Source organism: Streptomyces sp. NPDC001027, assembly GCF_040299045.1.
GTDB lineage: Bacteria > Actinomycetota > Actinomycetes > Streptomycetales > Streptomycetaceae > Streptomyces.
In genome coordinates this window covers 1-57671 of record NZ_JBEPBI010000013.1, presented here as the reverse complement: position 1 = coordinate 57671, position 57671 = coordinate 1, and the positions used below count along the sequence as shown (strand labels likewise).

Annotated in this window: 47 protein-coding genes and 5 pseudogenes (1 of these 52 running past the window's edge); 33 read left to right on the top strand and 19 right to left on the bottom strand. The window is 69.7% G+C overall.

Features of this window, described 5'->3' with window-relative positions; all coding sequences use genetic code 11:
- A protein-coding gene (locus tag ABT300_RS06860) for a Tn3 family transposase (protein WP_351672903.1) crosses the window boundary here: on the bottom strand, positions 1 to 853 show its 5' end (the start). 2192 nt of this gene lie to the left of the window's left edge; only the first 853 of its 3045 coding nucleotides appear in the window; the start codon lies at positions 851 to 853; the stop codon falls past the left edge of the window.
- 343 nt (positions 854 to 1196) lie between these two features.
- Between ABT300_RS06860 and ABT300_RS06855 the strand changes: the two genes are divergently transcribed.
- The 13 genes from ABT300_RS06855 to ABT300_RS06795 all read left to right on the top strand — a co-directional run bounded on the left by ABT300_RS06855 (position 1197) and on the right by ABT300_RS06795 (position 16623).
- A complete protein-coding gene (locus ABT300_RS06855) occupies positions 1197 to 2522 on the top strand; it encodes a nucleotide sugar dehydrogenase (protein WP_351672901.1) in 1326 nt (441 codons plus the stop codon).
- Positions 2519 to 5638, top strand: a complete 3120-nt coding sequence (locus tag ABT300_RS06850; protein WP_351672899.1) for a non-ribosomal peptide synthetase — start codon at positions 2519 to 2521, stop codon at positions 5636 to 5638. The genes ABT300_RS06855 and ABT300_RS06850 overlap by 4 nt, the downstream gene beginning before the upstream one ends.
- Positions 5635 to 6402: a polysaccharide deacetylase family protein gene (locus tag ABT300_RS06845; RefSeq protein ID WP_351672897.1), complete on the top strand. Its 768-nt coding sequence runs from the start codon at positions 5635 to 5637 to the stop codon at positions 6400 to 6402. Before ABT300_RS06850 ends, ABT300_RS06845 begins: the two co-directional genes overlap by 4 nt.
- Positions 6395 to 7705 (top strand): MFS transporter, encoded by a 1311-nt coding sequence (locus ABT300_RS06840; protein ID WP_351672895.1) that lies wholly within the window; start codon positions 6395 to 6397, stop codon positions 7703 to 7705. The genes ABT300_RS06845 and ABT300_RS06840 overlap by 8 nt, the downstream gene beginning before the upstream one ends.
- Before the next feature lie 26 nt (positions 7706 to 7731).
- Positions 7732 to 9027, top strand: coding sequence for an ATP-grasp domain-containing protein (locus tag ABT300_RS06835; RefSeq protein WP_351672893.1), 1296 nt, complete (start codon positions 7732 to 7734; stop codon positions 9025 to 9027).
- 58 nt (positions 9028 to 9085) lie between these two features.
- On the top strand, positions 9086 to 9514 hold the full coding sequence (locus ABT300_RS06830) for a VOC family protein (RefSeq protein WP_351672891.1): 429 nt from the start codon (positions 9086 to 9088) through the stop codon (positions 9512 to 9514).
- Positions 9515 to 9576: 62 nt separating this feature from the next.
- Positions 9577 to 11133, top strand: coding sequence for an Ldh family oxidoreductase (locus ABT300_RS06825; protein ID WP_351672889.1), 1557 nt, complete (start codon positions 9577 to 9579; stop codon positions 11131 to 11133).
- Complete coding sequence (locus ABT300_RS06820; RefSeq protein WP_351672887.1) at positions 11130 to 12065, top strand: Gfo/Idh/MocA family protein; 936 nt, start codon at positions 11130 to 11132, stop codon at positions 12063 to 12065. The genes ABT300_RS06825 and ABT300_RS06820 overlap by 4 nt, the downstream gene beginning before the upstream one ends.
- A complete protein-coding gene (locus ABT300_RS06815) occupies positions 12062 to 12796 on the top strand; it encodes a hypothetical protein (RefSeq protein WP_351672885.1) in 735 nt (244 codons plus the stop codon). The genes ABT300_RS06820 and ABT300_RS06815 overlap by 4 nt, the downstream gene beginning before the upstream one ends.
- Before the next feature lie 56 nt (positions 12797 to 12852).
- A complete protein-coding gene (locus tag ABT300_RS06810; RefSeq protein WP_351672883.1) occupies positions 12853 to 13704 on the top strand; it encodes a sugar phosphate isomerase/epimerase family protein in 852 nt (283 codons plus the stop codon).
- The gene (locus tag ABT300_RS06805) at positions 13701 to 14510 is read left to right on the top strand and encodes a sulfotransferase (RefSeq protein ID WP_351672881.1); all 810 of its coding nucleotides are present in this window, start codon (positions 13701 to 13703) and stop codon (positions 14508 to 14510) included. Before ABT300_RS06810 ends, ABT300_RS06805 begins: the two co-directional genes overlap by 4 nt.
- Before the next feature lie 8 nt (positions 14511 to 14518).
- Entirely contained in the window at positions 14519 to 15808 is a 1290-nt protein-coding gene (locus ABT300_RS06800) for an ATP-grasp domain-containing protein (RefSeq protein WP_351672879.1), read from the top strand.
- The gene (locus tag ABT300_RS06795; RefSeq protein WP_351672877.1) at positions 15805 to 16623 is read left to right on the top strand and encodes a glycosyltransferase; all 819 of its coding nucleotides are present in this window, start codon (positions 15805 to 15807) and stop codon (positions 16621 to 16623) included. The genes ABT300_RS06800 and ABT300_RS06795 overlap by 4 nt, the downstream gene beginning before the upstream one ends.
- A 169-nt stretch (positions 16624 to 16792) precedes the next feature.
- On the opposite strand, the gene ABT300_RS06790 is transcribed toward ABT300_RS06795, so the two are convergent.
- Together ABT300_RS06790 and ABT300_RS06785 are read right to left on the bottom strand one after the other, a co-directional pair.
- Positions 16793 to 17392: a recombinase family protein gene (locus ABT300_RS06790; protein ID WP_351672875.1), complete on the bottom strand. Its 600-nt coding sequence runs from the start codon at positions 17390 to 17392 to the stop codon at positions 16793 to 16795.
- A gap of 334 nt (positions 17393 to 17726) precedes the next feature.
- Entirely contained in the window at positions 17727 to 18023 is a 297-nt protein-coding gene (locus ABT300_RS06785) for a hypothetical protein (RefSeq protein ID WP_351672873.1), read from the bottom strand.
- A gap of 173 nt (positions 18024 to 18196) precedes the next feature.
- Here ABT300_RS06785 and ABT300_RS44420 point away from each other — a divergent pair, with 173 nt between their 5' ends.
- The 4 genes from ABT300_RS44420 (at position 18197) to ABT300_RS06765 (ending at position 22105) form a co-directional block, all read left to right on the top strand.
- A complete protein-coding gene (locus ABT300_RS44420; RefSeq protein WP_502977885.1) occupies positions 18197 to 18697 on the top strand; it encodes an ATP-binding protein in 501 nt (166 codons plus the stop codon).
- Between the two features lie 353 nt (positions 18698 to 19050).
- Positions 19051 to 20163 (top strand): bifunctional DNA primase/polymerase, encoded by a 1113-nt coding sequence (locus ABT300_RS06775; RefSeq protein WP_351672871.1) that lies wholly within the window; start codon positions 19051 to 19053, stop codon positions 20161 to 20163.
- On the top strand, positions 20160 to 21707 hold the full coding sequence (locus ABT300_RS06770; protein ID WP_351672869.1) for a DNA primase family protein: 1548 nt from the start codon (positions 20160 to 20162) through the stop codon (positions 21705 to 21707). The genes ABT300_RS06775 and ABT300_RS06770 overlap by 4 nt, the downstream gene beginning before the upstream one ends.
- Positions 21704 to 22105, top strand: a complete 402-nt coding sequence (locus tag ABT300_RS06765) for a DUF6009 family protein (protein ID WP_319594835.1) — start codon at positions 21704 to 21706, stop codon at positions 22103 to 22105. Before ABT300_RS06770 ends, ABT300_RS06765 begins: the two co-directional genes overlap by 4 nt.
- Positions 22106 to 22270: 165 nt before the next feature.
- Here the strand turns inward: ABT300_RS06765 and ABT300_RS06760 are convergent, their stop codons facing one another.
- Entirely contained in the window at positions 22271 to 22864 is a 594-nt protein-coding gene (locus tag ABT300_RS06760; RefSeq protein WP_351672867.1) for a DinB family protein, read from the bottom strand.
- A 638-nt stretch (positions 22865 to 23502) separates the two neighbouring features.
- On the opposite strand from ABT300_RS06760, the gene ABT300_RS06755 reads away from it, so the two are divergent.
- Positions 23503 to 23700 (top strand): hypothetical protein, encoded by a 198-nt coding sequence (locus tag ABT300_RS06755; RefSeq protein ID WP_351672865.1) that lies wholly within the window; start codon positions 23503 to 23505, stop codon positions 23698 to 23700.
- 223 nt (positions 23701 to 23923) lie between these two features.
- Here ABT300_RS06755 and ABT300_RS06750 read toward each other — a convergent pair.
- The 3 genes and pseudogenes from ABT300_RS06750 to ABT300_RS06740 form a co-directional block, all read right to left on the bottom strand.
- Positions 23924 to 24622: pseudogene (locus ABT300_RS06750) on the bottom strand (ATP-dependent DNA ligase); the annotation flags it as partial.
- A gap of 24 nt (positions 24623 to 24646) precedes the next feature.
- Positions 24647 to 24832 (bottom strand): DNA ligase-like domain-containing protein, encoded by a 186-nt coding sequence (locus tag ABT300_RS06745; RefSeq protein ID WP_351672863.1) that lies wholly within the window; start codon positions 24830 to 24832, stop codon positions 24647 to 24649.
- Between the two features lie 231 nt (positions 24833 to 25063).
- Positions 25064 to 25630: a rhodanese-like domain-containing protein gene (locus ABT300_RS06740; RefSeq protein WP_351672861.1), complete on the bottom strand. Its 567-nt coding sequence runs from the start codon at positions 25628 to 25630 to the stop codon at positions 25064 to 25066.
- 76 nt (positions 25631 to 25706) lie between these two features.
- On the opposite strand from ABT300_RS06740, the gene ABT300_RS06735 reads away from it, so the two are divergent.
- A complete protein-coding gene (locus tag ABT300_RS06735) occupies positions 25707 to 25988 on the top strand; it encodes a metal-sensitive transcriptional regulator (protein WP_018845516.1) in 282 nt (93 codons plus the stop codon).
- 36 nt (positions 25989 to 26024) lie between these two features.
- On the opposite strand, the gene ABT300_RS06730 is transcribed toward ABT300_RS06735, so the two are convergent.
- The 3 genes from ABT300_RS06730 to ABT300_RS06720 are packed head-to-tail and all read right to left on the bottom strand — an operon-like array spanning position 26025 to position 28539.
- The gene (locus tag ABT300_RS06730) at positions 26025 to 26777 is read right to left on the bottom strand and encodes a sulfite exporter TauE/SafE family protein (RefSeq protein ID WP_351672859.1); all 753 of its coding nucleotides are present in this window, start codon (positions 26775 to 26777) and stop codon (positions 26025 to 26027) included.
- On the bottom strand, positions 26774 to 27136 hold the full coding sequence (locus tag ABT300_RS06725) for a rhodanese-like domain-containing protein (RefSeq protein WP_351672857.1): 363 nt from the start codon (positions 27134 to 27136) through the stop codon (positions 26774 to 26776). Before ABT300_RS06725 ends, ABT300_RS06730 begins: the two co-directional genes overlap by 4 nt.
- Positions 27137 to 27174: 38 nt before the next feature.
- The gene (locus ABT300_RS06720) at positions 27175 to 28539 is read right to left on the bottom strand and encodes an MBL fold metallo-hydrolase (protein WP_351672855.1); all 1365 of its coding nucleotides are present in this window, start codon (positions 28537 to 28539) and stop codon (positions 27175 to 27177) included.
- Between the two features lie 178 nt (positions 28540 to 28717).
- Here ABT300_RS06720 and ABT300_RS06715 point away from each other — a divergent pair.
- Positions 28718 to 29096: pseudogene (locus tag ABT300_RS06715) on the top strand (DUF302 domain-containing protein).
- A gap of 154 nt (positions 29097 to 29250) precedes the next feature.
- On the opposite strand, the gene ABT300_RS06710 reads toward ABT300_RS06715, so the two are convergent.
- From ABT300_RS06710 to ABT300_RS06690, 4 genes and pseudogenes are all read right to left on the bottom strand, one after another.
- A complete protein-coding gene (locus ABT300_RS06710; protein WP_351672853.1) occupies positions 29251 to 29454 on the bottom strand; it encodes a hypothetical protein in 204 nt (67 codons plus the stop codon).
- 156 nt (positions 29455 to 29610) lie between these two features.
- Positions 29611 to 30184: pseudogene (locus ABT300_RS06705) on the bottom strand (IS6 family transposase); the annotation flags it as partial.
- Positions 30185 to 30272: 88 nt separating this feature from the next.
- Positions 30273 to 30956 (bottom strand): DUF6082 family protein, encoded by a 684-nt coding sequence (locus ABT300_RS06700; protein ID WP_351672851.1) that lies wholly within the window; start codon positions 30954 to 30956, stop codon positions 30273 to 30275.
- 319 nt (positions 30957 to 31275) lie between these two features.
- Complete coding sequence (locus ABT300_RS06690; protein ID WP_351672947.1) at positions 31276 to 31638, bottom strand: DUF6313 family protein; 363 nt, start codon at positions 31636 to 31638, stop codon at positions 31276 to 31278.
- Positions 31639 to 32229: 591 nt separating this feature from the next.
- Between ABT300_RS06690 and ABT300_RS06685 the strand changes: the two genes are divergently transcribed.
- The 3 genes from ABT300_RS06685 (at position 32230) to ABT300_RS06675 (ending at position 36306) form a co-directional block, all read left to right on the top strand.
- Positions 32230 to 32682, top strand: a complete 453-nt coding sequence (locus ABT300_RS06685) for a contact-dependent growth inhibition system immunity protein (protein ID WP_351672849.1) — start codon at positions 32230 to 32232, stop codon at positions 32680 to 32682.
- A 1249-nt stretch (positions 32683 to 33931) separates the two neighbouring features.
- On the top strand, positions 33932 to 35194 hold the full coding sequence (locus ABT300_RS06680; protein WP_351672847.1) for a ParA family protein: 1263 nt from the start codon (positions 33932 to 33934) through the stop codon (positions 35192 to 35194).
- On the top strand, positions 35191 to 36306 hold the full coding sequence (locus tag ABT300_RS06675) for a ParB/RepB/Spo0J family partition protein (protein ID WP_351672845.1): 1116 nt from the start codon (positions 35191 to 35193) through the stop codon (positions 36304 to 36306). Before ABT300_RS06680 ends, ABT300_RS06675 begins: the two co-directional genes overlap by 4 nt.
- A gap of 528 nt (positions 36307 to 36834) precedes the next feature.
- On the opposite strand, the gene ABT300_RS06670 is transcribed toward ABT300_RS06675, so the two are convergent.
- The gene (locus ABT300_RS06670; protein WP_351672843.1) at positions 36835 to 37536 is read right to left on the bottom strand and encodes an LbetaH domain-containing protein; all 702 of its coding nucleotides are present in this window, start codon (positions 37534 to 37536) and stop codon (positions 36835 to 36837) included.
- Positions 37537 to 37625: 89 nt separating this feature from the next.
- Here ABT300_RS06670 and ABT300_RS06665 point away from each other — a divergent pair, with 89 nt between their 5' ends.
- Positions 37626 to 38501, top strand: coding sequence for a glycosyltransferase family 2 protein (locus ABT300_RS06665; protein WP_351672841.1), 876 nt, complete (start codon positions 37626 to 37628; stop codon positions 38499 to 38501).
- On the opposite strand, the gene ABT300_RS06660 is transcribed toward ABT300_RS06665, so the two are convergent.
- A complete protein-coding gene (locus tag ABT300_RS06660; RefSeq protein ID WP_351672839.1) occupies positions 38498 to 39592 on the bottom strand; it encodes an NAD-dependent epimerase/dehydratase family protein in 1095 nt (364 codons plus the stop codon). The genes ABT300_RS06665 and ABT300_RS06660 overlap by 4 nt on opposite strands.
- Positions 39593 to 39735: 143 nt before the next feature.
- Between ABT300_RS06660 and ABT300_RS06655 the strand changes: the two genes are divergently transcribed.
- The 3 genes and pseudogenes from ABT300_RS06655 to ABT300_RS06645 all read left to right on the top strand — a co-directional run.
- The gene (locus ABT300_RS06655) at positions 39736 to 41085 is read left to right on the top strand and encodes an NsdA family TPR-like regulatory protein (protein WP_351672837.1); all 1350 of its coding nucleotides are present in this window, start codon (positions 39736 to 39738) and stop codon (positions 41083 to 41085) included.
- Positions 41067 to 41705: pseudogene (locus ABT300_RS06650) on the top strand (glycosyltransferase family 2 protein); the annotation flags it as partial. The gene ABT300_RS06655 and the pseudogene ABT300_RS06650, both read left to right, overlap by 19 nt.
- 156 nt (positions 41706 to 41861) lie before the next feature.
- Positions 41862 to 42092, top strand: a pseudogene (locus ABT300_RS06645) (hypothetical protein); the annotation flags it as partial.
- Positions 42093 to 42368: 276 nt separating this feature from the next.
- Here ABT300_RS06645 and ABT300_RS06640 read toward each other — a convergent pair.
- From ABT300_RS06640 to ABT300_RS06630, 3 genes are all read right to left on the bottom strand, one after another.
- Complete coding sequence (locus tag ABT300_RS06640; RefSeq protein WP_351672835.1) at positions 42369 to 42590, bottom strand: hypothetical protein; 222 nt, start codon at positions 42588 to 42590, stop codon at positions 42369 to 42371.
- On the bottom strand, positions 42587 to 48235 hold the full coding sequence (locus ABT300_RS06635; RefSeq protein WP_351672945.1) for an RHS repeat domain-containing protein: 5649 nt from the start codon (positions 48233 to 48235) through the stop codon (positions 42587 to 42589). Before ABT300_RS06635 ends, ABT300_RS06640 begins: the two co-directional genes overlap by 4 nt.
- A gap of 1084 nt (positions 48236 to 49319) precedes the next feature.
- A complete protein-coding gene (locus ABT300_RS06630) occupies positions 49320 to 52967 on the bottom strand; it encodes a laminin G domain-containing protein (RefSeq protein WP_502977884.1) in 3648 nt (1215 codons plus the stop codon).
- A 554-nt stretch (positions 52968 to 53521) separates the two neighbouring features.
- Here ABT300_RS06630 and ABT300_RS06625 point away from each other — a divergent pair.
- The 6 genes from ABT300_RS06625 (at position 53522) to ABT300_RS06600 (ending at position 57357) form a co-directional block, all read left to right on the top strand.
- Complete coding sequence (locus tag ABT300_RS06625; protein ID WP_351672831.1) at positions 53522 to 54496, top strand: endonuclease/exonuclease/phosphatase family protein; 975 nt, start codon at positions 53522 to 53524, stop codon at positions 54494 to 54496.
- Between the two features lie 170 nt (positions 54497 to 54666).
- The gene (locus tag ABT300_RS06620) at positions 54667 to 54867 is read left to right on the top strand and encodes a hypothetical protein (RefSeq protein ID WP_351672829.1); all 201 of its coding nucleotides are present in this window, start codon (positions 54667 to 54669) and stop codon (positions 54865 to 54867) included.
- Positions 54864 to 55379 carry a hypothetical protein gene (locus ABT300_RS06615; protein WP_351672827.1) on the top strand — a complete coding sequence of 172 codons (516 nt, stop codon included), beginning with the start codon at positions 54864 to 54866 and terminating at the stop codon, positions 55377 to 55379. Before ABT300_RS06620 ends, ABT300_RS06615 begins: the two co-directional genes overlap by 4 nt.
- 68 nt (positions 55380 to 55447) lie before the next feature.
- On the top strand, positions 55448 to 55771 hold the full coding sequence (locus ABT300_RS06610) for a sigma-70 family RNA polymerase sigma factor (RefSeq protein WP_351672943.1): 324 nt from the start codon (positions 55448 to 55450) through the stop codon (positions 55769 to 55771).
- The gene (locus ABT300_RS06605; RefSeq protein ID WP_351672825.1) at positions 55768 to 56592 is read left to right on the top strand and encodes a hypothetical protein; all 825 of its coding nucleotides are present in this window, start codon (positions 55768 to 55770) and stop codon (positions 56590 to 56592) included. Before ABT300_RS06610 ends, ABT300_RS06605 begins: the two co-directional genes overlap by 4 nt.
- 159 nt (positions 56593 to 56751) lie before the next feature.
- Positions 56752 to 57357, top strand: a complete 606-nt coding sequence (locus ABT300_RS06600) for a DUF6417 family protein (RefSeq protein WP_351672823.1) — start codon at positions 56752 to 56754, stop codon at positions 57355 to 57357.
- The last annotated feature ends 314 nt before the right edge of the window (positions 57358 to 57671 follow it).

The following is a 57671-nucleotide window of genomic DNA, read 5'->3' as shown; positions in this document are numbered from 1 at the left end:
CCACCAGGGTGGCCATCCGCCGAGGCTCGGCGAGGTCGGCGACCGCGCGGGCGCGGACCGAGGAGGCGTGGCGGGACAGCGCGTGCAGGCGGCCAGCTGGGATGGCGGACAGGTCCCAGGCGTGGGCGCCGAGCTTGTTGAGCTCGATGTACCGGTCGATGGCCTTGCCCGCGCCGGGGCCGGTGATGTCGCGCGGGGAGCGGCGCAGCCGGTCCAGCTTGGAGGTGCGGCGGCTGTCCTCGACCGGCAGCAGCGCGGTCAGGGCGGTCCGCTGGGCGGCGTCGGGTTGGGCGGCCAGGGTGCGCCAGGTCTTGCGGTTGGTGTGCTCGCGGATGGAGGTGACCATGCGTTCGAGGACGGTGGCGCCGGGCAGCAGTACCTTGTTCTCGACCAGGTGCAGGGTGGCGAGGTCGAACAGGGCGAGGGGTCGCTCGTTGCCCGACCAGCAGCGGTCCCACAGCCAGCGGGCCAGCTTCCACCAGGCATCGCCCTTGAGGTCGTTGTAGCCGTAGGCGTCCTTGATGGCGTTCTGGTGGTCCCAGCGTGTGCGCTCGGCGCCGTACCCGGCGAGCACCGACGGGGAGTGGCCAAGCTGGTCGGCGACGTAGGCCACGACCTCGGCGGGAGCGTGTTCGGGGTTGTCCAGGAAGGTGCCCAAAAACCGCACGGTGCCGAGCTGGACGCCGTAGCCGAGCTGCGACCTCGCGCCCCGACAAGCCATCGCCCGCCGCCGAGCGTCGCGGTCCAGCAGGAAGTACCCGGCGAGCTGACCGTCGTCCGGTACGGCGGCGAACGTGCCGTAGTTGCGGCGTTGTTCGTCGGTCAGGAACGCCACCTGCCCCACCCTCCCCATCGCTTCATGCTGGCGCTGTGACGGCGCTCACCTTAAGTCACATAGTCAGTGGGCGTGGCATCGGGCTCCCATTGTCCAGCCGTCACCTCAACTCCACGGCTGCCGTTCGTGTGCTCATGGGTAAACAGGAGCCACAAATGCCCCCTGTCCTGGTCGTTTATTAATTGTTGATCACCACATGGTTCCGTCTTTCCCCGTAGAGAATCTCCAGCCACACGACCCGCACGTCCTCGCCATGAATCCCCGGACACGTCTACCGGCACTGTGCGGGCAGGAAGGACGTGGCGCGTTACCTGGGGCCATCGCCGCTCTACGGCCAGCCCGTGCCTCCCAGGAGCAACAGATGGACGTCATCGCCGCCGCGCCGCCCGAAGGCGTGGACACGGCCGCCCGTGACCGCACGCAGAGCCTGTCCCGCACCGTCGAGGTCGCCGTCGTCGGCATCGGCTACGCCGGGCTCCCGCTGGCCGTCTCCGCCGCGTCCGCCGGCTACCGCACCCGCGGCCTCGACCTGAGCGACTTCCTGGTGGCCCAGGTCAACATCGGCCGACCGCCGGTGGACACCGTCACCGGCGGAGAACTGGCCGCGACCGCGGGGCTGCTGGACGCCACCACCGACCCGGCGTTCCTGCGCGACTGCTCGATCGTCGCGCTGTGCGTGCCCACCCCGGTGGACGCCCATGGCGTGCCGGACCTCGAGCCGCTGCTGTCCGCGGCGCGGACGGTCCGTCACCATCTGTCCCCAGGCCAGCTGATCATCGTCGAGTCGACCACCTATCCCGGCACCACTGAGGGCGTCATCCGCGACATCCTGGAGGAGTCGGGACTGGTCGCGGGTCTGGACTTCGGCCTCGCGTTCTCCCCGGAGCGCGTCGACCCGGGCAACACGCGGTTCGGTTTCCACAACACGCCCAAGGTCGTCGGCGGCCTGACCGCCCAATGCGGCACGCGGGCCGCCGAGTTCTACGGAAAGCTGACCGAGCGGGTGCACGTCACCCGCTCCCCGCGCGAGGCCGAGGCCGCGAAGATCCTCGAGAACACCTACCGCCAGGTGAACCTCGCGCTGGTCAACGAGTTCGCGCAGATCTGCCACCGGCTCGACGTCGACGTGTGGGACACCATCGAGGCCGCCGCCACCAAGCCCTTCGGCTTCACGCCCTTCCGCCCCGGCGCGGGCGTCGGCGGCCACTGCATCCCCGTCGACCCGCTGTACCTGGTCCACCGCGCCACCCAGGCCGGCGTGCCGTTCCGGATGGCCGAACAGGCCCAGCGCGTCAACGACTCGATGCCCGTCTGGGTCGCCTCCCGCGCCCGCGAACTCCTGGCCCGGCACGGTGTGCCGGTCCGCGGTGCGCGAATCCTGCTGCTCGGCGTCACGTACAAGCCGGACATCGCAGACACCCGGCATTCGCCGGCCGAGCCGCTGGCCGCCGAACTGCTCGGTGCCGGCGCGGACGTGACCTTCCACGACCCGTACGTGGAGTCGTTCGCCGTACGCGGCCGGCCGCTCACCCCGAGCCACGACCTGCGGGCGGCCGTCGCAGCCGCCGACCTGACGGTCGTCGTCCAGCGCCACGAGGTGTTCCGGGACGAACTCCTCGCGTCGGCACGGCTCGTGCTCGACCCGTGCGGTCCCGCCACCACCACCGCGGAGGTCCGGCCCTCGTGAACCCGCACCTGCCGACCGTCGCCGCGCTCGTCCGCGAGCGCGTCACCGCCGCACCGGCCGCCGTCGCCCTGCGCACCCCCCGCTCCGTCGTCACCTACGCCGAGCTGTGGGAGCGCGCCAAGAGCACCGCCCGCGACCTCGAACGGCTGGGCGTGCGGGACGGGGACGTCGTCGCCGTACGGCTGCCGAACGGGCCGGACGCGATCGTCGCCATGCTCGGGACCTGGCTGGCCCGGGCGGCGTTCCTGCCGATCGACACCGCGACCCCCGACGAGCGCCGCGGCCATCTGCTGCGGCACTCCCGGGCCGTCGCAGTCCTCGACGCCGAGACCGGACCGGTCTCGACCGGGGCCGACCGGGCGGACCTCGGCTCCGACGAGCCCGCGTACGTCGTCTACACCTCCGGTTCCACCGGCCTGCCCAAGGGCGTCCTGGTCGGACATGCGCAGCTCGCCGGGCACGTCACCGCCGTGCAGGACCTCCTCGGACTGACCGCGCACGACACGGTGCTGCAGTTCGCCAGCATCGGCTTTGACGTCGCCCAGGAGGAGATCTGGCCCACGCTGGCCGCCGGCGGCACGCTCGCCTTCCACGACGGCGGCGTCCCCGACGCCGACTCGCTGGCCGGGCTCGCCGCGTCCCTGGACGTCACCGTGCTCCAACTCCCCACCGCCTACTGGCGGATGCTCTGCGCGGAGCTCGACGGAGCGACGGGCCCGTCCTTCACCGGCGCCCGCACCGTCGTCATCGGCAGCGAGAACGCCACCGCCGACGACGCCCGCGCCCACCGGCGCGGCCCGCTCGGCCACACCACCCTCGTCAACGGCTACGGCCCGACGGAGACCGTGATCACCGCGAGCGCCCTGGTGCTCCCGCCGCACGCGCCCGTGCCCGCCGGCGCCGGCCTGGCCATCGGCGGGCCGGTCGGCGACCGCCTGCTCCACGTGCTCGACGACAACCGCAGGCCGGTCGGCCCCGGCGAGAGCGGCGAGCTGTGGATCGGCGGGCCGCTGCTCGCCGCGGGGTACCTGTACGACGCGGCGCGCACCGAGGAGCGCTTCGTCCCCGACCCGTTCGCCGAGGAGCCCGCCGCGCGCATGTACCGCACCGGTGACCTCGTGCTGCGCCACGAGGACGGCCACCTGGAGTTCCTGGGCCGGGCCGACAACCAGGTCAAGGTACGCGGCCACCGCATCGAGCTCGACGAGGTCGACCGCCATCTGCTCGGCGTCCCGGGGGTGACCTCCGCAGTCTCCTTCACCGTCGACGGCGGCCCGGCCGGACGCGTCCTCGCGGCCGCCCTCGCCCGCAGCGCCGACGGGCCCGACCCGCAGGCCGTCCGCACCCACCTGAGGGAACGGGTGCCCGCGTACCTGGTGCCCGGCCGCATCGCCTTGCTCGACAGGCTGCCGCTCACCACCTCGGGCAAGACCGACCGGCACGCCGCCGCGGCCGCCGCCGCGGCGCTCCTCGCCGACCCGGCCGGGCCCCCGGACGACGACGGGCTCTCGCCGCTCGACACCGTCGTCCTGCTGCTGCGCGGACTGCTGCAGGACCCCGGCCTCGGCCCCGACGACGACTTCCTCGCCCGCGGCGGGGACTCCCTGATGGCCATGCGGGTCTGCGCCCGGATGCGCGCCCAGGGCGTGCCGATGCGCCCCGCCGACCTGCTCACCGGGCGCACCGCCCGGACCGCCGTCGCCCGCGCCGGCGAACGGTCTGCGCCGGTGGCGCCGACCGGCGAGGAGCCTGCCGGTCCGCTGGACCTGCTGCCCGCGCAGCAGCGCTGGCTGTACGACGGGGAGCTGCCCGAGCCGGACCACTTCTGCCTCAACGCGCTGTTCACCGCCGAACCCGGCCTGACCCGGGACCGGCTGCACACCGTCGCGGAAGCCCTGCTGCGGCGGCACCCCGCGCTCCGTACGGTCCTGCACGCCGACGGCACGGCAGCCCTGACCGAACCCGACGCGCCCGGCGCGGTCCGGTACGCCGACCTCACCGCCGTACCGCCCGACCAGCGGACGGCGCGCCTGGAGGCGGAACTGGCCGCCGCGCAGCGGGACATGTCGCTGGCCGGCGGGCGGGTCTTCGGCCTGCTCCACGCGGAACTCGGCGACGGCACGGCCCGGCTGCTAATGACCGTGCACCACTTCGTGCTCGACGGCGTCTCCATGGGGCTCCTCGTCGACGACCTCGAAGCCCTGCTCACGGACGGCTCCGCCGCCCAGCCGCCCGCGACCGGACCGCGTGCGGTCGGTACGGCCACGGCCGCCTGGCTGGGCAGCCCCGAGGCCCGCCGGGACGCGGACGTCTGGGCCGCTCGCACCCGGGAGTTCGCGGAGCTGCGGCCCGACCGGGACGACGACGACCGGCTGCCCAGCCTGCGCACCCACCGCTTCCGGCTGTCCGCCGAGGCCACCCGGCTGGTCACCCACGTCCTGCCGGCCCGCGGCGTCGCCCCGCACGACTTCGCCCTCGGCACGCTCGTCGGCGGCCTCGCCGCATGGACCGGCGAGCCGGTGCACGGCGTGGACGTGTACGCGCACAGCCGCGACGTCTCCGTCGGCGACCTCGACCTGTCCCGCACCGTCGGCTACGTGCAGAGCACCTTCCCCGCCGTGCTGCGCTGGGAGGGCGACGGCCTCGCCGCCCTGCACGCCGCCCTGGCGGAGCTGACCGCCCTGCCCGAGAGGCGGTACGGCTACGACGCGCTGCGGTACGCCTCGCCCGTCGCCGCCGAACGCGCCGCCCTGCAGGCCCGCCCCCGGCCCGCCGTCCGGCTCAACTTCCGCGGCCATCTGCTGCGGCTCGAACAGCGGGCGCCCGGGGCGGTGCTGCGCCCCGCCGGCGAGAGCTTCGGCGCGCACCGCTCGCCGCTGCAGCGGGAGCGCTATCTGCTGATGGCGGAGGGCGACATCGTCGACGGTCAGCTGGAGCTGAGCCTCAAGTACTCCACCGGCCGCTTCGATCCCGCGCGGATCGAGGAGCTGGCCGCAGCGGTCGAGCGGGTCATGACCGGCGTCCTGGCCACGGTGGAATCCCCGGACTCCCCTGCGAACCCGGTGGCGGACTCCGTGGCGGACGACATCCACGAGACCTCCGAAGCCGCCCGATGACCGCGCCCACCGCCCCGTACATCGACGGCATACCCGACGAGCACCAGCCCGCCACGGGCAGTGCCGCCGGCTGGCCGCTGGTGCTCTACTTCCACCACGTCCACCCCGACGTGCGCCATTACACGGCGCTCACCCCGGGCGACTTCGAGCGCGGACTGGCCCGTGTCCTCGAGGACTTCGCGCCGTACGACTCGGCCGGACTGCTCGCCGCTGACGGGCCGCACCGGCCCGACCGGCCCAGCGTGCTCGTCACCTTCGACGACGGCTACCGCGACAACCTCACCCACGCCGCCCCGATCCTGGACCGGCTCGGCGTGCGGGCGCTGTTCTTCGTCTGCACCGGCCTGCTGGGGCGGCGCAGCGACCGGCCGCGCGAGGACCACCTCACGTACGAGGAGTGCGACCGGCTCGCCGCCGACGGCCACCTGATCGGCGCACACACCCGCACCCACCCGCACCTCGACCGCAGTCCCGCGGATCTGGTGCGCGAGGAGACGCGCGGCTCGCTCGCCGATGTCGCGGCCCGCTACGGGCCGGGCCCGGCACGGCTGTTCGCATACCCGTACGGAGGGATCCCCGGCACCGGCGACCTGCTGCCGGACGACGTCCTCGCGTTCGGCACCGTGCGCTCGGCCGCCGAGCCGTGGACCGCGCAGCCGCACGCGATCCGGCGCACCTATCTGCCCGAAGGCCAGGTCCACGCCTGGGACGCGCTGGTGGACCACTGGCGGGACCAGTGGACCGGAAGGAAGACCCATGACTGAACGCACCGCCTGGTACACCCGGTTCCTCGGGGCGATGCCCGCCACCCGGGAATCCCGGATCATCGCGCTCAACGCGCTCATCGGCTCTGTCGGCACCGGCATGTTCCTGGCCGGTTCGGCCCTGTACTTCACCCGGTTCGCCGGACTTTCCGAGACGCAGCTCGGCCTCGGCATGGGCATCGCGGGCGTCGTCGGTCTGGCGACGACCGTGCCCATGGGCCGGCTCGCGGACCGATTCGGGCCGCGCAACGTGCTGCTCGTCGTGATCGTCTGGCGGGCCATCGGCTATCTCGCGTACCTGAACGTGGAGGGCTTCACCGAGTTCGTGGTGACGGCCTGTCTGCTGTTCGTCATGGACCGGGCGGGCCAGCCGCTGAACCAGGCCCTGGTGGGCCGGCTGATCACCGGCACGGAACGCAACCGCACGATGGGGTTCATCCGGGCCCTGCGCAACCTCGGCTTCACCGTCGGCTTCGCGCTGGCCGGCATCTCGCTGACCACCGGCTCGGAGACCGCATTCCGCTGGCTGTTCATCGGCAACGCGATCAGCTTCGTGTTCGTCTTCTGCTTCGTCTGCCTGCTGCCGAAGGTCGGCCCCAGCGCCCCCAAGGAGAAGGACGGGGAGAAGTCCGCGGCCGCCGACGTCGTCCCGCCGATCCGGGACTGGCGGTTCACCGCCGCGATGGCCGCGAACGGCGTGCTATTCCTGCACGACGCCGTCCTGATCACCGTGCTGCCGCTGTGGGTGGCCGAGCACACCCGCTCACCGATCTGGATGATCACCGTCCTGGTCACCACCAACACCGTCATCACCGTGCTCGGCCAGGTCAGGGTGACCCGGCACATCGACGACCTGGCGAGCGCCACCCGCGCCACCAACTGGTCCGCCCTGCTGCTCACGTTCGCCTGCTGCGCCTTCGCTGCGAGCGGCGTCGTGAAGACCCCGCTGTGGGCCGCGGTGTCGCTCATGGCCGCGCTGCTGCTGCTGACCGTCGCCGAACTGCTGCACTCGGCGTCGTCCTGGGAGATCTCCTTCGCGCTCTCCCCGGAGGCCGCGCAGGGCCGCTACCTCGCCTACTTCAACCTGGGCTTCTCGGCCGCCGAGATCGCCGGACCGGCCGTCGTGCTGTGGCTGCTGACCCGGACCGGACCCGCCGGATGGCTGATCCTCGCCGTCTGCTTCCCGCTGGCCGCCGCCCTCAGCTGGACGGGCACCCGGCCCCGGCCGAAGGCCGTGCCGGAGCGGCCCGATGCCGACGCCGCCGACTCCGACGCCGCCGTGCCCACCGCGACCGGCCGCTGACCCACCCGTCTCCACGGAGGAGCTCCATGTCCGACACCCCGCCCCCCATGCACCTGCTGATCGTCAGCGGCGGCCGCGACCTGCCCGACCGAGCCCGCGACGCCTGGCCCGGCCTGCGTACGACCGTCATCTGCCGCCCGGAGGTGGTGCCCAGGCTGCGCAGCCGGGAGAAGATCCAGCGGCTGATCGTGCTGAAGGAGGACGCGCCCGTCGACGAGTGGGTGGCCGCCGCCCGGTTCGTGCACGCCGTCGACCCGGTCGACCGGCTGACCAACTTCACCGAGAAGGACACCGAGAAGACCGCCGCCATCGGCCTCGACCTCAGCCTGCCCTGGCACAGCCCTGAGACCGTGCGCGCCGTCGCCGACAAGTGCGAGATGCGGCGGGTCCTCGCGGCCGCCGGCGTCAGCGACATCGTGGCCGAGACCGTGCACGACGCCGAGGGCATCCTCAAGATCGCGGAGAAGACCGGCTACCCGCTGATCTGCAAGCCCGTCCGGGGCGTCGCCAGCAAGGGCGTGACCCGCATCGACGGCCCCGCCGACATCGAGCGCGCCCTGGAGTGGGGCGCCACCGGCACCGGCGACCTGGACTCGCCCGAGCTGCTCGTCGAGCCGTTCCTCGGCGGCGAGGAGTACAGCGTCGAGAGCGTCAGCGAGGACGGCGAGCACCTCGTCGTCGGCATCACCCGCAAGATCTCCGAGCACGACCACTTCGTCGAGGTCGGGCACGTCGTCCCCGCCCCGCTGCCCGGCGCCGACGAGGAGCGCATCGCCACCGCCGTGCGGGACATGCTCACGGCCCTGGAGGTGCGCCGCGGCGTCACCCACACCGAGGTGATCGTCGCCGCCGACGCGGTCCACGTCGTGGAGACCCACCTGCGGCCCGCCGGCGACGAGATCCCCGAACTGTGGGCGCGGATCAGCGGCGTCGACCTGATCGACGTGGTCGCCCGCCAGGCCGTCGGACTCAGCGTCCTCGACGACGTACGGGCCGCGCTCGCGCGGACCACGGACGGGCCGCGCGCCGCCGCCATCTGGTACGCCTGCCCGGACGCGGTCGGCGAGATCACCGAGGTTACCGGCGAGGAGGAGGCCCGAGCCCTCGAAGGCGTCGTGGACGTCGAGGTGTTGCGCGAGCCGGGCAAGCGACTCGACGGCGTGACAGGCTCGTTCGCGCGCGGGGCGCACGTCTGCGCCGTGGGAAGCACTCCGGACGAGGCGCTGGAGCGCGCCAAGGAGGGGGTGCGGAAGCTGTCCTTCACCGTCCGCAGCGACGGCATGGCCGCCCGTCACGACGCACTGGCGTCCGCCACCAACTGACCTCGCGTCGGCCCCCGCGTACCGACCGCAACAGCACGCACACGAAAGAGAGTTGAACATGACCACCGAGAACACCGCCGAGACTACCGAAGAGACCGTCGCCGAGACCGCCTCCGCGTACTCCTTCGGCGGCCTCCACCACGTCCAGCTCGCCATCCCGGCCGGCGCCGAGGACCTGTGCCGCCAGTTCTGGGGTGAGGTCATGGGCATGACGGAGCTGGAGAAGCCGCCGGTGCTCGCGGCCCGCGGCGGCTGCTGGTTCCGCGGCGGCGGCCTGGAGGTCCACCTCGGCGTGGAGCAGGAGTTCAGCCCGGCCCGCAAGGCCCACCCGGGCATCCTCGTCCGCTCGCTGCGCGACCTCGCGAAGCGCCTGGAAGAGTGCGGCCACGAGGTGACGTGGGACGACAACTTCCCCGGCCACGACCGTTTCTACGCCTTCGACAAGCTCGGCAACCGGCTGGAGTTCCTGGAGCCCCAGGCCTCCTGACCGGGTGAACTCCTGAGTCCACCGCCGTCCGATCCGTACCACGGCACCAAGAGAGGCCAGTGATGACCGAAGCAGCGGGCAGGCCGCCCGCACTCCGCGTGGCGGACCTGATCGTGGCCGAGGGCCCCGAAGGGGCCGAGCGCATCCTGATCGCCGGGCTGACCGCTGGCGTCGCCGCTGGCGAGATCGTCGCGGTGCACGCCGACGACAGGGAGGCGGCCGACGCCCTGGTGCAGGTCCTAGACGGACGGCGGCGGGCCCAGTACGGGGCCATGACCGTGGGCGGCGGCGGTCGCCCACGGCGGGTCGCCCCCGCACGGCCGGCGGGCGTGAGCGTCGTACGGGCGGGGCAGCCGCTGCCCGGCGGCGACCCGCGTCCGGTCGTGGTCGTGGACGCGACCCGGTCCGCCGCCGGCACGCCGGACACGGCGCCCGCGCAGGCCGCCGCCCGCGGTGGCAGCGGCGTGCTCCTCGTGACCACCGACCCGGAGACCGCGGCGACCGCCGACCGGGTCGTCCACCTCAACCGGCCCCCGAAGCCCCCCGTCCCGCAGGAGCCCGAGGCCCGGTTCTCCGTGGGAGCCCTCACCGACGCGGCCGTCGGCTCCCTCGTCGCGGCCGGGGTCGGCGCCGAGCGCGCCGCCCTCGTCGCGCGGGTGCTCGTCGACGCCGACGTGCGCGGTCACTTCTCGCACGGCGTCGGTCTGCTCCCCATGTACCTCGACCGGCTCGCGCAGGGCGGCATCGACGCCGCCGCCGAGCCCGGATGGAACTCCGAGGACGGGCCCGTCGCCGTCCTCGACGCCCGCGGCGGCTTCGGACAGGTCGCCGCCGAACTCGCCGCCGCGCACTGCGCCCGGCAGGCGGCCGAGACCGGACTGGCCGCCGTGGCTGTCCGCGGCAACAACCACATCGGGATGCTCGCCGCCTACCGCGACCACTTCGTCCGGCACGGCGTCGTCGGCCTGGTGCTCAACGTCTCCGGGCCGAGCGTCGCCGCCCCCGGCGCCGGGCGCCCCACGCTCGGCAACGACGCGGTCTGTATGGTGGTCCCGCGCGGCGAACAGCGGCCGCTCGTCGTGGACTTCGCCACCGGCACCGTCGCCAGCGGCAAGATCCGGCACGCCGCCCACCGCGGCGAACCGGTGCCCGCGACCTGGCTGGTGGACCGCCAGGGGCGGCCCACCACCGACCCGGAGGAGCTGGACCGCGGCGGCGCCGTCCCCGTGTTCGGCGGCCACAAGGGACTCGGCGTCGCCGTGATCACCGAGGTCCTCGCCGGCATCCTCGCCGGTCACATCGTCAGCCCGCTGGTGCACAAGCAGCGCGCGGAACCCGACCGGGCCATGGACTGCTCCCAGCTGTTTCTCGCCCTGTCCCCGTCGGCCTTCGGCAACCCGCCGGTCGACGAACTGCTCACCGTGCTCTCGAACGCCGTCGCCGCCGGCTACCCCGAGGGAGCCCCCCGCGTCCACCTGCCCGAACAGCAGGAGGAGCTCGCCGAGGCGGCGGCCCGCGACGACGGCATACCCGTGCCGCTCGCGGTCGTCGAGCGGCTCGGCTGGACCGCGGACCGCACCCCCGCCGTGCCGAGAGCCGTCCCGGGAGGCTCCCGATGAGCGTCGGAGTGGGCCTCGTCGGCTTCGGGGCGGCGGGCCGGCAGCACGCGGCCGCCCTCGAAGGGCACCCCGCGGCCCGGACCGTGGCCGTGCTCGAACTGGACCCGGCGGTCGACGTCGCCGGACTGCCCCGGGCGGGCTCCTGGCGGGAACTCCTCGCCGATCCCCGCATCGGCCTGGTCTCCCTGTGCCTGCCGCCCGGCCACCGGGCCGAACTCGCGGTCCAGGCCCTGGAGGCCGGCAAGGCCGTCCTCCTGGAGAAGCCGCCCGCCCGGTCCGCCACCGAGATCGACCTGCTGAGCTCCGCCTCCCGGCGCGCCGGGAGGCCGGTCGGGGTGATGCTGCAGCACCGGATGCGGCTGCCCGCGGCCGCCCTGGCCGCGAACTGGGCCGTCCCCGCCGTCACGGCGGTCCTGGAGGTGTCGCGGTTCCGGCCGCCGGCCCACTACCGCAGGGCCGGCTGGCGCAGCGACCCCGCCGAGGCGTTCGGGGGCATCGCGGCCCACCTCGGCGTCCACTACCTCGACCTCGCCTGCCAGTTGCTCGGCCATCCCGAGAAGGTACGGCTCGCGCCCAGCCGGGAGCTCGCCCCCGGCATCGACTCCCGGGTCACCGGGCACATCGAGTTCCGGGCCGGTGCCACCCTCGCGTTCACCGTCACCGCCGAGTCGGCCGTCCGCAGCGAACGGCTGCAGATCCTCGGCCCCGACGGGGGGCTCTGCATCGCCGACGGCATGGTCACCACGCAGATCGGCGACACCGAGCAGACCCTGCCCACCGTGCCCACCCCGGAACTGCGGCGCATGGTCTACCAGGAGATGGCCGAGGCCATGACGACCGGACGGCCGCCGCTGCGCTGCCACCTGGACGGCGCGCGCCCGGTGACGGAGATCCTGACGTTCGTCGCGCGGGAGCTGGCGGTGGCCTCATGAGCACCACCGGAGTCGGCCTCTCGTCCGGATCCGCCCCCGGCCTGGACGCCGCCGCGCTCGCCGCGCTCACCCTGGAGCTCGGCGGAGGCACCGTCGACGTACGCGCCGGGAAGGGCCACGCCTGGGAGGACACGGGCGGCCTGGCCGGACTGCGGGCCGCCGGTGTCGAGGTCGGCTTCGTCGGCATCGGCACCGTCCTCGGCGACCCTGCCCACCCGGCGGACGGCTGCGCCGCGCTGCCGTGGCTGGAACCGGGCCTGCCCGTCAAGGTGTTCGCCGCCGAGGGCTGCACGGCCCCCGGGCGCTACGAGCTGACGCTCGCCCAGGTCGCGGCCGTGACCGCGCGGACCGGCGACAGCCGTCTCGTCCTCGTCGAGACCCACCACGGCTACGCGCCGGTCGGCGAACTCGTCGACCTGTGCGAGCGTGCCGGCACCGGCATCCTGCTCGACACCATGGGCCTCGCCCGCATCACGGACGACCCCGCGGCGGCCGCTGCCCGGCTCGCCCCCTGGACCACGTACGGCCAGGTCAAGGGCTTCGACTGGGCGGACCCGGCCGGCTCCCGGCACCGTCCCCTCGCCTCCTGCGCCGGCCCAACCCGCGAGGTGCTCGCCGCCGCCGGCGCGCTGCGCGCGGTCACCGTCGAGTCGAAGGCGCCCTCGCTCGCCGAGGACACCGCGCTGCTCCTCGACTGGTACGCCGCCGGCGCCTCGCGCGCCACCGCGTGACGCGAAACGGTCCCTGTTCCCGACCCCCCTCCCCTCCATGAGGAGAAGACCCACCCATGAGACTCGCCATCATCAACGACGAGCTGTCCCAGGACATCGAGGCGGCCGCGGCGCAGACCGCCCGGCTGGGCTTCGGCGGCCTGGAGATCCGCTCCTCCGGCGGCGTCCCGCCGCACCTGATGAGCGACGCGCAGCTCACCGCCGTACGCGACACTGTCGCCGGTCACGGCCTCGCGGTCGCCGGCTTCGACCCGCCCGCCCTGAAGTGCGCCCTGCCGCGCACCGACGCCGAGATCACGGCCGTACGGGACCTCGTCGTCGACGCCGTCCGGCGGGCCGAACTGCTCGGCGCCCCGTTCGTCCGCGTCTTCACCTTCTACCGCGAGGGCGACCCTGACCCGCGGGCCGCCGCGAAGGCCGCGCAGGAGGTCCTGGACGGCGTCCCCCACGACCGTGTCCCGCTCGTCGTGGAGACGGGCATGCGCACCAACAGTCCCACCATGCGCCACACCCTCGCGTTCCTCGACGAACTCGGCGACGACCGGCTCGGCATCCTGTGGGACCCGGGCAACAGCGTCTTCAGCGGCTGGGACCCCGCGCCCTTCCCGCAGGACTACGCGCTCGGCCGGGAACGCATCCGGCACGTCCACGTGAAGGACCCCGACGGCCGTACCGCCTACGTCCGCCTGGGCCACGGCGACCTGCCGTGGCCCGCGATCCTCGCCCGGCTCGCCGAGGACGGCTACGACGGCTGGCTCTCCCTGGAGACCCACTGGCGGATCGGTCGCCCGCCGCTGACCCAGCAGCAGCGCGACGAGCCGTGGGGCGAGGAGTTCACCGCCGGCGGCTTCGAGGCCAGCTCGCAGTGCATGGAGCTGCTGCGCGAGATGGTGGAGGGCCTCGCATGACCACGTCCCCGCTGATCCTGCTCGGCGCCCAGCGCTGCGGCACCACGGCGTTCGCATACGCCCTGAACCTGGCCTTCCACGACGCCGGCGGCCACTTCACGGTCAACGGCAAGGTGCTGTACCTGCTGCACCGCTGGCTGTCCCGGCAGGATCTGGCCGACCGCCATCTACGCACGGACGAGATCCTGCACGCCCTCGACCGCCGCCCGCCGGACGGCGCGGGCGTCGACGCCTGGCGCGCCCGCGTCGAGCAGAGCCTGCGCACCGCCGCCCGAGAGGTCGCCGAGGGCACCGCCGGGGACGACCCCGCGGCCCTCGCCCGCCGCATCCTCACCGAGAGCAACCAGGACCTGCCCTGCTGGGGCGACAAGTACAACGAGTACCTGCTGCACCTGCCCTGGCTCGGCGACGTACTGCCCGACGCGCGGTACGTGATGCTCGTCCGCCACCCCCTGGAGGCCGCGCGGTCCATGCTGAGGTGGACCGGCGACCGGCCGTGGGTGCCGGTCAGCGAGGCCACGGCGCTCGCCAAGTGGACCGCATGGAACGCGCACTGGCTGGACTTCGCGCCGCGGGTCCCGGCGGAGCGGTGGCTGGTCATCGAGTACCAGGCGCTGTGCCGGGGCGAGGAGACCGCCCGCCTGGAGGAGTTCACCGGTATGAGCCTCCGCCCGTACCTGACCGGACTCGCCCCGCGCAACCCGGCCGCCCACGCCGACGACACCCTGCCGCCGGAGACCGCCGCCGTCTGGGAGGCGCTGCAGCAGGCAGCCGTTCCCGCCCTCACGACAACCACGCCGAGGTGACCATCCCCATGTCCGCACCCCGAGTCCTCGTCCTCGGTGGCAAGGCCGGCATCGTCCGCAAGGCCGCCGCCCTGGGCTACGACCTCGTGCACGTCCAGAAGCCATCTGCCTTCGACCCGTCGGTCGTCGCGCACTGCGCGCAGGTGCTGCTCGTCGACTACCAGGACGTCCCCACCGTCACGGCCCTCGTCCGCGCCCTGCACGAACAGCGGCCGATTGCCCGGGTCTTCACCCAGACCGAAGCCGCCCAGGTCGTCGCTGGCCACCTGACCGAGACCCTGGGCCTGCCCGGCAACACCACGCGCACCACCCGCCTGCTGCACGACAAGCCCGCCCTGCGGGCGCTGCTCAACGAGCGGGGCATCGGGCCGGTCGCCACCCTGACCCGTTGCACGCTCGACGAGCTGCGCGACTTCGTGAAGACGCACGGCGCCGCCGTGCTCAAGCCGACCATGGGCTCCGGCAGCCTCGGCGTGCGCATGATCCACTCGCCGGACGAAACCAACGCGGCCTGGGCCTGGCGCGAGGAGTTCGGCCTGACCGACTTCATGGTCGAACAGCTCCTCGTCGGGCAGGAGCTGAGCGTCGAGACCTTCTCGACGGGCGGCGTGCACACGGTCGTCGCGGTCACCGGCAAGGAGACCGGCGGGGGAGTGGTCGAGCTCGGCCACGTCGTCCCCGCCCCGCTCGCGGACGACGAACTCGCCGCCGTGCACGGCATCGTCCTGGACCTCCTCGACGCGGTCGGGCTCCAGGACGGCCCCGCCCACACCGAGCTGATCCTCACCGCCGACGGACCGCGCGTCGTCGAGTCGCACAGCCGCCGCGGCGGCGACCGCATCAACGACCTCGTACGGCTCGTCCACGGCGTCGACCTGGAGGAGGCCACCTACCGGCTGGCCGAGGACGCCGCGCCGCTGCGCGCTGCCTCGGCCGACGGCGCCGCCGCCATCCGCTTCCTCGTCGCCGCACCCGGCGTCGTCACCTCCGTGACCGGCGTCGCGGACGCCGAGTCCGCGCCGGGCGTCGCCGACGTCGACGTCCAGGTCGAGGCCGGGGACACCGTGCACGAACTGCGCTGGTCGGAGGACCGCTGCGGCTACGTGGTGGCGCACGCCGCCGACGCCGCGACCGCCGTGCGGCTCGCCGTAGAGGCCGCCGCCCGCATCGTCATCACCACCGAGCCCACGGTCGGCGCGGCAGCGCCCGAGGCCACCCTGGGCGAGCTCCTCGACGAGGTCGACGAGGTGCTCGACCCCTTCGCCGCCCCCGAGCACGTGCAAGGAGTACGGCAGTGAGCACTGCAGACCACCCGCAGAAACGCGTCACCGCGGTCGTCGCCACCCGCAACCGGCCCGGCGACGTCCGCCATCTGCTGACCGCGATCGCGGCCTGCGACACCGGCGTCGTCCACGAGGTCCTACTCGTCGACGACGCGTCCGACACCCCGCTGCGTGCCGACGACGCCGAGCACCCCTTCCCCGTCCGGGTGCTGCGCAACGCCACCCGGCGCGGTGCCGCCGCCAGCCGCAACCTGGCGGCGAAGGAGGCGACCGGCGACGTGCTGGCCTTCCTGGACGACGATGCCCGGCCCCTGCCGGACTGGTTCCACGTCCTCGGCGACGCGCTGACCCCGGAGCGGGCCGCGATCACCGGCCGGGTCCTGCCGTTCGACAGCAGCGTCGTCGCGCGGGCCCGCCAGTACCGGTACGAGGTGCGCTACGCGCAGCACGCGCCGTTCAGCCCCGTGACCTTCTTCGCGGGCGGCAACTCGGCCGTCTGGACCAAGCTGTTCCTGACCGCCGGCGGCTTCCCGGACGTGGTCACCGCCAGCGACAACGGGCTCGTGGAACGGCTCGCCGAGTCGGACCGCCAGGTGTACTTCGTGCCCGCGCTCCGGGTCGCGCACCGCAACAGCAAGGGCGCTGGCGTCGCCTTCCGCGAGGCGTGGCGGGCGGGCCGGCTGGCCCCGCGCAGCACGCCCCAAGCGGCGCTGCGCCGCTTCACCACCGCTGCGAAGGTCCAGCCCTGGTCGGACGACCCGGCCGCGGCGGGCCTGAACCTCGGGCTGCAGGCGGCGAATTCCCTGGCCACAGCGCTTCCGGCGGTCTGACCGATTAACAGGAGGCACTGCGTACACATCCACGCGCGACGTGCGGGCCGCGCTGAAGCGGATGGGGCTGCCGGACTGCTACCAACCGACCAGGAGCGGAAGAGCGGAAGGAGGGGTCCCGGGAAACAACGGATATTGCTGGCCAGCGAGGATGGGGCTGGGTGGCTGATCAGCCTTCCTGTCCGGCCTGTGCGACGCTCTCGCGGTGTTTGCGTAGTTCTCGGTACAGGGTGGAGCGGCTCACCCCGAGCTCGGCGGCGACCTGCTCGGGGATCGCGCCGTCTTTGATCCGTTTTGCGGCTCCGGCTCGGGTGGTCGCGTTCAGCTTCGCCGGGCGTCCGGTTGGCAGGCCGCGGGCCTGCTTGGCGGCACGGGCGCTGGCAGCGCGCTCCAGCATGTAGATCCGTTCCATCTGGGCGAACATCGCCAGCAGGGCGATGGCCACCTCGGTGCCGGGGCCGGGCTCGCTGGTGTCGACGGCGAGTTTGTCGCCGAGGGTACGCAGGTGGATGCCGCGCTGAGTGAGGTCGTACACGAGGTTGAGGGTCTCGCGCATGTTGCGGCCGAGCCGGTCCAGGGTGAGCACGTTGATCCGGTCGCCGGGCCGGGCGAAGGCGAGCAGCGCGGTCAGGCCCTCGCGGTCCATGTTCGCGCCGGTGCGCTTGTCGACGTAGATGTGCTCCTCGGCGACTCCGGCGGCGCGCATCGCGTCGATCTGCCGGGCGAGGTCCTGCGCGGTGGTGCTGACTCTGCAGTACGCGAGATCCATGCGTGCCACTGTCCCACAACTTGACGCCTTGGTGCGGCTTCTGACACATGCTTGTGACACTAGATTCTGACACGGGCCGACCTGCGGGAACGTGATCACCGTTCGGTCGCTGGAGTCCTGTGTCAGATCCCTTGCGCCCAGACGATCCCGACCGCTGCACGAATAGGTGTCAACTCATGTGACAACAAACTGCACTCTCTGCGTGGTTCCTACTCGACCCCCCGCTCCAGCATCACCCATCGCCTTGGGGCGAACGCGCTGCATCCGACCTCAACGGCGACAGCCTGCTTGACTGCCAAACGGCGTGGGCCACTCTCGTGATCAGGACAAGTGGTCAGGCTTCGGCTCGGCCTGAGTCCTCGGGCTCCTCGACCAGGCCGCTGGCGAAGGGGAATGCCTCCAGGAACTCCCGCCGGCCTGGGTCCTGCTCGGCCTCGGCCAGGTCCGCGAGGACCGTCAGGAACCGGCCGCTCTGGTCCTGCGGCAGCTTCCCCAGCACCCAGCTCACGCTCTCCATCATCTTCACCGCGGAGTCAGGGTCCACCTCGTCGTCCTCGCAGCTGTCGAGGAACCAGATGACGTCTACGACGAGTCCGGCAAGGACGGGCACCAGCGGGTCCGTTTCAGTCATCCGGGCAACCTATCCGACCCCGATGACAGCACCACCACCTCGGCCGACCCGCGTTCCGCGCCGGCCCCAACTACGAAGGAGCACCGACCTGATGAACGACAGTCCCGCCTAGCTGGCCGCGACGCGGCCAACCTCCGCACCCGCGCTGCCTTCAGACCGGCAAGACGTACCACATCTGGAACGAGGAAGCGTCTTCGATCCCGGTCCCAACGCAGTCCGCGCTGCGGACCCTGGAATGGGTCGGCCAGCGCGAGAACCTCTGCGTCGTCGGACCCTCCAGGGCCGGGAAGTCTCACTGCTGCGAGGCGCTCGGCCAGTCTGCGGTCGATGCCGGGATGACCGTCGCCTGGTTCACCATTGAAGACCTGGGGGCTCTGATCCGCCATCACCGCGTCGAGGGCGGCCTGCTGGGTGAAGGCGTTGAGGGGGTGATCGAAGTCGCCGAGCGTGAGCCGGCCGCAGGGAAAGTCGACCACGTAGGCCCGCGCCCCAGGCAGAGCTCTGCGAAGCAGGAGCGACCCAAGCGACCGGCTACTGAAGTCGCCGAGGCCGCAGGCAATCCAGGCCTTGGTGTCAGAGCTTCGGTCGCGTGGGTCGCTCGAGGGAGGGCGCCTACAGCGACCAAAGCCCAGCTACTGAGCGGCTCTTCAGTCGCTGCTCTGAGTCCCGGATGAAAACCGCAGGTCACTGGGCCTCGTAGTGAGGCGTCAGCGACCGAAGCGACTCAAGTTCGGGTATATGAAGAGGTTCTGCTCTCTTCGTGTGTGTCATATATAGGAGGCTTCAGTCGCTTCAGTCGCTGTTTTGGATCTTAGAGGCCTGTGAACTGGTGCTTTTCAGGACGGAGGAGCAGCGACCGAAGGTGGTTCGGTCGCTGCGATGTCTGCTGGGTAGCTGTGCTACCAGTCGATCCCTCATCGGTGCCGCACTGATGGTTCCTTTTTGCATGTGCTCCATGACCTCACCGGTCACATTCGCTACGCTGTGTCCGTCGTTGAGTCGCTTCGGTCGCTGATAGGGGATGCGCATGCCCGCTGAACTGCGCTTTTCTAGCAGCGACTCACGGCAGCCCACCTCTCAGTCTTCAGTCGCTGGGTCCCTGGCCACTGCCAGCTGGTGTGCACGCCGCGGCTGGCCAGTCCACCCCCTCGCGGCCGGCCGCAAAACGCCGGCCGCGAACTGCACGGACTGCCGCATGAACCCGCACCCACCTGCTCGGTGCTTCTGCCTGCCTGCAGGACGCTGGTGCCACGGCTTCCACGCCGCCACCCTCGACCAGCGCCGCATCACCAAGTGGTGGGACACTCACCCAGAATTCGGCGTGGGCGTCGCCTGCGGCCCGGCCAGTCTGGTCATCATCGACATCGACGCCCACCCCACGCAGCCCCCCAGCCGGGACCGGATCCTGCCCGGCATCCCCATCGCGGACGACATCGATCTCACCGGCCTGGCCAACGGCTTCCACACACTCGCGGTGCTCGCCGCACTGCGCGGCCAACCCAACCCAGCCGACGACGTCACCACCCTGCGCGTCCGTACCCCATCAGGCGGCATGCACGTCTGGTACAGGGCTGCCGACAACCGCCGCTGGAACTGCTCTGCCGGCTCGAGCCAAGGCCGAGCCCTGGCCTGGCAGGTCGACGTCCGCGCTCATGGCGGCTACATCGTCGCCCCCGGCACCACGACTCGGGACGGCACCTATACCCCCGTGGACAGCGTCCGAGAACCGTCCGTCCTGCCCACCTGGCTCGCCCAAGAACTCGAACGCACCGGTCACCTGCCTGCCCCCAGCGTTCCCGCTCCCCGGCCGGTCCCACCCCGCGCTCAACAAGCCATCCTCGCCGCAGGCGGCGGCCGCGACCGCACCCAGCGCATGCTCGCTTCTGTCCTCGCCCCCATCGAGGCCTGCGGCCAGGTATCTGAAGGCGCCGGGTTCTCCGACACGCTCAATCGCGCCGCCTACACCCTCGGAGGCCTCGTCGCTGCCGGCCGCCTCGCCGAGCAAGAAGCTGAACAAGCCCTCACTCGCGCCGCGTCCGCCGCCCGCCCAGGCCAGGAACGACGGGCCGAGCAGATCATCCGCAGCGGCATGGCCGCCGGCAGCAAACAGCCCCTCTACGCGCGCGAGGGCCGCCCATGACCACGCCCGGCAACGAGACAGAGACGCTCTTCGACTTCAATGCCGAAGCCGTCGCTGCCCAGATCCGTGCCCAAACGAGCCCCGCCCTGCCAGCGGCCACCGTCCCATTGCCCGCACAAGCCGGCGCCTCCCGCGCCGCCGCAGGCGAAGCGACCGCAATGGGACTACTGCCCGACACCCTCACCGATCGCGGCAACGCGAAACTCTTCGTCAAGCTCTACAACAACGACTACCGGCACGTGCCCGGCATCGGCTGGTATCGATGGGACACCACCCGCTGGCAGATCGACGAAGACGACACCGTCCTGTGGGCAGCAGGCGACCTCGCCGAAGCCATCGCCGCCCACGACCCCCGCGGCCTCTTCACCACCCAAGCCCTCCAACAACACCGCCGCCGCGCCCTGTCCACCACCGGCATCAACGCCATGCTGGCCCAGGCCAAATCCGCTCCCGGCATGGTCCTCAACGCCGCCCTCCTGGACGCCGACCCCTACGCCCTGTGCACCCCCGACGGCATCGTCGACCTGCGCACCGGCCTGGTGAAAACCCCCGACCCGAACAAGGACTTCCACTCCCGCTCCACCACCGTCGGACCCCAGCCCCTGCCCACCCCCCGCTGGCAGCGCTTCCTGACCGACACCTTCGGCGCCGACACCGAAGACCAGGAAATGATCACCTACCTCCAGCTGCTCCTGGGGTACTCCGTCACCGGCGACGTCGGCGGGCAAGTCCTGCCCTTCCTCTTCGGCTCCGGCAAAAACGGCAAATCAGTCCTGCTGGACGTGCTCATGAAACTCCTCGGCGACTACGCCGACGCAGCACCGCCTGGCTTCCTCATGGCCCGCCCCTACGAAGGCCACCCCACAGACCTCGCCGAACTCCACGGCCGACGCGTCATCGTCTGCTCCGAAGTCAAACACGGCGACAAATTCGACGAAGCCCGCGTCAAGCTCCTCACCGGCGGCGACCGCATCAAAGCCCGCCGCATGCGACAGGACTTCTTCAGCTTCGAACCCACCCACAAACTCTGGCTGCTGGGCAACCACCGGCCCGAAGTCGGCACCGGAGGCTTCGCCTTCTGGCGCCGCATGCGACTCATCCCCTTCGAACGAGTCGTCCCCGACCACCGCAAAATCGACAACCTCGCCGACATCCTCGTCACCGAAGAAGGCCCCGGCATCCTCGGCTGGCTCATCGACGGCGCCCGCCGCTACCTCGCCGGCGACCGAGACCTCACCGGACCCGAACGCGTCCGCATCGCCACCACCGCCTACGCCGAAACCGAAGACCACACCGGACGCTTCTACGAAGAATGCTGCACCCTCGGCCCCGAACTGCGCGCTGAGCAGACGGCGCTCTACGCCGTCTACAAGACCTGGTGCCAGAATGAAGGCGCACCGGCCATGTCCTCACGAGCGTTCGCCTCCCGCACCCGGGAACTCGTCGGACTAGCCTCGCCCAAACAGATGATCCTGTCCAACCAGCGCAAGCACTACCCCGGCATCGGCCTGCTCACCGACGACGAAAGGGACCCCAGCCCATGAGCTCCCTGATCACCGAGGACGAGATCAGCCACGAAGCCGACATCGTGTGGCTCGAGGACATCGACCATCTCGACTACGTCCGCCAAAGCCTGGACCGCCTGCCCACCCGCAAAGGCAAGCCGGCCTACCACCGCGACGGACGCATGGTCGGATACGCCCTCTTGGCACCCACCGCCAAACCCTCCCGCGCCTCCGGCACCTTCCGCCGCCGCGTCTTCTGGTTGCTGCCCCACGACCGCGACAACCAGCCCGACGGCCTCTACGCCAGAAGCGCCCCCGCCGAGGCCGTCGATCCGCGCACCCTCGAGGCCAGAGTGAAGGGATACAAGACCGAACGCTCAGAAGGCGGCCCTCCGTCGACCGCCATGCAGGAACTCGGCATAACCCTCCCGCTGTAACCACGCAGGGCCGTCTGGTCCACGACTTCCCCACTCAGGTCATAAAGCGTCTGCCCGCGTCCGGCGTGCAGGTCCCATGTCCCGGACGCGGAAGGCGTCACCCCAACGAGCGACATCCCTGTGAGATCCGATGCCGGTAGTCGGCTGACTCGGTCTGGTCCGCAGTTACGCGTCTCGATCGGCTTCCTGAGCTGCACGCTCCAGCCGGGTTCGATAGTTCTCCCACCACGCTGAGTCGCCCGGCGGCATGCTGTCGTTGCCCTGGTTCATCCCCACGGCCCCGTCTATGAGTTCCCGGAGGATGTCCGCGTGCCCAGCGTGCCGGTGTGTATCGGCGATCACGCGCACCACGGCATGGTGCAACGTCACCTCGTCCCTTCTGTTGGGCCACCATGGCACCTTGCCGATCGTGTCCAGAGCCAGCGCGTCGATCGTCGCGTCCGCGTGCGCCCACGCCCGGCGGTAAAGCTCCACGATGTGATCGCGTGACTCGTCGGCCGTGGCCCACATATCCGCGTTGGGCTCAGCACCGTCTTCGAGCCAGGGCAGCGGCTCGCCGGACGGCCGTCCGAAGGTGTCGCCGAGGTAGCCCAGCTCCACACTGGCCACGTGTTTCACCAGGCCCAAAAGGTTGGTGCCGGTCGGCGTCAGCGGGCGGCGGATGTCGTACTCCGAGAGCCCTTCGAGCTTCCAGAGCAAGGCATCACGGGCGGACTGCAGATAAAAGTGAAGGTCAGCCTTGGGATCCGATGCGGTCATGGGGCCAGTCTGCCGCTTGAATGATCTTCGCCCACCGCCTTTTCCGCTACTCGCGGCGAACCAGATCATCTGACACGGCGAGCCAATCGGACCAGATCACTTGAGACAGGGACCAGATCGACAGAGACAGGACAAGAAATCTCCGTCCCGCCACGCTGCGCCGCTGTCCTCTGACACTGAACATGGACTGTCTGCCATCCAAGTTGGACCGGTCAGGCGGTGATGAGGAGTTTCTCCTTCCAGGGCCGAAGGTGCAGGCCAACAGCCGCGAGGGTCGGCACCGAACGGGCGCAGCCGCCGCTCAGCGCGGAGTAGGCCCGGGAGGTGACGGCCGGGCTGCGCGAGGCGATGGACGACCTCCGGCGCTCCGTGCCGGTGCTCGCCGTCCGGGACCGCGACGATGCAACATGGAGTTCGAGATCTGCGGCCAGCCGCTGACTGTCAGTCCCTTACCCATCATTTCGGACACAGCGAGTTGAACGACACCTTCCGCCCCTATGTGGCATGTACGCTCCAGGACTTGTCGTTGTCGCTGACCAGACGGCGACGTCAACCGGTGTGCCAAGGGAGGCACGGTGCCGTTACGCTGGCCACCCTGGTTCACCTGCGGCACGGCGTCACGCACGATGTGCTGGCCTATGTCCCAGGCCCGGCTCGCCAAGGAGGTCTGGGACTACGAGCGCTACGCCGGGCACCGCGTCTGGGAAGGCGCCCGCGACACCAACGGCCGCACGTTCCCGTTCTGGCAGCGCCACCGCTACACCCGCTCCCAGACCTTCCCGCGGCTGCACGTCGTCCTGGCGGGCAGCACGAGGTTGCGCCAGGGGTTGCGGTAGGTGTTGCGCGGCCCGCAGGAACGCCCCTGCGTCCGCGCAGGTCACCGCCTGGGTTTGCCGTGGTCGGCCCGCTGACATCCCCGTTGCGGCTGCTCTGCCCATGTCCCTTGGCTGGAGTGAAGGAGTAAGGGACGGGCGGGATGGGTGGCGCGGTCGCGGCCGGGGACCGGGGCGCGCTCATCCGGTTGCGTGTCGGCCGGGGCCGCAGCGCCCGTGCCGGCCGTCAGCGCGGCGGCGACGTCCAACGGGGGACGTCGGCGGGGGAGAGGTCAGGGCGGGCACGGTGCAGGCGTGCGGGGTGGCGCCACCGGTCGGAGGCGTCACGGGCGACGTCGACGCCGACTTCCACCACCAGTTCCGGTTCCACCAGCGTGACGGTCAGCGTCTCCCGGCCGCCCCACCCGGCGGAGAACGACCAGCCCGTCCATGGATGACCGCGCCGGGCCGGAGCGAGCAGCCCGGCGGCTGTGCCGCTCGCCGCCCGGGCGAGGGTGGTGGTGCGGCCGGCGTCGTCGTACCTGCCGAGCAGCAGGCTGCTGGGGGCGGCCAGGGAGCCGGTGACCGCGCCGACGATCGCCTCGGTCGTCTCACGCACCTTGTACTTCCGCCACCCGCGCACCGCAAGCTCGTACACGCCGTCCAGCCGCTTGAAGAGCACGCCTTCCATCCCGACCGACGCCCACGTCAGCCAGTCACGCACGGTTTCCGGATCGGTGGTCGACGGGCACAGCGCCCACGGGGCGGACAGCCGACGGGCGGCGAACACGGACTCGAGCGCGGCCCTACGCCGCCGATATGGCCAGCTGGTCGTGTCGGTCCCCGACAACCGCAGCAGATCGAATGCGCCGAAGTGGGCCGGCCACTCACCCGCCGCCCGGGCCGCCCCGGCGCCGCGCCGCTGAAGCCGGTTCTGCAGCTGCTCGAAGGCGAGCCGTCCCGCGGCGTCCTATACGACCAGCTCGCCATCCAGCGCGGTGGCGTCCGGCAGATACGCGGCCCCGGCCTCAATCTGCGGGAACGCCAGCAGCATCTCGGTGCCGCGCCTGGAGCGCAGCACCACCTGGCCCGCATCGACGGAAAGCAGGGCCCGGAATCCATCCTTCTCCAGATTTTGATGTGTCTCATGAGACATCAGCTCCGGTTCTTGATTCCCAGAAAAGATCCAGAACCGGAGGCATGACTCATGTGAGCGTGCTGGGCATGCCTGGTTCCGCCTGAGCTGCGCGCCCTGGACGCTCCCGGCCTGCTCGCTGACGAGGACTCAGACGGAGCGGAGAGCTGAGAACTGCGGGTGCCGCGGACTGGGAGCCTACAGCGCCTCCGTCAGCACCACACCGAAGAAGGCCGCGCCGAGCCCAGGGGGTCATCCGGTCAGGGCCGCGAGGGTGTCGTCCAGGTCGGTGGCCTTGGGCTGGTTATAGGGAAGCTTGGCCAGGATCTTGCCCATGCCGCAGGTGTTGGTGAGGGCAGAGAAGACCAGGCCGCCGGCGACGCCGGCTGAGAGCCAGCGAGCCACGTTCCAGCGCTGTCCTGCGATCAGGCCGCTCAGGACGAGGGATCCTGCGGCGAGGCGGACCTGGCGGTCCATGGCCCAGGGGATGCGGGTGCCGGTCGGCCGGTGGGTGTCGTGGCCGAGTTGCGTCCAGGCGGTGGTGCCGCCGGTGAGGGTGGCGGCCGTGATGCCCTGGTCGGCCAGACTTCGGCAGGCTTGGGCGGAGCGGGCGCCTGAGGCGCACACGATGAGGAGGTCGCCGCGGTCTGCGGCGGTCTTCAGGACGGGCAGGGCGGCATCGAGGTGGTCGAGGGGGATGTTGTGGGCGCCGGGCAGGTGACCGGAGGCGTATTCGCCGGGGGTGCGCACGTCGATGACGGTCAGCTCGTGCAGGCGGGTGTTGGCCTGCTCGGCGGTCAGGGCGGTGGTGGGTACCACGGGGATCTTCCTTTGCTTGGTTAGGGTTACCCCTTCGGTAGGATACCCAAGGGGGTATCTCGAAGGAGTGTGGGTTGTGGAACTGGCGATGGCGGCTGAGGAACTGAAGACGGTGGTCAACCGGCTGCGCCGGGCGCAGGGCCAGATCGCCGGTGTGATCAAGATGATCGAGGAGGGGCGGGACTGCGAGGACGTGGTCACCCAGCTCGCCGCGGCGTCCCGGGCTCTGGACAAGGCCGGTTTCGCGATCATCGCCACGGGTCTGCAGCATTGCCTGACCGATGCGGACATGGCCGCTTCCGGTGACCGGGAGCAGATGCGGGCCCGGCTGGAGAAGTTGTTTCTGTCTCTGGCCTGAGCCGTGGCCGCGATGCCGAGTCATCGGTCTGACTCCTCAGGTGAGGGCGTCGATGAGCATGAAGGCGGCCACGGCCAGCAGCACGACGGCGAAGGTCCGTTGCAGCAGGGTGCCTGTGACTTTGGCTGCCAGGCGTTTGCCGTCCCAGGCGCCCAGGATCGCCGCCCCGGTGAAGGGGCCGATGACTGCCCAGTTGACGCCGGCGGTGGTGGCACCGCGGGTGGACAGGGACGCCAAAGAGTTCGTCGAGATGACCAGCAGGCTGGTGCCGACGGCGGCCTGCATCTCGAACGCCAGCACGGTGACCAGGGCCGGGACGGCGAGGAAGCCTCCGCCGACCCCGAGCAGTCCGGTCAGCGCGCCGAGCCCGGCGCCGGTTCCGGCGGCCTTGGCGGGCTGCGCCTCGCCGGCCGCCGGGCCGGTGTCGGCACGGCTGGGGCGCAGCATCTTGACGGCGGCGAGTGCGGCGACGGCAGCGAACGCGGCGGTCAGTACTGGCTGGGGCAGGCGGGATGCCGCCGCTCCTGCTGCAGCCGCGGGCAGGAGTCCGGCCGCAGCGAACAGGGCGCCGGCTCTCCATCGGACGTTTCCGGTGCGGGCGTGGGCGTACAGGGCGGTGAGCGAGGTGGCCGTGACGATGATCAGGCTGGCCGTGGTCGCGGCGGCCGGTGTGAAGCCGAGCAGGTAGATCAGCGCCGGGACGGCCAGGACGCTGCCGCCCCCGCCGAGCGCGCCGAGCGCGAGACCGACCACCGCCCCCGCGATCAGGGCCAGGATCAGAGCACTCACGCTATGACGCCCTGCTTACCGCCCGGCACGATGACCGGCAGCCCCGCACGCGCCCAGGCAGTCATGCCGCCGGTGACGTCCGCGGCCTGAACACCGCGTCCGGCCAGCAGCTTGGCGGCCTGCTGGGAGCGGTGACCTGAACGACAGATCGTGACCACCGGCCTGCCCTGCGCGGTCGTCGGGAGCGGCGCCCCTGCCGCAAGCCGGGAGAGGGGCAGGGGCAGCGCGTCGGGCGCGTGCCCGGCGTTCCACTCCGGTGTTTCGCGGACGTCCAGCAGGACGGCGGTGCGGTCGCTGGTCTGCTGGTGGGCCTGCTGGGGGGTGAGGCGGCCGGGGCTGCGGCGGAGAAGCGAGAACATCGTTCGATCACCTTCGTGCGGTGGCGAGGTAAGAGGTGTCAGTGGGTGCCGTCGGGGCGGGTGAGGGTCAGTCCTGCTTCGGTGGCGGCGTCGAATCCGTCGTCGATGGCGACCACGTCACGGCCGGCGGCATCGAGCAGGGAGGCGGCGATCGCCGCGCGCATCCCTCCGGCGCAGTGCACCCAGACCACACCGCCCGGCACCTCGCCGATGCGGCCGTGCAGCTCGTGGATCGGGATGTGGACGGACCCGTCGATGTAGCTGCCCGCGCGCTCCGAGTCCCGGCGCACGTCCAGAACGACGATGTCGTCGCCGCGCTCACGGAAATCGGCAAGGTCGGCGAAGCGGGCACGGGGGAAGGAGGCGATCTGCTCACCCTCACGGATCCAGTCGGCCGGGGCACCGGTGGCGGCGGCGACCGGGCGGTCGATGCCCACCCGCGCCAGCTCCCGCTGTGCGTCGGCGATCTGCTCCGCAGTCTCGGCGAGCAGAGTGACGGGCTTGCCCCACGGGATCAGCCAGGCCAGGTAGGTGGCGAGCTTGCCCTCGCCCTCGAAGTTGAGCGCTCCGGCCACGTGCCCCTCGGCGAAGGCCATGCGGCTGCGCAGGTCCACCACCCACTCGCCCGCGGCCAGCCGTGAGGCGATCTCCTCGGCGTCCGCACGCCTCGGCGGGGTGAGGTCGACCGGTGCGGGACCTGCGGCGTTGGCCGGGCCCATGTGCGCGTAGTAGGCGGGTACGTCGTCCAGCCCGGCGAGCATCCGGGCAACGAAGGTGTCCACATCCAGGGTCAGCGCGTCGTTGGTCTCGCGCTCCTTGCCGATCGTGGTTGCGTCTCCCTCGGCCTGCGAGGAGGAGCAAAAGCTGCCGAACCCGTGGGTGGGCAGTACCGGCACCTCGTCGGCCAGCCGGTGGGCGGAGGCGTGCTGGGCGCGGGCCAACTGCTCGGTCAACCGTGGCTCGACCAGGTCAGGGCGGCCGACGGAGCCGATCAGCAGGGATCCGCCGGTGAAGGCCGCCACACCGCGTTCGTCCTCCGTGAGGGCGTAGGAGGTGTGGTGCGGGGTGTGCCCGGGCGTGGCGATCGCGCGCAGCACCAGCCCCTCGTCCACGGTCACGGTGTCGCCGTCTGTGACCGGGGTGTGGTCGAACGACACGTTGGCCCCGGTCGGCACCAGGTACCGGGCACCGGTGACGCGCGCCAGCTCCAGACCGCCGGTGACGTAGTCGTTGTGCACGTGCGTCTCGGCCACGAAAGCGATACGCACCCCACGGCGGGCCGCTGCGGCAATGGCCTGGTCGATGTCCCGCGGCGGGTCTATGACCACCGCGGCACCGGGTCCGCCGGCCAGATAGCTGCGGTTGCCCAGGCCCTCGAACTCCAGGGTGTCGACGAAGAACACGACTCACGACTCCTTTCAAAGAATGTACCCCGGGGGGTATCTGACCTTCACCCTAACAGCTATACCCGGGGGGGTATTCCATAGGTGGGGAGCCCCCCTTCAAGGCTTCAGCTGACGCCCGCCGGGTACCCGGCGGGGTATATAGGAATCAGTCGTTCCGCACTATCCGGGAGTGTCCGTGTCCTACGACCGCACCGTCCGTCTCGACACCGACTTCGACACCGCCGTGACCGCCGTACGTAAGGCCCTGGCCGATCAGGGCTTCGGCATCCTCACCGAGATCGACGTCAAGGCCACCCTCAAAGCCAAACTCGGCCACGACATGGAGGACTACCTGATCCTCGGCGCCTGCAACCCGCCGCTAGCCCATCAGGCCCTTGAAGCCGACCGCAGCATCGGGCTGCTCCTGCCGTGCAACGTCGTGGTCCGCCGCCACGGCGCTCGTCCAGGCTCTCGACCCAGGCACCCTAGTCACCCTCACCGGCCTGCCCGCCCTGGAGCCGGTCGCCGCCGACGCCACGGCCCGACTGGATGCCGCCCTGCGCTCCCTCACCTGACCCATTCCCGCCCGGCCGATGCCCCCAGGCGGACTCCAGTCGAGGAAGGTTGAGCAGACGCCTCTGGCAAGTGACCGGCTGCTTCTGAGAGCAGCCCACAGCCGATCATGCTTCTGCAGGTCGCAACTTGCAGAACCTCTCTCGCGCATCGGCGCTACGGGGAAGCGATCAACGCTCCTTGCCATGTCGGCCCGCCAGCCCCCAGCTGCTGGAGCAGCCCGCCCTCGCCGGTCAGCTGCAGACCCTCGGCTCGGGCCCGGCCCACCAGCTCGTCGATCAACTGGTCGTCTACAGCCTTCGCCCGTACAGCCTCCATGGGCTCGACAGACTCAGATCCGGACACGTTCTCACTGGTCATCGATGCGTCTTCCATGATCGGGAGTTACACCGAACGTCTTACAGTCCCGCGCAAGGTCTCGACGGCACCTCTTTGTGGTGATGGCGTTGTCACGTTGTTGGGTGGGGGGCTGTCTGACGGTGTGCCGGGGCGTGGTGGAGCCGATTCCGGGCTTGCTCACGGCGCGGTGGGAAGGCTGGCGACGCGGGTGATCTGCTCCCAGATGGTGAAGCGGACGTCATCTCGGCGCGGTAGTGGTGTGCGGGCATCAGGTGGCGGCGGGGCCGGAAGTGGGGCGAGATGCCGCTGAACGCGGAGAGGAACCGTTGTGCTCCGCCCACGGAGCGGAAGCCCTTCATCGCCCGTTCCCGCTGCCTGGTGGGTTGGTGGCTGTTCTCCGACCGGTTGTTCAGGTGTTTCGACTGGCGGTGCTCGACGCAGGGTATGACCTCGCGGCGGGCGGCGCCGTATGAGCGGAGCTTGTCGGTGACGGCCACCCGCGGCACCGTGCGGGTCTTCTCCAGCAGGCGCAAGAAGCGTCTGGCCGCGGCCTCGTCCGCCGGTTCTGCACCAGGATGTCGAGGACGTTGCCGTTTTGGTCGATGGCCCGCCATAGGTACTGCAACCGTCCGTTGATCTTGATGAAGACCTCGTCCAGGTGCCACTTGTCCCCGGGCCGGGGCTGCCGGCGGCGCAGCGCGCCTGTGTAGGCCTGCCCGGACTTCGGGGGTGACCCGCGGCGGGAGAGCGTAGTGCCCCCTGGAAGGGGGTCAGGAACACCCTGACGCTCCTGACCGACGACGCACGTCAGGGTTTCGTTGACACAGGGTCTTGGGTGCCTACTCGTCTGGAACGTGACCGATGACCCACCATTCGTCTATGTCTGCTTCGTCCAGGTCCACGATGAGTCGGTCTGTCATACGCCCGATCTCGGCTTCATCTGACGTCGCGGGAAGGCTGGCCCGCAACCCGCTTGAGGCTTCCCAGTATTCGCGAAAGATCGGATTCTGAAGCATGCCGCGCAGGTACCCGAAGAGCTCCGCCTTCGTGGTGAGTCCAAGCCTCCAGGCGAGCAGCGCATTGGTGTACATGGCGTTGGCGACGAGGTACTGCCGACGCCTCGTGTCATCAACGTCCCGGTCGTACGTGTCGAATACGGCGGCCAGGTCTGGATCATCAAGCGCCTTGATCAGTAGATCCATATGGAGGCGCTGCTGCTCGATGAGCCGCGTTTCGCGGGTGTCGGCCAGTCGATTCTGTCCGGCATACCGAGGGCGCCCCATAAGTAGGTTGCGGTCTCGGACACGTGCGAGCAGTCGCGCGGCCCCACCTCGCATCCTTCCTGCCCACACCCTTGGCGTTTCAGGCTCACGTAGGGACGCTTCCATCTGACTCAGGATTTCCCGGTGGACGCGAAGGGCGTCTTGCCGGGTCGGCTCCCGGTGCATCCCTACGTCGAGAACCGCCGTAGCTATCTCCTGGAGAGACCGGCTGCTGAAATCCGGGTAGACGGAGGAGACCATGTCCTGCATGAGACGGCCCAACGGGACCCTCTCGGAGGGCCCCCCACCGTGGTTCAAGTGGTCACTCATTGGCCACACGCCCAACACTTGTAAGCCTGAGCCAGACTGAACGCCAGAGTCTGTGCCGTGAGTTCCGCCGTGCGCTCCGCCTCGTCTGGCGACATGCCCTCAAGTTCCGCCGCTCTGTCTGCTATGTGCTGCACCGTGCGGGTCCAGTGGTCCTTCGCCATGTCAACGTCTCCACGATGAGGCTTCTCGATGAAGTCCCTGACAAACGCGCGCGCATTCCGGCCGTCACGGCTCAGCTCGTACAGAGACCTCATAGGCCGCTCGAGCGTGACGGCGCTCCTGAACTGCCGGCCGGCGGCGGGGCCGGCATTCGCGGGGGCGGACCCGGACCTCCGGCCCGAGCACGCATCTGCTCGAGGAGGGCTTCAAGCGCGATCGTCCGGCGCCCCTCTATTTTCCGCGTCACGAGGTAGCCCGCCGTCGCACCGATGAACGCTGGAACGATGAGCCACCCGGCCAGCGACAGCACGTACCCGAAAACAGGAACGGCTGCTTCGGCCGGTGGCTTGAGCCCTACAAGGACCTCATACGCCGCTCGCCAGCCCAGCAGGACGCCCCCTAGGACGTACACCACCATGAAGCAGAGGAGCCACAACGAAGCGTGCTTGATCATCCAGTACTGCGTGCGGCCGAACCGCGACAGCGAACGCACCCGGTCCCTCGCGGTCTCCTGCCAGGTGTTCCGAGGCACCTGCGGGGCGGGCTGACTCATGACGGCAAGGTAGCGAAGAACGTCAGATTGCGGCAGAGGGCCAAACGTAGCGCCGCCGACAGGGATCGGTCCCGGTAAGGGCTACCCCAAGATCAACAGCTTTTACGCAACCGGGCTCGTGCTGCACTCGATCGCTGCGAACTGGACTGAACTCGAGTCCGAACAGCCCGCGGTCGGCAGCCGGAACCACACATTCGCCGCTGCCAGGCAATGGCACGTCGAACGACGACACCTGGTCGGTCGCGGCCTGGTCCTCGGGGGTGAAGGTGCCGGCGCGTGGCCGCGGCGGCGAAGGAGCATCTGCGGAGTGGAGCCGCTGCCGCGGCAACTTGATGGTGTTCGTGTGAGAAATGAAGGAAGAGGGGTGTGACGGGAAGGCGAAGGCGTCTGTGTCCGCCTCTAGCGGGCTGTCGCGGCCCTCAAGGTCGAATCTGCCGACCCCTCAGAGTTAGCCCCTCCAAGGTGCCATTCTGTGAGTCGCTTTTGTGTCATATGTACTCTAGGGACCTCAAGCCGTGCTTGAAATCTGCGGTGTGGGACGATCGAGCGGTGACTCGAGGCATAGACAGTGACCGCACTCTGGAGGAGCTTGAGCTCGACCGATGGCCGGCCCCGCCAGTTGATGCAAGTCGCCTCATTGCAACGGCGCATGCCCTTCGGCGTCGGCCGATCGGCAAGCTGACCGTTGAGGACATGCGTCTCCTGATCGGACAGGACGTGGGGCTCGCTCATCTCCTGCCGCTCGCGTTGAGGGTGTTGCGCGACGACCCCATGGCTGAGGGCGACATGTACCCAGGCGATCTGCTGTTCGCGGTTGTGACCAGAAGCCCGGCCCTCTGGAAGGAGAGGCCGGACCTCGGCCGAGAACTGCGCGTCATCGTCTCGGAACTGACCGACCTGCCGCCGTTCTTGACCCAGGCAACGGCGATTTTTCTGGCCCGATAGGTGTTCGACGTGGGGCAGCCTGTCGCACTGCTTACAAGGGCTGCAGAACGAGGCAACGCCGTCCCGACCGCACTGCGGGGCAGCCGCGCGTCAGGAAGCGCAAGACAGGCGACTCGTGCAGAGGCTGTCGTCCCGGCCAACGCGGATTTCAGGTCGCTGCGGATCACATACCAGCCTGCCGGAGCACTGCCGACGGAGAAACCGTGGCAGAGGCCGCTTCGTTTCGGCAGGCCGCCCGGCTTCCCCGCCTCCGTGTGGGGCAACGGCCTCTGACGCCGACGAGCTCGTCGACCAGTTGCTGGCTTCGCTTGGCCTCAAGCTCAGCGGTCTTCCCGAGTGCACGCTGACGATGATGCGGTCGATGCTCACCGACCAGGCAGCTGCCATCACATCCCGGCCGCTCTCGGCCGGTAGATCGATAGCGTCGTTGCCGCCATGCGCCCTGCCGAGGATGGATCCCGAACTACGGGCTGCGCTGGCGGTCACCGCGTTGCTGTGTGTGACCATCGGCCTGCGGCTCCTCGGTCTGGCCTCCTTCACGAAGCCCCTGCGGATCACATCGCCGCGTTGCTCCGCCCCGCCATCAAGGCCCTGGCAGGACCGCCGGGGTGAAGCCGATGCCTCGCTCGCTCGGAGTGTGAGCAGGCTGTGCTCAGGCTCGGCAGCGGTAGTAGGGGTGGAACGGGCTCCACCGAGTTTCCGTGTCGGCTTCAGTGGGTTGGCGCGGTGGCGGGATGGGGGGAAGAACGCTTCGTAGATCCTCGGGCTTCGGTGGAGGGCGACGGACGTGTGGGTGGAGAAATGCTGCTCAACCTCCGTCTGGTCCGCCCCATCCGGTACAGCCATCCAGTACCCCCAGCACGCCCAACCGCGCAACTAGGGTGCGTGACAGGAGTCGAACCGACTCGGGTCGTTGAGTAAACGACTCGCTTGTGTGAGACAGGACAGCACTGCGCCACTCCCCCACTCCTTGATGCTTCAGGTCCTCGGTGATTACGCCGTAATCACCGAGGACCAGTAGACGGACCGATCTGGTCGCCATGCGGGGGATGGGCGCGCTCCGGATGGTCGTCGTCGCGGGGCGGTCGCAGGCGCTGTGCCGGCAAGGGAGGTGATTACGGCGTAATCACCGTCGTGGGGTGGGAGTTCAGCCGGGTTGCCTTCGATGGCGTTCAGACGTCCGCAACAACTTGGTCTACCTAACGTGTCGATGGTGCCTTTGATCATGGACGTTAGTATGGTGTCCTGCATGAGTTCGCCAGCCACCTCCAGCGACCGCGAGAAGGTCGTCTCCAAACTGCCGGGATGGCTCCGGCAGAACCTCAAGATCAGAACCGCCCAACACGGCATCGACATCCAGACCGCCGTGGAACAAGGCATCAGCGACTGGTGCAACCTGGCCTCCACCACCGCACCCGTCGATACCGCAGGCGCCGACTCCTTCTCCACCTTCCTGCCCCCCGGGCAGTGGGAAGGCTTCCGACAGGTCACCGCCGACCGTGGCGTCTCCCTCATCCAGGGCCTGGCCCAGTCCGTCCAGCTCTGGCTCGACAGCAACCCAGCGCCCGAGATCGAACGGCCCACCGTCACCCGCCGCATCATCGTCTGCAACCAGAAAGGCGGCGTCGGCAAGACGGCGATCACCGCCGGCCTCGGCGAAGCCCTCGCCGAAGACTCCAACGGCCTGCACTCCGTGCGCGTCGCCAAGGCGCTCGCCAAAGCCCTACGAGCGAGCGACGCACACCCCGAGACAGAGCCGACCAGCGACCCCCTCGACATCGAGAACCTGCCCGGCCTCGGACTGCGCGTACTGCTGGTCGACTTCGACCCACAGTGCCACCTCAGCAACCAACTCGGCGCTGCTCCACTGCCGATGAATGGCGACAGCCTCACCAACCACATGGCCGGCGACCCCAAGGGCGCCCTCTGCGACCTCATCGTCTCCATCGACGAGGACACCTTCGGCGGGCGCCTCCACCTCCTGCCGGCCTGCAACGACGCCTTCCTCCTCGACGTAAGGCTGTCCGCAGTACGCGCACGAGAAGCCGCCCTGGAACGCGCACTCGCCCCCCTCGAAGCCGACTACGACGTCATCCTCATCGACTGCCCGCCCAGCCTCGGCCTCAGCATGGACGCCGCCGCCTACTACGGCCGCCGCCGCGACGGCGAAAAGCCCGGCCAATCCGGCGCCCTCATCGTCGTACAGGCCGAAGACAGCTCCGCCGACGCCTACGAACTGCTCACCACCCAGATCGACGACCTCCGCGGCGACCTCCAGGTCGACATCGACTACCTCGGCATCGTCGTCAACCTCTACGACTCCCGCCGCGGCTACATCGCCACCTCCTCGCTCCAAGGATGGGTCGACATAAAGGATCCACGAGTCGTCGGCCTCATCGGCGACCTCAAGGAGCAGAAGGAAGCAGTCCGGATGAAGCAGCCGCTGCTGTCGTATGCTCCCAAATCGCAGCAGGCGATCGGCATGCGCGCACTGGCCAGGGAGATCGCATGAGCAAGGCCGACCAACTGGGAGCCGGCCGCTTCGGCGGCACCCGTCCCGTGAGCGCGCGTCGTCAGGCCGTCGCCGCCGCCACAGGCGTTCCCACCGACGGCATCGCCCCACCCACCCAGCTCTCGCCGCACCGCATCAGCCTCAACCCCGACAACCCCCGCTCCAAACTGGGTGACCTCACCGACCTGGCGGGAAGCCTCGAAACTCACGGCCAGAAGCAGGCCATCACGGTCATGAACCGCGACGCCTACCTCCAAGCCAATCCGCAGCGCGAGGCCGACCTCGAAGCGGACACCACCTACGTCGTCATCGACGGCAGCAGTCGTCTCGCCGCCGCCCGCGAAGCCGGACTCACCACGGTCAAAGTCATGGTCAGCGACGACCAAGGAACGACCGCTGAAGAGCTCCTCGAGTCCGCTCTCGTTGCCAACATCCACCGACAAGACCTTGAGGAACTCGACGAAGCCCGGGCTCTGCAACGGCTCCTGGCCATACACGGGAGCCAGCGGGCCCTGGCGAAACGGCTTCACCGATCCCAAGGCTGGGTGTCCCAGCGTCTCGCACTGCTCAACCTGACTCCCGAACTGCAGTCCCGCATCGGCAAGGAACCTATCGACCTGCTGCGCGCTGTCGGCAACAAGCCCGCCGACGAGCAGGAAGCGGCCCTGGACGAGCTGAAGGCAGAACGTGCGAGGAAAGAAGAAGCGAAGGCACACGCGTCCAGGCCTCACCCTTCGCAGCCAGCTGAAAATGCGGAGGCCGGCCCCACAGCGGGGGAGCAGGGTGGTGATTACGGCGTAATCACCAAGGCGTCGGCCTCGCCGACTCAAAGGGGGACCAAGGGAGAATCGCCCAATGCCGGTCAGGCGGCTGGCACGGACGATGAGCTGCCGACTGGGAGGCCGGGGGAGGCCACGCCATCTGTCCCCGCACAAGCGACCACCGTCCCAGCGGCAGCTGGTGCAGAGGACCAGAAACCGAAGCGGTTCCCCTACGAGGACGGCGTCTATGCTGCGCAGCATCTGATCCACAAGATGCCGTCGGACGAGTTCAGCAAGATGCTGGACCTGCTCATTCAGCACAGGGACAGTCAGCCCGCCCCGGTCGGTTGACCCCGTGCAGCAGCCAGCCACGACCTAGCGGTATCGAGAGCGAGGGCCGGTTTCCCACGTGCGGGAAACCGGCCCTTCGTCGTTTCCTGCTTCACGACCCACCAAGGACATGGCACGGACCCGGCGTCAGAAGACGCGCGGGGCTCCGGCCACGACCTCGATTCCGTACCGCCCAGTCGCCCGGCTACCCGCGCCGGACCCGCAGACCCCGGGCGCGCACCGGACCGCCTGCGGGTTCCTAGAGGGCACCGTTGCGGTGCATGGCGCATAGGACATCGGTTCGTAGAGCTGGCCGCGGTCATCTGGTCCGCGTCGACAGAGCGACAGGCTGCCCTCGTCGACAGCGCAGAGCCCACAAGCTCGGCCCCTGGCTTTGACAGCGGTCCATGGCCCCGCTTGGCGCTCTTGGGTTCTACAGGTGGTTGCAACACCTGACCCTGCGGGGTGTTGCGATGGCCAAGCCGCGGCGAACATCGAAGAAGCGCGGACCTGCTCCGTTGGCGGACAAGCGTGATCATTACCTTCGCCTCAGGGCGCAAAGATGCGTCGGCGGTGGCGGATGTCGGCGTCCATGGCGTGCGGGGCTGTGATGGTGCAGTCCTGCGGCACGGTCCGTATAGCGAGGCAAACACCACTGGTGATCTGGCAGCGCTGGCCGACCGCGACGCCGGGCCCGATGCTGATGTTGTTGCCGGTCTGGGTGTCGTCTCCGATGAGCGCCCCGAACTGGGTTGTGCCTGAGCGGTACAGGCCGTTCGCGGTCCGCATGATCACTTCCCGGTCGGGCCGGCGCATGTCTGCGGTCATGTTGATCGCGGCTACGGTGACGCTGGCGGACAGGTGGGTGCGGGTCCCGAGGATCGTTCGGTTGACGCCGATCCGGTGCCCGAGAACGGCTCCTTCTCCGACGAACGTGGCTGTGACTTCGCAGTTGAAGCCGATCTGGGCGCCGGCGCACAGGACGCTGCCCTTGCGCACGGTCGTGAATTCGTGGACCTTGACGTCCGGTCCGATGATCACGTCGTCGCCGATGATCGCCGTGGGGTGGATGAACGCGGAGGGGTGGATGCGCTGGCTCTTCCCCAGCGCGATCAGGGCTTCGCGGTGGAGGCCCGTCCACTGTGCCAGGAAGGCGGATAGCTCGAACGTCTCCAGGCCGCCGTAGACGGTCGTGGCGATGGCGCCCTCGGTGGGCGCGGTGACGTAGTCGCCGAGGTTGATCCGGTCCACTGCTGTGGCCCTTCCGTACGGTCCGGGGCCTGGGACCGGCAGGGGTAGGCTCGCCGTTCATCTGGCCTCGGAAGGAAGTGGTGGTGGTCGTGACCCGGCCGCGTGTGGGTGTCGCCGTGCTGACGATGGGGGACCGGATGCCGGAACTGCTGGCGCTGCTCGCTTCGGTGGCCCAGCAGGAGGAACCGGCGGCCCGGGTCGTGGTGGTCGGCAACGGTGCGGCGCTGCCGGATCTGCCCGACGGGGTGACCGGGGTGGAGCTGGAGGAGAACCTGGGGGTGTCCGGCGGCCGCAACGTCGCGTGGCGCCGCCTGCGGGACTTCGGGGACGTCGACGTCCTGGTGGACCTGGACGACGACGGCCTGCTGACCGAGACCGACGTCTTCCGGCGGATCGCCGACCTGTACGCGGCAGACCGCCGGCTGGGCATCGTCTCGTTCCGGATCGCGGACGAGACCGGCCAGACGCAGCGGCGGCATGTGCCCCGCCTGCGGGCAGGCGACCCGATGAGGCGCGGCCTGGTGACGACGTTCCTGGGCGGCGGGCACGCCCTGTCGATGCCGATGCTCGAGGAGACCGGCGGCTGGCCGGACGCCTTCTTCTTCACGCACGAGGAGACCGATCTGGCCTGGCGGGCGGTGGACCGCGGCTGGGACATCCTCTATGAACCGCAGCTGGTGCTCCAGCACCCGAAGACGTCTCCGGCCCGGCACGCGGTCTACTACCGGATGACAGCCCGCAACCGGGTCTGGCTGGCCAAGCGGCGCCTGCCCGCACCGCTGGTGCCGGTCTACCTCGGCGTGTGGGCGGCGCTGACCGTGGCCCGCACCCGTTCCGCGGCGGGGCTGCGCGCCTGGTTCGGGGGGTTCGCCGAGGGCATCCGGACGCCTGGCGGCCCGCGGCGTCCGATGCGCTGGGGGACGGTCTGGCGCCTGACCCGGCTGGGCCGGCCACCGATCGTCTAAGCCGCGGCCGGCTCCCGCCGCAGCCAGTCCGGCACGGCACCCGGGGTGTCCTGGAGCCACTTCACGTAGCGGGCCACGCCCTCGGCGATGGTGACCTTCGGCTTCCAGCCCAGGACGTTCTCCATGCGGCGGGTGGCGGCGTATCCGCCGAGGGGGTCGCCGGCCGGGAGGGGCGTCGTCAGAAGCGGCGTGTTCGGGTAGTGCGCCTGGACCAGCTGGGCGACCTGCCTGACGCTGGTCGGGACGCCTGTTCCGATGTTCACGGTCTCGGTGTGAGCGCGTGCGCTGGTCAGGGCCCTCAACGTGCCTTCGGCTATGTCGTCCACGTGGACCATGTCCCGCACCTGCCGGCCGCCGCCGTTCAGGCGGAGCGGGAGACCGAGGTGGGCCCGCGCTGCGAACCAGGCGACGACCCAGGAATGGGAATGGGGCTTGACGGTCTGCGGTTCGCCGTAGACGGAGAAGTAGCGGACGATCGCGTACGACGTGCCCACTTGGCCCAGGACGAGCGCGGTCTGTGCCTCGCCCCACGCCTTCGTGTTGCCGTAGACGGACTTCGGGCGCGTTTGGGTGAACTCGTGGAACCGGGGTGGGATACGGCCGTGGACGGACTCCAAGAGCTGGCGCATGGTGAGCAGTTCGGGTCTGTCGGTCTCCTCGGGATTGCCGTCGCCGTAGACGCTGGCTGAGGAGACGAAAACCATCCGGCGCACGCGGTCCGTCGCCGCGACGGCGTCCAGGACGTGCTGGGTGCCGGCCACGTTGGTGTCGATGGCGGCCAGCGGTTCGCGGGTGCAGGCAGCGACGTCTGCCAGGGCGGCGGCGTGAATCACGTAGTCCGAGTCCGCGACCAGCTTCCGCACGAGCGCGGTGTCCCGGACGTCCCCCAAGATCACGTCCGGGTTCCCGACGCGGACGCCAAACAAGTCGGCGTACACGGGCGCGGGGTAGGCGTTCATGGTGCACAGGGCCACCGGGCGGGCGCCCAGGTCCCGCAGGCGAGCGGTGATGCGGGAGCCGATGAGCCCGGCGCCGCCCGTCACCAGGACGGTGGCGCCCGCCAGAGCGCCGAGGTCTGAGAAGTGGTCCACGATGCCTCCAGAGAACAGGGTCCGGGTGGAACGCGACAGGCGGCCGGCCTCGCAATCAGTGAAGCCGCGGTCACTGCGCGCGGGTACCGTGAGGAGTGCAGCAGCCTGTTCAATCCGTTCAAGATTGGCTCAGGGGGCGCGAGTTGACGGAGCGTCGAAATCCGAACACCGCGCTCGCGGACGCCATCGCCGAGGCCGGCTGCACCTACGAGTCCCTGGCCAGGGAGGTCCGCACCGTCGCCGCCGAAGCAGGGGAGAGGCTGCACACCTCGCGCTCAGCCGTTCACTCCTGGGTCGCGGGCGGTACCCCAAGCGGTCAGACCCGCTCGTACATCGCCGAGGCTCTCACCAGAAGGATGAAACGGAAGGTCACGCTCACCGAGATCGGTCTAGGCTGCGCAGGCATCGGGGACGCCCTGGGGCCCGATCCGCTGGCCAGCGCCACCGACCTTGGGAGGTTCGTGATGCTCCGCCGTAGGGAGTTCCTCAACGCCGCCTTCGCCACGGCCGCCGTCAGCCTGCCCCTCGCGTACGACCACGAGGCGATCGCCGCCACCCTCAGAGCGGCCGAGTGCGGCGCCGGCGTCGGGCCCGAGGAGGTCGCCACCATCGGGCAGCTCACAGAGACCTTCCGGAGGGCGGACCACCGCTTGGGCGGAGGACACGGCCTGACGACGGCGACCGCATACCTCACGGACACGGTCGTTCCCATGCTCGAGGGGCGCTTCAGATCGGAATCGACACGCCGCAGCGCATTCGGAGCGGCAGCCACACTGGCATGTCTGGTCGGCTGGAAGCATCACGACCTGAGCCGTGAAGGCGCCGCCCAGCGCTACTACCTGCTCGGCTTCCAGCTGGCCTGCGAATCCGACCCTCACGGGCACGGCGCATGGATGATGCGGGCCATGACCCACCAGGCACTCGACCTCGGTCACCCCGGCTCATGCGTCGACCTGGCGGAGGAAGCACTGCGGCGCGCGTCGGGCAAGGTCGACCGGCAGACTGAGGCGCTCCTGCTCGTCACCTGCGCCAGGGCGTACGGGGCCGTCGGGCAGGGCGTGAAGGCCGCGGCCTCCCTGTTGAAGGCCGAAGACGCAATGCTGGCCGACAATGATCGGCCGCCTTCTTACGCCGCAGCTTCCGGGCCCGTTTCGGCCACCGTCGCCTCCCACACCGGCAAGACCCTCACGGAAATCAAAGACCACCGGGCGGCGGAGAAGCACTACCGCGCTGCACTCAAGGGCCGGGTGCCGGGCGCCTACCAGCGCGTGCACGGCCTCACCATGGTCAACCTCGGCAAGTCGGTCGCAGCCCAGCACCGGCACGAAGAGGCCGTGGCCCTGTGGAGCCGCTCCCTCGACTTCATGGACGGCGTGACCTCCGACCGCAACCGCAAGGAGATCACGTCGATCCAGTCCGCAGCAGCCGGCTACCGAAGGCGCCGAGTTCCCGGATCTGAGGCCCTCACCCAGCGGGCTTCAGAATCGTGCTGATCCTCGACGACGACGGCCTGCTGCCCCAGACCGACACCCTCCGGCTGCTCAGGGAGGCATTCAACGCGAACCCCGGCCTCGGGATCGTGGGATTGCGCATCGCGGACGAGGAAGGCATCTCCCAACGCAGACACGTACCCCGTCTCGGCGGCGCCGACCCGCTCATCTCCGGGCCCGTCACGACCTTCCTGGGCGGCGCCCACGCCATCCGCATGCGAGTGATCGACCAAGTCGGCGACTTCCCCGCGCAGTTCTTCTACGCCCACGAGGAGACGGACTTCGCCTGGCGTGCCCTCGACGCCGGCTGGGAGATCGACTACCGGGCTGACCTGGTACTGACGCACCCACGCACCGCACCGTCCCGCCACGCGGTCTACTACCGCAACACCGGACGCAACCGCGTCTGGCTGGCGAAGCGACACCTGCCCGCCGTACTGGTCCCCCTGTACCTCGCCTCGTGGGCGGTGTACACCCTGGTACTACGCCCCCCACTGGCAGGGCTGAAGTCGTGGTGGGCCGGATTCTTCGAGGGTGTGCTGAGCGCCTGTCCGCCCCGTCGCCCCATGCGGTGGCGGACCGTGTGGCGCATGACCCGGCTGGGCCGACCGCCAGTGATCTAACCCGTCCGGCGTCCGACCGCCAAATGTGACCAGAGCCCGGGCCACGGCGACCCGCTGGCACTGGCCGCCGGAGACCCGATCGGTCGGCCGGGGCGGGGGCGCTCTGGCCATGGGGCCCGGTTCGCCTTCACTGGCGGGCGGGAGGGGTGGGTGTGGATGCTCCTCACCGCCGTCGGCGTGTGGCTCGGCGTGGCTCTGCTGCTGTTCGCCGCGATCCCCAACGCGCTGGCCGTCCGGCGCGACCGCGAGACGGCGCGCAGTGCCCTGAGTTGTGGCGCTAAGTCGCCGCTGGAGAAGGCGGACGACCTCCTGGTGATCGGCGAGGCCGGGACCACGTTCCGTGACAAGGAGGTACGCGGAAGGGAGTTGCAGCCCGAGGGTCCCAGGTACTACAGCCGGAGATCTTGAGGGTCGCTGATGGGTGGGTCGGCTGGTGGTGTTTCCAGGCGCGGAGGGGGAGAGAGAGGGTCCCCGCGGCGTCGGTAGTGGCTGACCTGCGCTAGCGGCGTGGAACCTGGTGCCCACCCGACGCGACAGTCGGGCATTCAACCTGCCCAGACTTCGGAAATCCCCACCGACTCGCACTACAGAGGGTCCGTCAGCAAGCTGACGGACCCTCATGACTGATCGAGGCTAGGAGGACGCCTCTTGCAGTGCGGGCTTCTATGTAACGCGAGGGGGGAAGTCATCCCAAATCGGGGCACCGGCTTCGATCATTCGATGCACGACTTCGTCGTGCGACTCCTCATCCTCGATCAGGAGCACATTCGTTGTGTTGGTGTTGTAGATGACAAACTCCTCAGGAATGGTGCCAGGATCGAGGCGTATCAATACAACGCCTGAAAATCCCGGCTGCCATAGTTCGCGATACTCTTCGATATTCATTGATCACCCCTGGTGAAGGTTCCCCATCTCTCCCAGTCGCCACCCCATCTGATGGTCGATCCGTCGGGAAGAACAACTTCGGAGGAGAGCTGTGGAGAGCCCGATTTTTGTAGTGCTTTTAGGACGTTGGCGTCTGGCCTGCTGGCTACAGCCGTTCCGCCTGGATGGGTGTGATTAATCCACCTCACGTCCGAGCCTGTAGGCACGCCGACGGCAGCTTTCCTGCCGGAATAAAGCCAATACGATCCGCCGCCACCATTCTTTCCCGGGCCTGTACGATACACGAGTGCGAACTCCACCTCATGCTCTTTGCTCAGCTGCGCCATCATTCCGTTGCTGAGACGTCCAGGCAGCAGCATGCCAGCATCTCCTGGCAGCTTGCTCATGTTGGCGACAGACTCATCTGCCGTTAGTGCTTTGACGCCAACCGTAGCGGCCCCGCCGCCGACTACGGCGCTTCCGCCGGATGCGCCGCCGGTCATCATTTCTGAGATTTCTGCGGCGCACACCGGTGCTGTGGCGAGGCAGCCTTCGCCGAAGGCGACGACCACAGGTGCCGCGACTACGGCCACCGTCACGGTTGTGACGACGCCGAGTATCACTTTTTGCCAGGTTGCGAGCTTCCCTGCGTCTGGAATGTCGTGGGCGTTGGGGTCATAGTGCGGGTTGGTGCCCATGGCCCAGCAGGCGTTGCAGTAGCCGTCGTCCTTCTTGGGCTTCGGGTCAGGCCCCTGCTTGAAGATGACTTTGGCTGCGGTGTGGCCGCCGTCCGTGCGGACGGTGACGGTCATGGTGCCGTTTCCCGTGCCTCCGCTGGCAGTCTGGTAGGTGAAACTCTGGGTGTAGGTGCGGGTGGAGTGGTACACCCACCCGGTGGCGCTCGGCGTCATCCAGTCCCGCGTGGTGCCGCCCTTGCCGTCGCTGCAGCCCTGTTCGCACCCCGACAGCGGCCGCAGGCCGGTGGGGTCGGACATGGTGACGGGGGTGTTGTTGGCGTAGGCGTAGCCGTTGAGGGACTCGTGGTCGCCGGGGGCGAGGACAGGGTCGACGGAGAGGAAGCGTCCGGTGGCCGGGTCGTATTCGCGGGCGCCGACGTGGGTGAGTCCGGTGTCGGTGTCGGCGGGTTTGCCGAGGAATCCCTTGTCGTCGGGCCAAGTGGACGGTGTCGTGCCGCGGTTCTCGCCGAAGGGCTTGGTGTAGCGGCGGGTGATGGCCTGGGTGGTGGCGTCGACCGTCATCGAGGCGGTGCCGTGGTGGTCGTCGACCATCCAGGACAGGCTGGTCTCGGTGCGGACGGCGGTTGCGTCGCCGGCCGGGTAGTAGCGCTGGGCGGTGAACTTGCTGGCGGCTGTGTCGTAGTGGAGTTCCTGGCCGGCCAGGTAGAGGACGGTTTTGTCCGGACCGCGGCGGATCAGGAGTTCACCGCCTGCGTCGTACAGGTAGTCGGTGGTCTTGGTGCCTTCGGTGAGGCGGGTGAGTTCTCCTTCGATGTCCCAGGTGAGGCTTTGCGCGGTGCCGGTGGGGCTGTAGCGCTTGGTGGTGTTGCCCTGCTCGTCGTAGACGTATGACGTGGCGGCTGCACCGTCGACAGCGACGGAGGTCAGAGTGTGGGGCTGGCCTTCGCCCGAGGCGTTGACGGCCGGGTAGCCATACGCGGTGGCGGTGTCACCGGTGGCCGTGTGCTCGCTCTGGGTGTCTCGCAGACCGCCGGGCTTGTAGGTCCAACTGGTCCAGTACGGGGCCGGGCCGCCTAGGGCGGACGCCGATCGGGCGGTGGTGCAGTCGCCTGACGACGGGGTCCAGGCTTCGGTCAGGCGGCGGTAGCCGTCGTAGGCGAAGCACTGGCTGTCCTTGCCGCCTGCCTGGTCGGTGAGCGACAGGATGTTGCCGGTGGCGTCGTAGGCGTAGTCGACGTCACTGGTGTAGCCGGTGTTGCTCTGGTCGACGGTGTGGGTGTTGGTCAGGCGGCGGGTGCCGTCCTGGTAGCGGTTGAGGATCTGGAGTTGCTTGGCGCCGGTGGAGGTGCCCAGGCGGGTCTCTTCGATCTCGCCGTAGGGGGAGTAGCCGATGTTCTGGACGTAGCCGGTCATGCCTGCGGTGCTCGTGAGCATGCCGAGGTCGTTGTAGGTGTTGGCGACGGTCTCGGCGCGCAGGCCGGCTACGGCAGGCAAGGAGGTCGACTGGACGGTGCCGTCTCTGTTGTAGACGGTGGAAGTGGTGAAGGTCTGCGGTGCCCCGGCGACGACCAGGGGGTCGCTGGCAGCCAGGACGGTCTTGGTTCCCTGGGCGCGGCCGAGGGAGTCGTAGCCGGTGACGACCTGGGAGTAGATCTTTCCGGCGGTGCCGCCGACGTACCGGATCGATGCGGTCGGCTGTCCCTTGGCGAGAGAGTCGTAGGTGAACTTGGTCAGTCGGTGAGAGTCGTCCTTGACCCCGTCCCAGGTGCCGATGGTGCGGTTCAGCACGTCGTAGTCGGTGATCAGGGTTCGTGAGTCGCCGTTGAGGGTCGTGGTGACGGTCAACGGCTGGTCGGCGTCGTTGTACGTGGTGGTGACGGCACCCTTGTCAGGGTCGGTGGAGGTGGTCTTGCGGCCGCGCAGGTCGTAGCCGTACGTCCACACTGCACCGTCCGGGCCGGTCAGCTTCTTGAGCTGGCCGCCGGGGGTGTACTCGTACAGGGTGCGGGTGTAGTCGTTGCCGGTCGGGGCGGGGCCTGCGTACTCGCGGCGTTCGGTCATCCGGCCGCGGGCGTCGACGAATGTCATGACGCCGGTGCCGCCCTCGGCCGCGGTGACGGCGGTGCGGTCGGCTTGCGCGTCGGTCTTGGTGCGCCATTTTTCCTGGTCGTAGACCCGGAAGATGCTGTCGGTGGCGCGGCCGGCGGCGTCGAAGACGGTTTCCGTGGAGGCGGGGACGGAGCCGGGGTAGGTGTTGGCCAGCGTGCCCGAGGGCGCGACATTGTCGTGGATCTGGCTGTTGGAGATGTAGGCCAGGCCGCGGTCGTCGTAGAGGGTTTCCGAGATCACCCGGCCGCCGTTCGGCGCGGGGACCTGCTTTTGCCGGGATCGCAGCAGGCCGTCGAAGATTTCGTAGGCGCTGTTGTAGGTCTTGCCGTCGTTCTTGAGGGCGTCGGTGCGGACCCAGGTCTCTTTGTCGTTGTTGATGCTGTAGGCGTAGACGATGCTGGCTGCGTCGCCGAGGGCGCGGGAGCGGTTGGGCTTCCAGACCGAGACCAGGCGGCCGAGCGCGTCGAAGGCCCATTCGGTGACGTTGCTGTTGGCGTCGGTGGTCTCGGTGGCCGTGCCCCAGGCCGGGTCCACCAGGCTGGTGGAGGTGTAGAGCATGGGGTCGATCGTGGTCTTGGACGTCAGAGGACCGTAGCCGGTGTCGTCGGGGACGTAGGTGGTCTTGATCGTCTGGTTGAGGGCGTTGGTCGCGGTGGAGGGGCGGCCCAGTTTGTCGTACGTGGAGCTGGAGACCTTCTGGTATACCGGCGCGTTGTCGACCGGGCTGTAGCTCGCGACCCGGTAGGAGGCGCTGATCTCACCCTTGGCGGGGGCCGCCCCGACCGTCTGGCCGTCGTAGGCCGTCGTGACGTCGGAGACGACGTCGTCGGGCACTGCCGGAGTGGTGGAGCAGCCGACGCTGTAGGTCTCGGTGCGGGAGACCGTGTTCACCAGCCAGGCCGCAGTGTTGCGGGCGTACGTGGTTCGCACGCACGACTCGTCGCCGGTCTTGGTGATGTCGCCGGTGTCCTCGACGGTGATCGGCATGCCGTAGGTGGTGTCGTACGTGGTCTTCTGCTTGACCGTGCGGCTGCCGGTGGACGTCTTGGCGCGGGTGGCGGTTTCGCCGGCCTGGACGATCCAGGCGTCGGTGGTGCCCCAGCTGTAGGCGTGACTGCCGGTCTTGTAGGACCAGGGGGTGTTGATGGTCCCGCTGTCCTCGTCGGCGCCGTTGTAGATGATGGTCTCGCGGACGAAGCCGGCGTACTGGCGGGAGTCGTCGATGGCGGTGCCCGTGGAGTCGGTGACCTTCTCGACGCGGGCGGTGCCGTCGAGTTCCTTCTCGCCGTTCAGGCCGCGCATGTAGAGCGTGGACTTCTTGGAGCGCGGGCCTTCGGTGTCGCCGGAGGTCTGTACGACCTTGCCGTAGCCGCGCCACTGCGACCAGGTCCGGTTGGAGGTCTTGGTCAGGCCCTCGTCGTCGGCGTAGGCCCAGCCGGCGCCGCCCTGGTAGTCGTAGTACGTCTCGCCGGTGGCGCCGTGGCCGTAGGGGTCGTCCTGGAAGACGGAGGTGACCACGTACTTGTGGAACCAGTCGGTGACCGGGGTCGCGCCGGACTGGGACCACTTGACGGGGAAGCAACGGCGGGTGTTCTTGTCCACCGCTGCGGGCATGCTCGAGCCCCAGATGCAGTCGGGGCCGGAGTAGTTGGCGGTGAGGGTGGAGCCGGTCTCGGACTTGATAGTGCGCACACGCCACTTGATGTAGCGCAGGGTGTCGGGGCCGCTGCCCTCGACGTGGTTGGGCATCTGGATGCCGCCGAAGACGACCGGCGGCATGGCGGCCGCGGTGCTGTTGGCCTTGCCGGTGTTCTGGATGGACTTCAGCCACAGGCTCGCCGAGGAGGCGTCACCGGTGTCGGGGAAGCTCTGGTCCAGGTGCCAGGTGTCCACGTCCCGGCGGGTCGTGCCGGTGCCCGTCCACACCGAGGTGGTGATGTCGGTGAGGCGCTTGCGGGTGAAGAAGGACGGCCCGATCTGGGTGGTGCACTTGGTGCCGGAGGCGCAGATCATGTCGAAGGGCACGTCGGGCCAGTTGGCTTTGGTGTCCTTGGTCAGGCTGGAGCAGCCGCCCGAGGTGACGCAGCGCTCGGCGTAGATGTAGCGGACCTGCTGCGCTGCCGGCTTGCTGTAGATCAGGTCGCTGCGCAGGCCGTAGTCGATGCGGTCGAGGTATCCGCCGCGGGTGTACGCGGTGCCGTTGACGGTGGTGGCGGCGTTCTTGGAGTAGTAGTTCGCCTCCGGCGTGTACCAATAGGTGGAGGCGTTGCCGTGGGGGTCCACGACGTAGTCCAGGTTCCAGCGCCAGGCCTGGTTGCAGAAGGAGTCGGCGAAGCCGGTGGACTTGTAGCAGGGCTCGCCGGAGTCGTCGCCGAAGACGGGCACGGTCCACACCGAGTTGGTGACCGGGTCGTCCGCGGCGGTGCCGTGGTCACTCCAGCCGGGCATGCGCTGCTTGCCGAAGAAGTACTGGACGCCGGAGGCGTCCGTGACCTTCCAGTACTCGGTGTTGTTGTCGCCGTTGCCGGTGGCGCCGGTCAGGTGCTCGACGCGGCTGCCGTCCTCGTTCTTGACCTTCCACGAGCCCCTGGACGCCTCGGACAGGGCCGCGGCGTCACACGCTGTCTTGTCGGCGCAGGCGTTGACGAGTTCGACGGCCTTGCCGTTGAGGACCAGGGTGGCGTTGGCGTACTTCCAGCACAGGTCGCCCTTGCCGGACTGGCCGTCGTCCTTGCAGGAGGCGTACTTGCGTTCGATGTAGGACTCGGTGATCGAGAAGCCTTCACCGACCACGGAGGTCTGGTTGTTCTCCCCGGCCGTGCGGCCGTCCACAGAGGCGGAGTCGTAGGAGATGGACAGGTTCGGGGACGGGCCGGCCGTGGCCGGGGGCACCCGCAGCGGGTAGTTCCAGGTGAAGTCACCCGTGCTCCCGCCGCCCTCCCAGGTCGCTGTGGGGGACAGCGAGGTGGCGCTGTAGTCGCTGCCTCCGCCCGAACTCCCCGCCGCCGCAGCCAGCAGCATCGGCGTGCCGGCCGAAAGGGCGCGGGCTGAGACGGTGCCCGTCAGGGTCTGGGACTTTGCGTCGTTGTCCGCTCCCGTCACCGGGCTCTGGGTGCGGCACGACGCCTTCTCCGGGGTGGTCAGCGCACACGCCGGCAGCGTCACCAGGCTCAGGCGGGGGCCGAAGTTGCCGCCGTAGACGTCGCTGAAGGACGAGTAGTCCACCGAGACGCGGAGCGTGTCGGTGTCCCCGGAGGCTGCGCCGGGGGAGTGGCCGGCGGCAGCTCCTGCCGGGTCGACGGTGAGCAGGACGCCGTTGACACCGGCCTTCTGCGCGGCGCTCTGGGAGTGGACGCTGAGCGCCACCTCCTCGGCCGGACCGGTGGCCTTCGCCTTGCTCTTGGCCTTTGCCGGCTTGGCTGCGGAGGCGGCGGGCTCCTGGGCCAGCTCCACGCCGAGCCCGCCGACGGTGACGGCGGCCGTGCTGGCCGCCGCGACCTCGGCCTTGGCGTTGCCGGGCTTGGGCCAGGCGGCCCGCTCCGCGCGTGCACGGGTCTTCGCGGAGGCGGGGACGGCTTTGTCCTTGGGCGCCTTGGACGTGCCGGGCTTGAGCACGCCCACCTTGTCGATCTTCGCGTCGGCCGGATCCTCCAACTTTTTACGGTTGGTGGAGGTCTGGGCCTGTGCGGCGAAGTCGTAGCCCGAAGGGACCACGACCTGCGGAAGGACGGAGAGAGCGGCCACGAGCGCGCCGCGGCCGAGCCAGCGGCCTAGGACTGCCCCTGGCACGCGTGTGCGGAAGGGTCTGGAAGACAAGGTGATTCCCCTGCGTTCGATTTCGAAAACGGGCAGGAGCTCCGGAGCAGCACTGATACCGGAGCGCAGTTCTGAGCGATGGGAACAGCCCGGGTGGCCGGCCGGCAGCCCGGCCACCCGAGTGGGCTTACTGCTCGGTGTTGAAGCGGTCGGCGATCACGGCAGTAGACGTCGCGCCGGACCAGACACGGACGCTGTCGACCGTTCCGGGGAAGTAGCGCGCGGCAGCGCCGCCGATCTTCGCCCGGCCCACCTCGAACGCTCCCGTCCCCTGCCACGGAGCGGCGAAGGACACATCGTCCTCGTTGCCCATGCGGGCGCTGTTGACGTAGAGGCTGAGAGAGCCGAGCTTCGGGCCGCTGGCGGTGTCCACGGTCGTCTGGGCGTCATAGACGACCGTCAGCATGACGGGAGCACCCTTCAGTGCGGCAGCGCTGACGGTGTCCGACACGGTCTTCGACCAGAGCGCGCCGGTGCCGTCCTTGTCGGGGCGGCCGAAGGTCCACTGTCCCTGGCTCTTGCCCGCCGGCTGCTCGTACCAGACGCCCCACGACGACTGTGACGTGCCGGACTGCCCGAACGCCTGAACCGCGTAGGACTTGGTGGTGTCGGCGAACTTGGCGGGATCCAGCGTGATCCAGGCGGTCGCCGTGAAGGAGCCGGTGTCGTCCACGATCGGACCGGCTGCCGAGGCATAGGCACTGGTGCCGTTCAGCTGCATTGTCTGCCGGGTCGTACCGGTCTCACCGGTATCCGGGTCCGCGCCGGTCGTGATCTGGGCCAGCGTTGCCCCGCTGAGGCCCAGGGTCCGCTGGAAGCCGCTGGTGTCCTTGATCGTCGTGCCGGTCGCGTTCAGCGTGTCCGTGGCGTTCCACTGGGCGACGAGCGCCGGCGTCGGGGCGGCGGCGTCCCCGTCACTGGCGTCCTCGTCCTCGAGACGGGCGTCCTGGACGACCTCCGCATCGACGAGAACGCGGGACCACGTGTGGACCTCATCGATGAGGCCGCCGAAGTACTCCACGTATCCGGTGCTGTTGTGGAACCTGCCGATCTGCAGGGGCCCGGTGGCCGCCCACGGCGTGGTGAACGCCACCGGCGCCCCCTGGGGGCGGCCGTTCACATACAGCTGCACCGTCTGGCCCACAGCGTCGTACACACCGGTGAGGTGGGTCCACACGCCCGCCACGGGGGCGGCGAGAGAGATGGAGCGGCTCGCCGTCGGCGCAGCGACGTCGCTGGTGTAGCGGGAGAACGCGAACCGCTTGCTGCTGGCCGAGTAGTGCAGCGCGAAACCCGACAGCGTAGTGGCCTGCTGAGACACGACAGTCTGGCTGCGGGAGACGTCCGCGAGCCGGACCCAGGCGGAGACGCTGAACGACTTGGTCGTGTCCACCACCGGCCCCGACGACTGGGCATAGCCGGCCGTGCCGTCGAGCTTCAACGAAGCCGCTCCCGCACGACCCACGCCGTCGTAGGAGGCCCTTGCCCCCGGCGACAGCGCATGAGGTGAGGCTGCCGTCGTGGAGTCGTTGCCGTCACCGTCGAAGTGCCACACGCCCGAAGGCTTCGCACCAGGGTTGACCAGGAAACTGTAGTAGCCGGTGACGGAGCTGTGGCCCGCAGCGTCGAAGCCCGAAACCTGGATGACGTTCTCGCCGACCTGGTTCGGCGTGATGTTCGCCCGGCCCGGCGTGCCCTTCGCGACGGTGATCGGCGCGGACACCGGACCGCCGTTCAACCGCCACTTGTAGCTGACGACGTCCGACTGCACCCCGGCGGTTGCCGGATCCGCGTCAGCCGGCGTGAAGACAAACGCGCCCGTCACACCCACACCATCAGCGGCCGGAGCCGTGTCAGAGGGCTGGTAGCGGCCGTCGGCGCTGGACACCACCGGAGCCGGCGGGGAATCGGTGTCGACCCGGAAATAGCACCAAGCAGACCAGGCAGAGTCAAGAACGCCCGTCACACCACGGTCGGTCAGGTAGTACGCCTGCGTCTTGGCCCGCAGCCGGTAGTCCGTCTGCGGGGCCAGCGCAGAAGACGTGGCGCCACGGATCGCATTGTCCGCCACCCACGCCCCGCTCGGGGAGGTCGCTGTCCAGGCACGGCTGGTGCCGTCCGCCTTCCAGATCTCGAACGCCGCACGCAGCTGCGCCTGCGCCCCGTCCACCGACTGCACCGTCCCGTACACCGTCGGTGTGGTGTCACCGGTGACCTGCGGTGCCGTGGACGTCCCGCACGCCTTGCCGCTGGTGCCGTCCTGAACCTTCGCCTCAGTCGGCGTCGAGGGGTAGGAAACGTAAGTGACCGACAGCTTCGCGTCGTTGCGGAAACGCGCCCAGGCGCCAGCGTCGGACTCGTCGTGAGCTGTCAGCGAGAAGGTGATCTCAGCCTGCTTGCTCGCGGCGTAGGAGGCGAGGGTGGTCGTCAGGTTCTCGTTGGTCTCCCCGCCCGACACGTTGTCGCTGAAACGCACCCAGTTCGCAGGCTGCGACGGACTGCACAAGGCTCCCCGCCCGTAAGCCACTTCCTTGTCGCCCATCAAGTCCACCCCGGCCGGCCTGGTCGACCACGTGGTGCTGGAAGAGATGCCCTTGTCCACACGCGACAGGTCGTACCAGTGCGGCTCGCAGCTGAACGTCCACAACTGGTACACCTCCATCGTCGCGTCCAGGACCTTCTTGCCGTGGATCGACGACAGCGGGTACTCGAAGTACATGCGCTGGGTGTACGGGGTGCTGGCACAGAGGTAACCGGCGTAGTTGGAGCAGCGCCCCACGCCTTTGTCCCCGTCGAACTCCCAGTACTTGGTGCCGTTGGAGGCCAGGGCCGTCCAGTCGCCCAGCGCGATGCCCTTCGTCGGCGGGTCGATGTAGAGCGGGAAGACGGTGTCCTCGCCGTGGAGCAGGGCAGGATCGGGAGTGATCTCCAAGGTGGTCCCGGTGACCTTCAGCGGGAGCGCGGCCGCCGCGTCACCGCTGCCGGGCCCCTCCGAGGGGGCGGGCTCGCCTTTGGCGGCCGGCAGTGGGGCCGCCTTCCTCGTCTCAGGCTTGTCCCCGTTCTGTGTCGCAGCAGCAGTACGGATGAGCTGGGCCGAGACACCAGCCGCGTCTGGGGCGTCTCCCGCCGAGTCCCACATCTGACCTGTCGGGCTCTCGAAGACCGGGGATCCGTCGTCATCCCGCGCGACAAAGCCGCCATCGGCAGTCGGAGCGATGTCCAGACCGCCGCCAGCAACGGTCATCCTGATCGTCGCCAGTGCCGGATTCTTCGCAGCCTGCGCGGACTTGACCACAATCACCGAGGTGTAGCCGGAGCTCAGCGCAGTCAGCTTCAGATCGACGTCTGGCAGGACCTCGGCGTACGTGGCGGTGGCACCCTCCAGCTTCGGCTCCGGGAGGGCAGTGGGCCATCCCAGCTGCAACCGGTGTCTACCGTCTTCGAGCGTCACCAGCCCACTGCCACTACCGCCGCCCGAGAAGGCGATACGCGCTGTCGTGTTCTTCGTCCGCGCAGAGCCGTCAGCCTCACGTATCAGGCTGGTGTCGATAGGGGCCCAAGCGCCATCAGCCTTGCGGGCTCGAACCGGCGCCGCGTTCATCTCCTGCGTGAAGGTGCCATCCGGATTGGCGAAAACCTGCGACGACTCGGTGGTCGCCGCATTCACGGCCACCTGCTCACCGGTCTTCGCGGCACGGGCGCTCGCTTCAGACTCCGGCGTTCCGTCAGCCGCCACCGAGGCACCCCCGCCATCGGCGAGTGCGACTCCTGGCATCGACACCGCGGCCACCAGAAGCGCGACGGCCATCGCGCAACTCTGAACCGCACGACGCCAGTCGTGCCCCCGTCTTTGTGAAACCACGCCCCCCACCCATCTCTTTAGTTCTCACTTACAAAGCTGTGAGGATCATGTGATGATCGAACAGGCGGGTCAATGGTGTCCCCGGTCACACCCGCTGTTTATGGCCTGATCACCGGCACTCAGGCTGACGATCACTGCGACGGGTTGCCACGAAGCTTCGGCACGCGTTGAGTCCGGGCGGAGTGCCGCCACAGTCGCCGCAATCTCGGCTGAAGCCCTACTCATCCATTCGCCGCGTAGAACGAACCCCGCGTCTGGTCCGCCGACCTTCTTGTTGTGACCCGCTGGCCGCCGGTGACATTGCCCAGATCCCCGCCGTCCGCGCTGGCGACGCCTCAACCGGCCAGCGTGCTGCACCGCCTCCCGGCAGGCTCTCCACGGCCCGGCTGCCACCTCGATGGGCTATTGCCTGATGCCTCAGATCATCCGACTCTCGGTGCATAGGCTGCTGCAACGGGGAGGTCTACGTGCCGACGGAACCTGATGTCCTGGCGCCGCCGCAGCACATTGCCGTGCGGATCTCGCGCTGGGAGGAGGCCCTCGATGCGCTGGTGCCGCCGAACCCTGAGGCGGGGCTGCGGATCGCGACCTGGAACTTGCGGGCGTTCGCCGGCCTGACCAAGGCGTGGGCGAGCCCTGAGGGGGCGTCGCCGAAGCGGAACTTCACCGACGTGCATTTGATCGCGGCGGTGGTGCGCCGGTTCGATGTGGTCGCGGTGCAGGAGGTGCGGGGGAACCTGCGGGCTCTGCGGCATTTGATGAAGGTGCTGGGGGAGGACTGGGCGTTCATCCTCACCGACGTGACCGAGGGCAAGGACGGCAACGACGAACGCCTGGCGTTCCTGTTTGACACGCGGCGGGTCAAGCCATCCGGACTGGCCTGTGAGCTGGTGGTGCCCCTCGAGCAGGACGCGGGCGTGCCGGTGGGTGGGCTGGACCGCCAGTTCGCCCGCACCCCTTACGCGGTCAGCTTCCGCTCACGAGGCCAGACGTTCACCCTGGTTACGCTCCACGTCCTGTACGGGCATGAGGCCGCCGACCGCATTCCGGAACTGCGAGCGATCGCCGACTGGCTCGCCGGCTGGGCGGAGCGCGAATTCGGCTGGGACCACAACCTCATCGCCCTCGGAGACTTCAACATCGACCGCGCCGGCGACCCGCTGTTCGAGGCGTTCACCTCCACCGGCCTGGTTCCCGCCCCGCAGCTGGCAGGACTTGCGCGTACCGTCTTCGACGACCCCGGAGCGGAGCACTTCTACGACCAGATCGCATGGTTCACCAAAGGACAGAAGCGCCGGCCGGTCCTGACGTTGGAAGCCGGCGCCGGCGGCCACGTGGACTTCGTGCCCGAACTGCAAGGCGATCTCAGCCTGACCGAACTCTCGTGGCACATCTCCGACCACTATCCGATGTGGGTCGAATTCGCGATCCCCACCCCCTGACTCGGCCGTGGCCATGCCCGAACGCCAATGCGATCCGGCGTTGAGGTCTGGCTGCTCCTTGGACGGGACGAGCGATCGCTGTCCGGTTCGGTGGGAGGCACCGCGGGGGACGGATGCGGCCGCGCAGCAGCCAGCGAAGATGACCGCGGCGAAGAAGACGTCGACAGATAGTGGTCATCACGGTCACGGCAACGGTGTTCGCCTGGAGCGTGGTCCTGGTCGCCGCCGGTCAGACCGCTGCGGTAGCCGCGCTCGCCCCGGCCCTTGGCCTGACGGTGCAGCAGATCCTCCACACCCCCCGTTCCCGCACCGCCCGCGGCGCCGGCAATCAGCCCAACGCGGCCGCGGACAAGGAGGACGACGCCCCGTGACGACGCCCACCGAGCCGCCGGTCCCGCCCGGCAGACCCCTGACCGCACGGCCGGGCCGCAAGCTCGGCCCGATCCTCCCCAGCACCGCAAGCGCCCACCGCGCCTGGCTGCAGCCGATGCGCGACACCTACCTGGCCAGCGGACTGACGCTGAACGAACTCAGCGAACGGATCCGCTTCGCCAAGTCGATAATCTCCGAACTGCTGCGCGGCGTCGGCCTCTACCCCCGCTGGGAGATCGTCTGCATGCTGGCCGTCGAACTGGGCGTGCCCAACTGGCCCCTCTACCAGCTGTGGCGCCAAGCGGCGTTCGAAGCCCACAAGAGCAACGATTGGATCGACGACTGCACCGACCGGACCACCGTCCTGACGACCACGCACACCGCCGCGCTCTCGAGCATCGCGCCTTCCGCGAACTCGCCGAGAACCACTACACCCTCTTCGCTCAGGTCTTCCTCGACGACGACCGGCGTGACGCCGCCGTCTCCGACGCCTTCGACATCCTCTGGCTGAACTGGAACGACGCCCTCGCCAGCCACGACACCCGCCGCTTCGCCTGGAACGTCCTGCGCGCCAGGGTCATGGCCCGCACCCCCCACCGGGACGGCCGCCCCGAGCTCGGCCGGGCAGCCTTCGACACCGCCGCCCTGCAAGCCCTCACCGACCCCGCCGACCTCATCGACCAGATCGCCGAAAGCCTGGAGATGTTCACGGCCATCAGCCGCCTTCCTCCCAGCCAGCTCGACGTCATGGTGCTGCGCCGACTGTGCGGCTTCACCCCCGAGACCGTCTCCGCCCTCCTGGGCACCTCGCTGGCTGCCGTGCGCTCCGACGAACGCCACGCCACCCGCTTCCTGGAGAGCGTCCTGTGCCCGCCTCACACCATCGAAGGGAACACCCCGTGACCGGCATCGAAGAGCTCCTCTCCAGAGCCCTGCTCGTCCGCGAGCGCACCGTCCCCCGTGACATCGTCCCCCACCCCACCCTGCCCGCCGCCGGCACACGCCCCAGCGCAAAGCCCGCCCCCGACAGCAGCCACAACGCCGCCTCCCAGGACCTGCGCGCCCTGTGCGAAACCCTCGTCCTGCACACCCCGCCCACCACGGTCGCCAAGTTCGTCACCGACCAAGTCCCCGAACCCCGCAGCGCCCTCGTCCTGGCCTGCGTCCTGCAACTGACCGACACCGACGAGGGCGCACGCTTTTGGTGGCAGTACGCCGCCGGCGCCGGACAGGCCGCCGCCGCGTACTGCCTCTACCTGCATCACCTGGCGCTGGGGGAGTGGGACACCGCCGACTGGTGGCATCGGCAGACCGACGAAGTCCAGCCCTCGCCCGAACCCCCGGCCCGCGACGACGGCCACAGCTGGAATCCGGCAGAACACCGGATCACCAGCGCCTCCACCACCCACTTCATGCGCATCCTGCGCCACCTCGCCCAGCAGACCGTCCGCTCCCGGCCCGCCGCGATCGGCAAACTCATGGCCTACATCCCGACGGCCGTCACCGCCGGCTACCTCCGCGAACCCGACACCGAGCTCCCTCTCCCCGGAGACGGATTCGCCCGCCGTATCACCAGCCTGCTCGCTGCAGCCGACCGCCCCCACACTTGGCACCGACGCCCCAGCCCTTCCGCTCCCGACCCCCGCGCCTGCCCGGACACCGAGTCCGTCGAACGCGGGTACCTGCAGCCGATCCCCGAACAGATGGGCACCGCGAACCGCTGAACAGCACCCAGGGAGGCCGTTCGTTTCTGCCGGGCAAGCGCCCGAATCAGCACGGCGGCGGTCCGGGAGCAGCGAGGGCGTGACCTGAGCGCTTCGGCGCCCGTTGCATCGCCGGGGGGCCGGCCATGCGGCAGGCGGCCCCGTGGCTCGGGGGTGCAGATGGCGTGTGAGGACAGGGCCGTCACGGCCCTGGAGGCGGTGGCTGCCCGGCAGCGGGCGGCCGGCCACGGCTGGGCACTGGACTGGGATCTTCGCCCGGTCAAGCAGCGCGTGTTCAACCTCGCCGGGCGGGGTCTGACAGAGCTCGCGGACCGGGAAGACCGTGCGGCGCTGTCGGCGTGGGAGGGCCGGGCCGTCCGCTGGGCGGCCCGCCTGACCGCGCCCGCCCACGACCTCCTCCTCTACAACCGCCTTCGCCCTCGGCCCTCAGCGGCCGCCCCCGGCCCCGGCCTGCAGCGGGTCGAGCTGATCGCGTCGCAGATGACGGCGCTGCGCCTGTTCACGGCCCTCGCCGACCGGCTCCGGGTGCCGCCGGCCGACGGTTTGGCGGAGCGGGTACGCGACGCCCGGCGCGAGGCCGCAGTCAACCGGCACGTGCTGTACCTGTCGCCGGAGCAGATGGCGTCCGTCGCGTACGCGTTCTGGCTGCACAAGATGTCTGGCTCCGCGCTTGAGGCGAACCGCTTCACCCGCGACTACGGCATCAGCCACCACGACGGCTCTGGCGCGGAGCCGTCTGCCGACCGCGCCGTTGCCGGAGGGTGAACGGGCCTACCCGGGCGGGCTCGCGCGGCGGTTCGCTCGCCGGGTCCCGGGAGGCCGGGTCTGCCGCGAGCGTGCCGCGGGACCGACACATGGAGCTTGGCTCCTGAAGCCTCCTGCGGCGTGGGGCCGTTACTCACTTTCGAGTGACGGCCCATGCCGCGCTGGGGTGGCGTGACGTGGCGAACTCGAGGGCTCGGCCGACGCCCGCAAGGAGGCGGCAGCTGTCGCGCCGTCAACATCACGCACCAGCGACATAGATGGAGGATGCAGCCGAGAGTCATGGAAATATGGGCAACACGTAACACAGTCCGTGT

What these genes read in the sequence shown, in the direction of transcription:
- ABT300_RS06640 (WP_351672835.1), bottom strand. Translation starts at nt 42,590, where the DNA reads ATGAATATCGAAGAGTATCGCGAACTATGGCAGCCGGGATTTTCAGGC.
- ABT300_RS06840 (WP_351672895.1), top strand. Translation starts at nt 6,395, where the DNA reads ATGACTGAACGCACCGCCTGGTACACCCGGTTCCTCGGGGCGATGCCC.
- ABT300_RS06630 (WP_502977884.1), bottom strand. Translation starts at nt 52,967, where the DNA reads ATGCCAGGAGTCGCACTCGCCGATGGCGGGGGTGCCTCGGTGGCGGCT.
- ABT300_RS06785 (WP_351672873.1), bottom strand. Translation starts at nt 18,023, where the DNA reads ATGACTGAAACGGACCCGCTGGTGCCCGTCCTTGCCGGACTCGTCGTA.
- ABT300_RS06820 (WP_351672887.1), top strand. Translation starts at nt 11,130, where the DNA reads ATGAGCGTCGGAGTGGGCCTCGTCGGCTTCGGGGCGGCGGGCCGGCAG.
- ABT300_RS06770 (WP_351672869.1), top strand. Translation starts at nt 20,160, where the DNA reads ATGACCACGCCCGGCAACGAGACAGAGACGCTCTTCGACTTCAATGCC.
- ABT300_RS06675 (WP_351672845.1), top strand. Translation starts at nt 35,191, where the DNA reads ATGAGCAAGGCCGACCAACTGGGAGCCGGCCGCTTCGGCGGCACCCGT.
- ABT300_RS06830 (WP_351672891.1), top strand. Translation starts at nt 9,086, where the DNA reads ATGACCACCGAGAACACCGCCGAGACTACCGAAGAGACCGTCGCCGAG.
- ABT300_RS06600 (WP_351672823.1), top strand. Translation starts at nt 56,752, where the DNA reads ATGGCGTGTGAGGACAGGGCCGTCACGGCCCTGGAGGCGGTGGCTGCC.
- ABT300_RS06725 (WP_351672857.1), bottom strand. Translation starts at nt 27,136, where the DNA reads ATGTTCTCGCTTCTCCGCCGCAGCCCCGGCCGCCTCACCCCCCAGCAG.
- ABT300_RS06680 (WP_351672847.1), top strand. Translation starts at nt 33,932, where the DNA reads ATGAGTTCGCCAGCCACCTCCAGCGACCGCGAGAAGGTCGTCTCCAAA.
- ABT300_RS06835 (WP_351672893.1), top strand. Translation starts at nt 7,732, where the DNA reads ATGTCCGACACCCCGCCCCCCATGCACCTGCTGATCGTCAGCGGCGGC.
- ABT300_RS06810 (WP_351672883.1), top strand. Translation starts at nt 12,853, where the DNA reads ATGAGACTCGCCATCATCAACGACGAGCTGTCCCAGGACATCGAGGCG.
- ABT300_RS06690 (WP_351672947.1), bottom strand. Translation starts at nt 31,638, where the DNA reads ATGATCAAGCACGCTTCGTTGTGGCTCCTCTGCTTCATGGTGGTGTAC.
- ABT300_RS06745 (WP_351672863.1), bottom strand. Translation starts at nt 24,832, where the DNA reads ATGTCTCATGAGACACATCAAAATCTGGAGAAGGATGGATTCCGGGCC.
- ABT300_RS06800 (WP_351672879.1), top strand. Translation starts at nt 14,519, where the DNA reads ATGTCCGCACCCCGAGTCCTCGTCCTCGGTGGCAAGGCCGGCATCGTC.
- ABT300_RS06700 (WP_351672851.1), bottom strand. Translation starts at nt 30,956, where the DNA reads ATGGTCTCCTCCGTCTACCCGGATTTCAGCAGCCGGTCTCTCCAGGAG.
- ABT300_RS06845 (WP_351672897.1), top strand. Translation starts at nt 5,635, where the DNA reads ATGACCGCGCCCACCGCCCCGTACATCGACGGCATACCCGACGAGCAC.
- ABT300_RS06805 (WP_351672881.1), top strand. Translation starts at nt 13,701, where the DNA reads ATGACCACGTCCCCGCTGATCCTGCTCGGCGCCCAGCGCTGCGGCACC.
- ABT300_RS06685 (WP_351672849.1), top strand. Translation starts at nt 32,230, where the DNA reads ATGTACTCTAGGGACCTCAAGCCGTGCTTGAAATCTGCGGTGTGGGAC.
- ABT300_RS06610 (WP_351672943.1), top strand. Translation starts at nt 55,448, where the DNA reads ATGGCCCGCACCCCCCACCGGGACGGCCGCCCCGAGCTCGGCCGGGCA.
- ABT300_RS06825 (WP_351672889.1), top strand. Translation starts at nt 9,577, where the DNA reads ATGACCGAAGCAGCGGGCAGGCCGCCCGCACTCCGCGTGGCGGACCTG.
- ABT300_RS06760 (WP_351672867.1), bottom strand. Translation starts at nt 22,864, where the DNA reads ATGACCGCATCGGATCCCAAGGCTGACCTTCACTTTTATCTGCAGTCC.
- ABT300_RS06855 (WP_351672901.1), top strand. Translation starts at nt 1,197, where the DNA reads ATGGACGTCATCGCCGCCGCGCCGCCCGAAGGCGTGGACACGGCCGCC.
- ABT300_RS06765 (WP_319594835.1), top strand. Translation starts at nt 21,704, where the DNA reads ATGAGCTCCCTGATCACCGAGGACGAGATCAGCCACGAAGCCGACATC.
- ABT300_RS06790 (WP_351672875.1), bottom strand. Translation starts at nt 17,392, where the DNA reads ATGGATCTCGCGTACTGCAGAGTCAGCACCACCGCGCAGGACCTCGCC.
- ABT300_RS06775 (WP_351672871.1), top strand. Translation starts at nt 19,051, where the DNA reads ATGCCCGCTGAACTGCGCTTTTCTAGCAGCGACTCACGGCAGCCCACC.
- ABT300_RS06815 (WP_351672885.1), top strand. Translation starts at nt 12,062, where the DNA reads ATGAGCACCACCGGAGTCGGCCTCTCGTCCGGATCCGCCCCCGGCCTG.
- ABT300_RS06755 (WP_351672865.1), top strand. Translation starts at nt 23,503, where the DNA reads ATGTCCCAGGCCCGGCTCGCCAAGGAGGTCTGGGACTACGAGCGCTAC.
- ABT300_RS06710 (WP_351672853.1), bottom strand. Translation starts at nt 29,454, where the DNA reads ATGACCAGTGAGAACGTGTCCGGATCTGAGTCTGTCGAGCCCATGGAG.